The organism is Polaromonas sp. (genome assembly GCF_030689685.1).
In the GTDB taxonomy this organism is placed as follows: domain Bacteria; phylum Pseudomonadota; class Gammaproteobacteria; order Burkholderiales; family Burkholderiaceae_C; genus Polaromonas.
In genome coordinates, this window is sequence record NZ_JAUYEY010000004.1 from 1 (window position 1) to 57671 (window position 57671).

Below are 57671 nucleotides of genomic sequence, written 5' to 3' on the forward strand. Positions count from 1 at the left end.
CGGCTGCAAAGCGGCCGCGCCGGTCCATTTTTCACCGGCTTTTTGCCCCATAGCTACGGCTATGAGGCTGCAAACCCGGCAAAAACTGTCCTCGCCGGGGCCACTTTTCGCTTCGACGCCTTCTGCCGCCCAGACTCCTAGGGGAAGTTGAGCGACGAGGTCGAGGTGCCGTTGTCGCTGTACTTGACGAGTTTTTTCGTGACTTCGATCCCGATGTTGGCCTGTGCCTCCATGGTGGAGCCGCCCACATGCGGCGTCAGGATCACGTTGTCCAGGCCGGGCGCGGCTCCGGGCGTCCACCGCTTTGCCCGGCCCCGCAGCAAGGTCGGCTCAATCCACCGGCGCGGGTGCCTCGCGCGCGCCACGGCCGGTGAACTGCGCCAGCGCCACGCCCACCAGGGTCAGCGCCGCGCCGGCCAGCTTGATGCCGGTGTACTGCTCGCCGGCAAACAGCCAGGCCACCAGGCCGGCCACCGGCGGCATCAGGTACATCAGCGGCGCGGTGCGGGCCACACCGCGCACCGCATTGACCCAGCCCCAAAGTAGCCAGCCCAGAAAGGCCGACACCGTGACCGACCAGACCAGGCTGAGCCACACCACCAGCGAGGCATCGCCCCAGGGCGCGGCCAGCCCGGCAGGCAAGGCAAACAACACGACCGGCACGCTGCCCAGCAAGGTGGCGTAGGCCATGGTGAGCACACCACCGTGGCGCTCAATCAGCGGCTTGGCCGCCACGGTGTAATACGAGAAGAAACTCGCCGCCACCAGCAAAAACAAATCACCGCCGGTGGCCAGCCACTGGCCGCCCAGCAGCTTGTCGGAGAGAAAAATCAGCACGCCCGCAAAGGCCACCGCCACGCCGGCAATCTGCGCCTTGTGCAATGGCTCCAGGCCCATGAGGCGCAGGATCAGCAGCGTGAAGATGGGCCCGCAGGCCAGGATCAACGAGCTCGAAAACGCGGTGGACCAGTGGATGCCGTAAGTCACCATGCCCACATGCAAAAAGTGGCCGGCGACGCCCAGGCGGGCCAGTTCCCAGAACTCGCGCCGTGTGACTTTCGGGAAGTACCGGCCATAACGCCACAGCAGCAGCGCCAGCGCGCAGACCGGCATGATCAGGTAACGCGCAAACAAAAAGCCGCCAGGGCCGACCACATTGAAGACAAACTTCTGCAGCGAGAAGTTGATACCCCAGACCACCACCAGCACCAGCCCCAACCCCAAGGCCAGGGTGGCGCGCCGCTGTGCGGCGCTTTCCTGCTGACTACTCATGAACGGACATAGTTTGGATTTGCGAATAAAAAAGGCCTGCAGCCCAATGAAAATAAGCTCAAGCAGCTATCATTTTTGAAGCATACCAGTTTGGCGATAAGACTGCCTGCCGCAGCGCTGCGCGGCATGATACAAACAGCGCTGTCCCGTTGAAAGGAATATCTTGAAATTCAAAATGGCTGAAAAGTCGCTCTTCGCCGTCTTGCTGCGCTCCTCGTGGTGGATCAGCCTGTCGATTGCCGGCGTCATCGCGCTGGTGTCCAAAGCGCTGCTGCCGCCCCAGTATTTTTTGTTCGGCGCCATGGGCGGTTTTCCATTTGTGGTGATTGCACTGATCACGCTGTGGCGGCAATTGAGCGCACCCAGCACCGCCCATGTTGAGGCCACGCTGGCGCAGATCAACGCCATGCCCTGGCGCGAATTTTCGGCCGCGCTGGAGCAGGCCCTGGTGCGCGAAGGTTTCCAGGCCAAACGTCTGGAAAGCGCTGCGGCCGACTTCGAGCTGATCAAGGGCGGCCGCACCGTGCTGCTGAGCAGCAAACGCTGGAAAGCCGCGCGCCTGGGGCTGGAGATATTCCAGGGCCTGGAGGCGGCGCGCAGCGCGCGTGGTGCCAGCAGTTGTATCTGTGTGACAACCGGTGAGGTCACCGACAACGCACGCCAGTTCGCCGCCAGCCACCAGATCCGCGTGATCCAGGGCACCGAGCTGGCGCAATTGCTCAGGCCGGTGCTGATCGCCAAAGCAGTCGCCTGACGCTCTTCCCTCATCCGGCCGAAGCGCCCGCCTTGCCCGACACCGGGTAGGCCTTGACCATCCATAGATACATCAGCGCACCGGCCAGCAAGGTGGCGGCGGCAACTTCCAGCGACAGCGTGAAGCCCTCACCCAGGCTGCGGCTGTGCCGCAGCAGCAGCGCCACCATAGGCGGGCCGGCGATTTGCCCAATGCCGTACATGACCGTTAGCAGGCCCATGGTGCTGGCCGCAGCCGCTGGCCGCAGGCGCCGCACCTCCTGCATCGCAAAAAAAGTGATGGCGGTGAATGGAATGCCCAGCAACAGGCTGCCGATGGCAAAACCAGCCAGGTTCGGACTGAAGATGCTGGCGGCAATGCCCAGCGCCTGCACGAAGTAACACGCGGCCAGCAGGTGGCGGTAGTCGCCCGTGGCCGGGATGCGCGTGGCCAGCAGGGCGCCGGTGATGACACCCAGTCCGAAGATGGGCCAGAAAAAGTCGATCCAGACCGAACCCGGCATCGCCTCGCGCGCAATCACCGGCAAAAAGGTCGCGGTGATGATGTAGCCGAAACCCGCCAGGCCGTACGCCGCTGCCAGCAACAGCATCTGATTGCGACCCGCCGGCGCGTCCGCGCGCAACGCCGCTGTTGGCGCGGCTGCGCTACCGACGCCCTGCCCGCCCCGCTCCTGGAAGGTGCGCCAGACAACTGCCGTGAGCAGCGCCGCCAGTACGCCAAAAATCAGCCAACCAGCAGCGGCCCGCCACTGCAGCGCCACCATGCCGCTGGCAAACAGGCCGCTCAGCGCGATGCCGGCGCCGGGGCCGGCGTAAATCACGCCGCCCATCATGGGTGCGTTGCGCCGGGCCAATTGCGACAGACACCAGCCCGAGGTGTAGACAAACACCAGCGCGCTGGCCACACCGGCGGAAAAACGCAGCAAGGGCCAGGCGGCAGGCACGTGCAGCGCCATGCCCAGGGTCAGCACGGCGGTGGCGACCAGGCCGATACGCACCCAGGTCGGGCCGGCGACCTGCGGCAAAAACGGCAGCCGTTTCCAGATCCAGGGCTGAAAGGTGCACATCAAGGCACCCACCAGGTAGCCAAAATAATTGGCGCTGGCCAGCCAGCTCGCCGTGGGCAGGTCCACCACGCCGTCGCTGAGCATCATGGGCAACAGCGGCGTGAAGGCAAAACGGCCTATGCCCATGGCAATCGCCAGCGACAACAGGCCGGCGATGGCGATGGTCCAGCGGCCGGGCTCGGGCCGGGGCGCGCTCAAAGCCGGGGTCCTGCGGCGCCGGTTTTGACCGGCTCCACCAGCATCATGCGGCGGCGCAGGCGCGCGGCTTCTTCGAGATCGCCACTCTTGTCAGCGAGCTGCGCCTGCACGCCCAGCCAGGCCAGCAGCGGCCGACGCCAGCCTTGGGCAGATGAAGTGTCCACTGCCTGCTGCACGACCTGCGGGCTGGCGCGCCCACCCCGAAACAGCACCGCCGCAGCCACCAGTTGCGACAGCGGATCGGCGATGGCCTTGACAGCGGCCGCATCCCCGGCAGCAGCGGCGCGTTGGGCTGCGGGCAACAGGGCCGTGTCCTGCGGCTGCAGCCGGTCGGCCAGGTAGTCGGCATAGGCGCGCTCTACCGGTGGCGCATCGGCGCGCAATCGCTCGAAGCCGACACACGGCTCAAGCACCAGGCTGGCGGTGCGACTGGCGCAGCGCAGCAGTTCAACACGCGCTGTCAGATCGACTCGACCGGTGCTGGAGACTTCGCTGAGTGCCCGCGCAAATTCCACGGCTTCGACGCGTGCATTGCCTTCCATGTAGGCCGCCACGCCGCGCTCGCTGGCGGTTTTGGCTTCGAGTTGCCAGTCAGCAGGTTTCGGGCCGCTGCTGCAGGCGGCCAGCGCCAGCAAGGCCGCAGGAAGCAGCGTTTTTGCAAAATTACTCATGGCAGCTTGATCTCCGTGTCACGGGCAAACGGCCACTTGCGGTTGACCTCGTTGATCAGGCTGTCGACCTTGCGCAGGCTGGACTCGACCTCGCCGCGCAGCGTGCCGAGGTCGTCGCTTGCCGCGCGGGCATTAGCACCCACGGCTTGGGCCTCGACCAGCACCGCATCGACTTTTTTCAGACTGGTGCGCGCTTCGCCGAGCAGGGCATTGAGCTGAACCACCGTGGCGCGCGTTTCGAGCACCACCCCCAGATTTCCCGGCTTGTCGCCGAACACCTGGGTGTCAGTCTTAGTGGCGAGTCCGTCAAGCTTGGTCAGCAAGGCGTTGGTACGGTCCAGCGTGGCGATCAGTTTTTTGGCCTCGGCCTCGTTGCCCAGCAACACGCCGAGCGCGCCGCCGGGCCCGTTGAGGCGCTCGGTCAGCTTCTGCACATTGCCCAGGCTGGCCGCCACCGCGCCCTCGCTGGCGGTCAGGCTGTTGAGGTTTTCGATCAGTTCCTTGGCTGCGGCGATCAGCTTGGGCACCTCGGCGCCGGTGTCGCCGCGCAACACCTCGCGCACCGCGCCGTCGGGCAGCGGCGGGTCCTTGAGCAGGCCGGTGTAAGCCCGGATGTTGGTGCTGCCGACCAGGCCGCGCACCAGCGTGAACACGCTGGAGGTGCGCAGCCAGTGGGCGTCGCGCGTCGGCACGTCAATGACGATGCGGGCCTTGCCGTCGTTGGCCAGCTCAATGCGGCGCACGCGGCCGATAGGAAAACCCGAAAACGTCAGGTCCATGCCGACCACCACGCCTTCGGAGTCGTCCGACACCAGCACCAGTTTTTGCGTGCTTTCAAACAGGCCGCGTGCATACAGCACGTACAGCGCCGAGCCGATCACCAGCGTGGCCATGAAGATCAGCAGCAACACGGCCTTGAACTCCAGGTTGGCCACGGGTGGCAATGGCCCCACCGCGTCCACCGGCGGCAGTGGGCCGGCAGCCGGTGATGTGTCAAGGGGCTTGCTCATGGTGTGAAAGGATTCATGGTGGGAGGACCGGGTTTCAATAGTAGTTGCCGACAAGGGACAACACCTCAATCAACAGGATCACAGCGAACATGCGCACCAGCATGCGCAACTCGGCGCTGGCGCGCAGGCGCGGCGCTGTCGAATCGTAGAGGGCCGAGGCCATCGGAATCAGGGACACAGCCAGGCTGAAAAACAAGGTCTTGAGCAGAAAAATCAACGTGACCTCCGGGTTGAACACCTGGCCAAACAGCCGTGTGTAGGTGACCACGCCAGACAGCGTGAAGCCGTACACCGCCAGGTAAGCCATCACCAGTGCTACCACGCAACTGAGCGCGGCCAGCGTGATGGTCGAAAAAATACCTGCCGTCACGCGCGGCAGCACCTCGTGGCGCACCGGGTCCACACCGCGCTGCTGCAGCGCTTCAAGCGCGCCGGCACGGCGCATCTGAGACAGCTCGACACCGCTGGCAATGGCGCAGCGCAGCGCCACAAACATCGCCGCTGTCAACGGAATCAGCTCCAGCACCAGCACCCGAATCACCACCTGCAGCGCGTACTGCGACAAGCCGTAACTGATGGCGGTGACGATCACGATGCGTGTGATGACCACCGTGATCAGGGCACACATCAGCGTGAAACCAAGCAGGTTGGGCGCCGTGTTGCGGTAGATGTGTTCGGCCAGCACACGGCGGTGGGGGCGGCCGTAACTCGAGGGCGACATAGCCAGCACCAGAATCATTGCGCCCAGGTAAATCAGTCGCCACCAGCCTAGCAGCCAGTCGCGTGCCCTGCGGTTAAGCAGCGAAAGCGAAGAAAACCCGCGCGCCTTTGAGATCATGAAACATGATAGCCGTGAGGGGCGCGAACTCAGGCGAGCGGCCCCTGGTCCAGCGGCAATGAGCCATTGGGAATGCCGCCTGCCAATTGCAGCCGGCCCGCAGCTTTGGCAATGTCATCGCGGTCACCCCGCCACAACGCGCCGACATAGGCGCGGTAGTCGGGGTGCCAATCGGCCGCGTCTTCAAGCGCGTCCAGCGCGCCCGATACCTCGTCCAGTGCCTGCACATGCGCCGCGACTTCCACCGCCAGTGTGCAGGTGGTGTTGATCACGCGATCAAAATCATCGTCCTCCGGTGTCAAGGCGCTGATACCGAATAACTCGAACACCCGCGCAATTGATGCGGCAGACGCCGGGTCCAGCGACTCCTCGCCGGTCTGCGGGTCGCGTGTTTTTTCGGCAGGAAACACGGCTTGTTCGGAGGCTGCGAGAAGTTGCTCGCGAAATAACACGGTCATGCCGGTCTCCAGAAAGAATGAAGCGCCGTGACAGCGCGGCGCACAAGTTTAGGCCATGCGGCATGCCACTCAGGTGGCGAGTGACTTGCAGTAATTGAGGAAGGCGTCCATCTCGGTGCCCTTGTCGAACACCGCGTCAGCGCGCAAGGCCAGGCACTTCTGGCGCATGGCATCGGTGAGCTCCCCACTCAAAACCACCACCCGTTGCTCAGGCCGGCGCGTGGTACACCAACTCAGCGCACCCACGCCACTGCCCTTTTTGAGATGCAGGTCCACCACCGCCAGGTCCCAGGCGCTGTCGTTGGACGACAGCCAGTTGGTCGCGGCAATTTCGTTGTCTGCATAAAACAGCACCTCCACCGATGGTATGTCGCGCAGCGCAGCCACAATGATGTTGCGCAGCACCACGTTGTCCTCAATCAGAAAAACCTTGAGCGAGGAATGCCCCTTCCGACTGCTGTGATCTGTCTCTTTTACCTGCATCTAAGTTCCACTGTTGCCCAAAGTGTAGACGCCACAGCACAGCGCGCGCGCCGCCAAGCCCGGCCACGCCCTGAAAGACAAGCTCAACGCAGCTTTTCTGCAAACCCATGCAGGGCGTCAGGGTGGCAGGCAGCGCAACAGCAAGCCACGGCCTCAGCGCTGATTGAAGCGGTAGGACGTCTTGGGGGACCAGGGTTTGGCCACCTGTTTGCCCTGCTGCGAACCAGGCGCAAATGGCCAGGCCTTGACCGACAGGGCGCCAGCGTGACTGGCCTGCGGGTCCGCGTCATCGGCGGTTTTCATGGCTTTCAATTCCTTGGAAGGGTCTGATGGCTTGCGCATAACGCTCCTTTGATGTTCATTCAAGATATTTCATGCCTTCACAGCGACCAGCCCAACCGCCGCAATCCGGTCCGCTTGCCGGTACACCGTCCGTTCCAGCTCTTCGCCGAAGACATCGGAGTCGATTTCGGCATAGGTGTAGGTACAGCCGGCCTGCCTTAGAAATGGCTCCATCTCCCGGATGAAATGATCAACACCGTCCACAATCGCGACGCCGGTGTACAGAATCAGCCGTCCGCCGGGCAGCAGGCGCTGCAGGGCCTGGGCACCTATCTTCACGCTCAGTGCCCGACCCAGATCGCCACCGCCATGCCGGTAGGCACGCTCGGCGTCGTCTTCGAGGTAAGGGGGGTTCGACAGCACGACATCAAAGTCGCCTGTGACGGCGGACAAGGCATCGCCGGGCGCAAGCTCAACGTCCACCCCCGCCGAGGCCGCGTTGATGCCGGCGTAACGCAGGGCCAATGGGTTGATGTCATTGAGCGTCACGTGCGCACCCACGCGCAAACGCGCCGCCAGGATGCCACCGGCGCCACTGCCGCATCCCACGTCCGCGATACGCAGTGGCCTGTCTGCAGTAGCCACGGGCATGTGATCGCGGATCAGGTTCAGGAACCGGTAGGTGTCCGGGCCGAAAAAAACGGCATCGTTGGCCAACGTGGGAAACGCCGAATGCACAAACAAGTCACCGTCAAAACTCGCTACCCTGATGCGGCTGCGGTACAGCGCATCTTCGCGGACCACGACGCCGTGCAGCAGCAGCACGTCCAACAAGGCGGCTGGCATTGCCGGTTCAGAAAAACCCAGGGACCAGCCAAAAATATCGCGCAAGCTGTTGGCCGGAATGCCCTGCCGGTTCACCAGCGCGCGTGCATGCGTCAGCGGTGTCACGGCGGTGAACTGGTAAGCCTGCTCTCGCAAATGTTGCAGCAACGCCTTCAGTGCTGCGTCGAAGGCCGCTGCGGATTCAAGCATCGGTGTCAATGCCCCGGCATCAGCTTGACCGAATAACAATCAAAACAGCGTTGTCCACACAGCAGCCGCATCAGCGCGCCTTCGGCGATAAAGCGCCCGCACGCGGGGTCCGCATCGACCAAGGGCGCAATCACTTCAGCATTCCAGGCCTGGGAATGGTGCACATCAAGTACCGCGTGCAGATCAAAGTAGGCTCGAACACGCCCGCTCATACCGAGGCGACGCATACCGTCCGACACCAGCTTCACACGCATCGGTGCGGTCAGCTCAATAACACCGAGCGCACCAATCGAGTGGTAGGCATAACGGCGCGACGTCGCCATGCCCAGCATGGTGTTGGCCAGCGCCAGCGCTTGCCATACGGTGCTATTTATACAGGGGGTCAGCCCGAGTTCGGACACCACATTGGCCAGCATGGCGCCATGCATGGCCTTGGGTTTTCCATGGCCCATTTCATCCCAGTAATTGCGGGCCAGTTCCAGCTTGGGACGGTTTGGTAGCTGAACCTGGGTGTAAGCCAGCAGGTCATCAAACCCGGCTTCTCCCGCCGCTTCCTGACGCAAAAACCAGCACATGTCCTGGTAGGACGCCGTGTGCGCCAGCCAGTCAAACAAAGGGTGCTGCTGACCCGGGCCATCTTGTGCAAGACCTTCAAACCAGCTCACGAAGGCTTGGGACGCCAGCCCGGCCTGCGGCAGCAGGGGCGCGACGATGGCGCGAAGATTTTCAAGAAACTCGCCTTCAGCGCTGCGCCAGGCCAGTTCAGCGCTCAGGTGTTGGCGCCAGTCGCTGCTTGGCGTCGAGACAGCGACCCGCTGCTTGTTGAAATGCGCCAATCCGCGATGCAAAGCAACTGGGTCGCGGCTGTCGACGGGCGCTGGGGCCAGATCATGGGGCTGCGGAAAGTCGCCGATTTCGTTAAAAAATTCCTTGGCCACAAGTGCTCCAGTGCGAACCAGCGACAGACCGCAGGATGCGGCCAGGCTGTTCTAGCTGAAAAGCTTAGGCAGGGCGGTGAGCCCGTCTTGTAGGAAATGGATGAAGATTCGGTAGGCCTGTCGCAAGCCACTGTCCGGAAACCAGGATGCAGCTCCCCACACGCATGCAACCCCTGCCGGATGGCCGCAAGCCGCTATTCAATCAATAGCAACTCGGGATGGTCAGTCGGCCAGGTGGGCCATTGCTTCACCGAGTCGCACCGCCGCACCCGGCGCCCAGGCTGGGTTGAAGCGGCAGGGTCCTTGCGGGAAAAGCAGCACGACGGTGGAGCCGAGCAGGAAGCGTCCCATCTCGTCGCCTTGCCGCAGCGCCACCTGCTCGGCGTCATAACGCCAATCACGCACCTCGCGCGTCCTCGGCGGATTGACGACGCCATGCCAGACCGTCGCCATGCTGCCTACAATCGCGGCCCCCACCAGCACCAGCACAAAAGGGCCGCGCGCCGACTCGAACACGCAAACCACCCGCTCGTTGCGTGCAAACAGGCCGGGCACACCGCGCGCCGTGGCCGGGTTGACCGAGAACAGCGCGCCCGGTACATAAATCATGCGGCTCAATCGTCCGTCGGCCGGCATGTGGATGCGGTGGTAGTCCTTGGGACTGAGGTAAATCGTGGCGAAGCTGCCACCGTCAAAATGCGCAGCCAGCTCACGGTCGCCGCCGACCAGGGCGGTGGTCGAATAGTGGTGACCCTTAGCCTGGAAAATCTGGTCGCCAGCGATGGCGCCGAACTGGCTGATCACACCGTCCACCGGGCAGATCAGGTCGGCGGCGGCCAGCGGGCGGGCGCCGGGTCGGAGGGCCCGCGTGAAAAAATCATTGAAGCTCGCGTAACTGGCGATGTCCGGGTTGGCCGCCTCGGCCATGTTGACGCCGTACTTGCCGATGAACCAGCGGATGATGCGCGTGGTGATGGCACCGCCCCGCATGGACGCAATATGGTGGCCGAACTCGGTGATCGCCCGTTTGGGCAAAAGGTATTGCAACAGGACTTCGGATCGTTCGGTCACGCAGGCTCACTCTGGTTGGGAAAAGCAACTATTCTATCGGCGCAGGCGGATGCCCCCCGCCAAAACACCCGCGCAAGTCTTACTGCGGCTGCAAACGCAACAAGCGGCCCTGCGAGCTGTCGGTCAGCACGTACAGCAGCCCGTCCGGGCCCTGCCGCACATCACGGACGCGGCCGGCGCCCTCCAGCAACTTGTGCTCGCGCACCACCTTGCCCTTGAAGGGCTGCTCCAGCTCGATGCGGTTGAGGTAGCCGAACTTCAGCGAACCGACAAACAGGTTGCCCTGCCAGCCCTTGCCGTACTTGTCGCTGCTCAAAAACGCCATGCCCGAGGGCGCAATCGACGGCACCCAGTAATGCAGCGGCTGCTCCAGGCCGGGTTTGGCAGTGATGCCCTCGCCCATCTTGCCGCCGCCGTAGTTCTCGCCATAGGTGATCACCGGCCAGCCGTAGTTGCGGCCCGGCTGCGGCAGGTTGATTTCGTCGCCGCCCTGCGGCCCGTGTTCATGGGTCCAGTAAACGCCGTCCGGCGTCAAGGTGGCGCCCTGCAGGTTGCGATGACCGTAACTCCAGATTTCCGGCAACACACCGGGCCGGCCGACAAACGGGTTGTCGGTGGGCACGCTGCCGTCCTTATTAATGCGCACGACCTTGCCGTGGTGGTTGTCGAGCTTTTGCGCGTCCTGCATGCGGGAATAGCGGTCGCCCAAGGTCAGAAACAGGGTGCCGTCGGGTTTGCCGTCTTTGCGCCCCTCGACAATGCGGCAGCCAAAATGCGCGCTGCTCGAAAACTTGGGTTTCTGGCTGAAGATCACCTTGACATCTTCAAGCCGCGAATTGTCGGCCGCCAGGGTGGCACTCGCGAGCGCGGTGCTGTTGCCGCCTGAAGCCGTAGCCTCCGAGTAACAAAAGTAGACCCGCCGGTTGGCCGCGACATCCGCATCGGCCACCACATCTAGCAAGCCGCCCTGCCCGCCGGCATCAATGGCGGGCAAACCCGGCAAAGGCGGGCCGAGTCGGCCGTCGGCCTCGACCACCCGCATGCGGCCAGGGCGCTCGGTCACCAGAAAGCGCCCTTGCGGCAAAAAAGCCACCGCCCAGGGGTTTTGCAGGCCACTGGCAAGGACCTCGGGGCGCACGCCTTGGGACTGTGCCTGGTTGAATGCGGTAGCACCCAAAAATGCTATCAAAAACATAGCTACTTGCGCACGTCCCTTATGGGCTGAAGGCATATTTGACTCTCAATTCAAAGCGGCGGCTTGGCCCCGAAATGTTGCGGGGGACGGAGGGCCAATATGCCAGCCTTTGCACAGCGCTGCGGGGCTGACGCTTGTTTCCATCAGCTTCGCGTGGATTTGCACAGACCAAGTAACTTGTTTTATATCTTTACAAATCAACGGCTTAACAACGCAATCTAGAAAAAACTTTAGCTTGACGTAGGACTCATCCTTCAAGTACCCTAGCGCCCATGCGTTTCACCCTGCTCGTCACCAGCCTTCTGCTTGCCGCCTCAGCGCAAGCCAGCCCTGGCCATTCTGGCGACGACATGGACAAGTTTATGGCCGACAAAGGCCTGTTGAACCGGATCGACCATGTGCGCCAGTCGGTGGGCTACCGAGCGTCGGAGCTGGTCGTCAACGCCATGGGGTTTTTGGGCGTGCCGTATCGGCGCGGTGGCAATTCGGCGGAAACCGGTTTTGACTGCAGCGGTTTTGTACGCGCCATTTACGAACAGAGCATTGGCCTGGTGCTGCCGCGCCGTGCCGAGCAGCAGGCCGCAGCCACCGAAAACATCGACAAAAAAGACCTGCAGCCGGGTGACCTGGTGTTCTTCAACACCCTCAAGCGCACTTTCAGCCATGTCGGCATTTATGTCGGTGACGGCAAGTTCATCCACTCGCCCAAGCCTGGCGCGGAAGTGCGGGTTGAAAGCATGGGTGTGGCCTACTGGGCACGCCGCTTTGACGGCGCACGCCGGGTACCCGGCACGTCGACCTCCCCCGCCTCCGGCGAATAAGCCCACGCTGCGGCCCAGGTCGCCCTCCTGACGCTGGGTCCATTAGTCGGCTTTCACGCCCGCTTCCTTGATGACCCTGCCCCATTTGACGGTTTCGGCCGCAATGAAGGCATCAAATTCCTCCGGCGAGCCACCAGCACCAAAAGTCCCCATCGCATCCAGTCGCGCGCGGGTCTCGTCACTGCGGATGATGCGCCCCACTTCGTCTGACATGCGTTTGACAATGTCTTTTAGCGTCGCCGCCGGGGCCAACATGCCGGCCCAGGTGCTGCCAGTGAAGCCGGCAAACCCCTGCTCAATAAAGGTGGGGACGTCGGGAACAGCGGGCAGTCGGCGGTCGCTGGACACACCAATCAGCCTGACCTTGCCAGCCTTGCCCTGGTTGATCAGCCCGGTGGCAGCATCAAAAAACAGCTGTATCTGGCCGCCGATGAGATCGGTCAATGCCGGCACCGCACCCCGGTAAGGAATGTGCACCATGTAGGTTTTGGTCAGCGACTTGAGCAGCTCGCTGGTCAGGTGCGCAGCCGAACCATTGCCCGACGACCCAAAGCTGACCTTGCCAGGGTTCGCGCGTGCATAAGCAATCAATTCTTTGGCGGTCTTGAAAGGCGCGTCGTTGTTGACGGCGGCCAGCAACGGAGACACCCCCATCAGCGACACGCCGGTCAGGTCCTTGCGCGGGTCATACGGCAGCTTGGGGTAAAGCGTGGTGTTGGCGGCATAGGCTGCAATCACCACCGCAAAGGTGCTGCCGTCGGCTGGCGCCTTGGCCAGCAAGTCCACGCCAATGATGCTGTTGGCGCCCGGTTTGTTGTCCACCGTAACAGTTTGCTGCAAGCGATTTTGCAGACCCACCTGAACAATGCGGGCCATCTGGTCGGTAAAACCGCCCGGTGGGTAAGGCACGATGAGACGAATCGGCTTGTTCGGCCAGGCCGACTGGGCCAGCAAGGGTGCACACACAGTAGCGGCACTGGCGGAGATGGCCAGATTGAATCGGCGGCGGGACAATGGGTTTGCTGACATGACGTCTCCAGGAATGGTGTTTCATTTTGGGGCAAGCCTTGCCCGCCGGCCAGCGGGTTTGCACCGTGAACAGCACTCAAACGCCGATGGGCTGACACCTGCGCGACGCGCGTACCGGCCTCAATGGTTTGTCGGCAACAGGCTGATCGCGCTTCCAGCTTGCGCAGGCCTGCAGAGTCGGCCCACTGGCACCCGCCGCGTGCTGTTTTTCATGACTGACTCCGGCCTGAAAATGGTCCGCAAACTTTCAACGCGAGCGGATGTATTTCATGCCGATCTTTTTGCCGAAATTTCTCCGGAAGACATGGCACAGTTGACCCAAACTCTCAGTAGCCTGGCAGCACCCGGCCGATAGTAGTGCGTGGATTGCCTGCGCACCAGCGGCAGGTCGGTGCAGCTCCCGTGCGCCACCTCTGCCGCCATGCCAATGCTTTTCGCCGAGCGTCGGATGCGGGTGGGTGGCTTTTCCGATATCCCTTGCGTCGGCGCCCAATTCAATCGCGAGTGTGATCTGCCCGATCATCTGGCCTATGTGGGTGACCACGCGAGTTCGGGGTCGGTATGCCCACGCTGGGATCACGCAGGCGTAAACGCCGTCGATCAGCACAGCCAATCATTGGCACACAAGTTGCTTAATCGTGAGCGCCTTTATCGCCGTACCGTTTTAAACCCATTGATCGCTGCTCATGCAGCCCTTAACCGTCAGGAGCCTTCATGAAACGTCGTCACATCTTGGCCGCAGGTGTTTCTGCCTTGACAGCCCCGGCATGGGTAGGCGCCCAAAGCGCCTGGCCCACACGCGGGCCCGTCAGACTGGTCGCGCAATTCCCGCCCGGCGGTCTGGTCGATACGGTGTCGCGGTTGATGGCGCCGCATCTGGCGCAGGCGTTGGGCCAGACTGTCGTGGTTGAAAACCGCGCTGGTGCGGGTGGCCTGATCGGCACGGACTACGTCTCCAAGCAGCCCGCCGACGGCTACACTCTGCTGGTCAGCCATGCGTCAGTGCACATCTATGCAACGGCCACCCGCAAAACCATGCCGTTTGATCCAGTGAACGATTTTTCTCACATGGGCATGCTGGTTGAAGCACCGATGGTGCTGCTGGTGCGTGCGCAGTCGCCCTTCCAGACACTGGAGCAATACCTGACCGCCGCCAAAACCAAGCCAGTGCGCTACGGCTCGTCGGGTATTGGCTCTGCGAACCATTTGTTTGGCGAAATGCTCAAGATTGAAGGCAAGGCACCCCAGCACGACCACATCCCCTACCAGGGCAGCGCGCCCGCCATGCAGGATTTGCTGGGCGGGCAAATCGATAGCGTGCTTGACCCCATCACCACCAATGTGGCCCAACTGAAGGCTGGGTCGCTGCGCGCGCTGGCTGTTTCTACGCCCAACCGCCTGCCTGCCCTGCCCAACATTCCGACGTTTGCCGAACTCGGCTTTCCCAAGCTGACGGGCTCACAGTGGCTGGGACTGTCGGCGCCTAAAGGCCTGCCAGCGCCCATCTTTCAGCGCTTGACGGCGCTGATTCCGGAAATTCTGGCCAAACCGGATATTGTTGCCAGATTGGAAGACATTCAGACCTTGCCCCGCAAAAATGCTGTCGTCGGTACCGACTTTGTTCAGTTGATCAATGCCCAGATAAACACATGGCGCGACGTGGCCAAATTGGCCAACGTTGAGGTGATAACATAATTTTTTATCGGCCGACGACAGCCGCAGGAGAGCTTTGATTGAACACCGCTCCCGCCATTTCAAGCGACCCGGCAAGCGCTGCCGAGGTGGTCAACGAATTCCTGCGGCTCATCATGCTGCCCGATCCAGTGGCCGCCAGCCGGTTCACAGCACCCGACATGAAAATCCTGTTCACGGGCGGTCGCGCCTTCAGCGCGCCCGCTGATTGCACCAAATTCAACGCCTCGCGCTACAAATGGGTGAAGAAAAGGATTGAGCGCACCGAAACGGTCATGGCAAGTTCGAACGGTGCGGCACCCGTTGAAGCCGTTGTCTATAGCCTGGGCACCTTGTACAGTGAGTGGCCTGACAGCACGCCTTTTCAAGGCAACCGCTACGTTGACCGCTATGTCGTCAAAAACGGGCTGATCACCCACATGGACGTGTGGAATGACAGTGCCGAGTGGCTGCTGGTACGTGCTGGCCTGGCTGTCCTCTGATCAGCCAATGGCAGCAAGCTACACCGGCGCCCTGCCAACGCATAGGCGCTTTGACTACCAAGCGATTCATCAGCGCAAACCCTATCGCTGGCCCAACGGGGCGGGGCTGGCCGTTTACCTGGGTTTTAACATCGAGCACTTTGCCTTTGGCGAAGGTATGGGTGCAGCCATCGGTCCGCCCAGCCCCCAGCCCGATGTCCTGAATTATAGCTGGCGTGAATACGGAAACCGCGTGGGTGCGTGGCGTTGCCTGGAGCTGTTCGACAACCTCGGCCTTCCGGCGGCGGCTTTGATCAACACGGCGCTGTATGACCACTGCCCGGAGCTGGTTGCCGCCTGCGTGGCACGCGGCGACGAGCTGGTCGGCCACGGTCACAGCAATGCCGAGCGGCAAGCCGCGCTGAGTGAAGCGGACGAGGGAGGCCTGCTGGTGCAATGCCGCGCGCGCATGCAAAAGGAAAGTGGCCAGTCGCCAGCCGGGTGGCTGTCACCCTGGATTTCTGAAAGCCTGCACACGCCTGACCTGCTGGCGGAAAGCGGCTACGGCTACACGCTGAACTGGTGTCACGACGACCAGCCGCTACCCATGCGAACCCGCAGCGGTCAACCCTTGTGGGCCGTGCCTTACCCGCAAGAGCTCAATGACATCCCGATGATCATTGGACGGCAGATGGACGGCAAAGATTTTGCGCAAATGATCATCGACCAGTTGGACGAAATGGTCGAACAATCGCAAGCACCCGGCAAAGCACCGCTTGTCATGGGCATCGCGTTACACCCCTACATTGTCGGCCAGCCTTACCGCCTGCGGCATCTACGGCGGGCGTTACAGCACCTTGCTGCCGCACGAGATCGTGGTCAGGTCTGGATGACCACGCCTGGCGAAATCTTCAGACACGCAGTGCAGATAGCTGCGTGAGTTGCATCAGAGCGTTCAGCATTTGCCCAGCCAGGAACCAATCTCATCGAGACGGTCAGTATTTTGAATGGGCGCTTGCGCAGCTAACAAAAGAGCTTGGCGAACTCCCGCCAGAACGCTGTCGATCACGGGCACCCCCACCTGCGCCTGCACTTGTGCAGCCATGCCCGCAAGGCCAGCACCCCCCAAAATGACGGCCTGGACATTGAATTGCCTCACGGCTTGCTGGCAGGCGTCAGCCAGCAGAGCCGGTGCGGCGAGCGGGTCCCGGGCCAGCTGCGCCCCTGTGGGATCAATAGTCACAATACCCCTCAGCGCCGAGCGATAACCGAGGTTTTCTGCCATGCGCTGCAAGATGGGCTTCCAACGCTGCCCACCCGTGACAACCGCAAAGCGTCCATATCGTGCGGCCTTGGCGAACGCCGCCTCCGCCAGACCTGTGACCGGCGCTGCACTGGCTTCGCGAAGTGCAAACAGGCCAGGGTCCCCAAAACAGCCTATCAACACCGCGTCGGGAGGTGTGGCATTTCCGGCCACTGCACCTGCCCAAGCGGCCAGGGTGGCGTGACCAGCCACGGCATAACTGGCCTCGCACGATATATAGGGAGCACCAAACCTGGCAGTGACAACGTGCACCTGCACCTCAGCTCCCGCAGCATTTTGCCCATGGTGTTGCAGCAAGGCTGTCACGCTTGCCGAAGTATTTGGATTGATGATCAGAATGTGGCGCATGACAAGCCCATGCTAAAGCAACGAGACAGGTGCGACAAGCTAAGGCGCTGCCAGGTCGCTACGCCTAAGCGCCCATCAGCTTCAGGTCCAACGCGCGCTCCGCCAGCCATACCAGGGCAATCAGCAGCGTGAGCAGCGAGCCCCCCACAAAGATGCCCTGGCGGTAAAAACCAGTGTTGCGCAACCAAAAAGCGGCGGGCAAAAATGCCGCCACAATCGCCAACTGCCCAATCTCGACCCCGACGTTGAAGCCTACCAGGCTCAGCACGAGCGTCTCTTGTGGCAAGCCCAAATCGCCCAGCACGCTGGCAAAGCCAAAGCCGTGAATCAGGCCGAACACAAAGGCAATCAGCCAGCGACGCTCGTTGACCACGGGCTTGAGGTTGTTGAGCGCCGCCAGCACCACCGACAAGGCAATCGCCGACTCCACCAGCCGGGAGGGCAGCGAGACCAGTCCCAGCGCGGCCAGGGACAAAGTGATCGAATGGGCCACGGTGAAGGAGGTCACCACCCACAACACCTCCCGCAAGGCCTCGCCAAACCGCCCCACACCGCGCCAGCGCCTCGCCTCGCGCACCAGCACCACCGGCAGCAACAGCGAGATCAGGAACAAGATATGGTCAAACCCGATCCAGATGTGCCAGACGCCTTGTACAAAAAACTGCCCAAATTGCGCCACGAGCGATGGCTTGTCGGCGCTGAAACGCTGCCGGGCGTTGTCAGGCGCCATGATGGCCGAGTGGGTGATGCCCCCCAGGTCCAGACGCAACAAGCCCCGGTGCAGCGCATCCTGGTCAAACAGCAGGCGGTAGTTCACACCCAGCTCGCCCTCGTCTGACGGGCAGCTACCCCTCAACTTGAGCACGGCGTAGGCACCGTCGGTGTGCTCATCCACCTGGTGCCGGGTAACCTGCAGCACGCAGGCACCACCCCGATCCAGCGTCAAGGCACTCAAGGCCCAGGCGGCAATATCTGTGTGGCGGGCGCGCAGCTCACCCCAAGTGATCTCGCCGTTGCCATCGGCATCAAGCCCGATGGCAAAGTCAATGTCGCGCAAGGCAATGTCCCACTGACCGGTCAGCTGTTGGCTCTTGACATCGAGCACCAGATAACTGTCGCTGGCCTTGTGCGCCCACACGGGGTTAATGAGCAGCAGCAGCGACACACTCAGAAAAAGGATGCGCCACCTCATTTTTTACCCCCGTCAGCGCCCGCTGACTCAGACGCCTGCGCAAGACGGCGCGTGCGGGCGTCTTCAAAACCACTGCGCAGCAACCAGTCGCGCACGACCTGGGCGCTGGCACGGTCCTTGGCGGCAACTGCAGCTTCCAGCAGCACACGCGCATCCCTCGGCTCGCGCTGCACAGCGTAGTTCTCCTGCGCCAGACGCAAGGCGGTGGCCGGGTCCTGGCGCAAGCGCAGCTCAAACCGAGCCTCTTCGGCCCGGTGCGTCGTGTCACCGCGGGCGCGGGCGGCGGCAAACCGGTCCACCAGCATTTTTTGGTGTCGGGCGGCTTCAGGCAGCTTGAGCAGGGTCTCGGCCTCGGCCAGCCGCAGCAACAAGCTGTCGGCCGACTCCCATTTGGCCAGCAGACGAACCACCTCGGCCGGCTGACCAGCGTCGAGCAAAAAGTCTGTCCAGGCGGCAAGCAAATACACATCGTCGCGCCCCAAGCCAAGTGCCTCGCGGTAATGCGCTTGCGCTTGCGCGTCTTGCCCGCGCCAAGCGGCGACCTCGCCCAGCCGGGTCAGGAGCCACAAGCGGTTGTCGGCATCCGTAGCCAGGTCCAAGATTTTCTGCAGGGTCTTGTAACCCAACGCCAGTTGCCCACTGTAGGCCTGCAACAGCCCAAGGCAGGCCCCCGCCAGCGTCTCGCGATCCAATTTTTGCAAGGCGGCGCATTCCTTCTGGGCAGCGCCATAGTCAGCTTCTACCAAATAAATGGCGCCGCGCCAGGCGTGGGCTGCCGCGTACTCTGGCGCCAGCGCCAGGGCGGCTTCGAAGTCCTTCAAGGCCCCTGCAAAATCATGTCGGTACTGGCGCAGCACACCCCGCAAAGTGAGCAAGGGCGCCGGCAAGGGGTTGGCAAAGCGGGTCACCACGGCCTCGGCATAGCCCACATAACGGGGATCCCCTTGGGCCAGCGCCAGATCAAAGTACCGTTGCGCCAGCTCTGTGGCCAATGAGGCGTCGGTGGGCGCTTTGGCCACAGCCGCACGCAGGGCAGCCAACTCGCGCGCGGTGCTGTCAGCGGCGCGGGTTGGCAGCTTCTCCAGCACTTCGGCGTCGTTGGCAGGCGTGCGCGGCACTGCGTGCGACACCGCCGCGGGTATCAACGCCGACAAGAGGATAGTGAAAACCCTGATACGCAGTAAACCTGTCAACCAATGAATAACCATGTCTGTTGTATGCTGCGTTGCCAGCCATTTTGTTGGCAGCTATTTGAATCACTATCGGAGTTTACCCATGCGCAAACTACTGTCAGTTTTGATCGCCGCGACCTTCGCCACCGTTTCTTTCACTTCGATTGCCGGCTCGCACGGCGGTGCCATGAAAGACGACAAGAAAATGGAAGAGTGCAAAAAGATGGACGCCGCCAAGGCCGACGACAAGATGAAGGCCGAGTGCAAAAAGATGATGGAAAAGAAGTAATTCCGTTGACTTGTTCCCTGACAAGCGGGCCATTTGGCCCGCTTTTTTTGTTTCTGGCACGGCTTGTGCGCAGTCCTGTTGGTTGATCTGAACCCGGAATTGCCATGCACTCAAACAGACCGCAGTGCGAAAGGTCTCGTACTGGCTTGAACATCGGGGCACCGAATACGCCGCCGAAGTGATGCGCTTCTCTCACCTGCAAGCCAACGAATAAGGAATAGGAAACCCAGCAAAAAGCCCGAACTGTGGCCAGTTCGGGCTTTGCATCGGAGAACGGGACTTCGGCTACTTGCGAGCCGGCGGCAGATCGGTGCAGCTACCGTGCGCCACTTCCGCCGCCATGCCGATGCTTTCGCCCAGCGTCGGATGCGGGTGGATGGTCTTGCCGATGTCCACTGCGTCGGCGCCCATTTCAATCGCGAGTGCGATCTCGCCAATCATGTCGCCCGCATGGGTGCCAACGATGCCGCCGCCCAGAATTTTGCCGTGGCCATGCGCTTCCGGGCTGTCGTCGAACAGCAGTTTAGTGAAGCCTTCGTCGCGGCCGTTGGCAATCGCGCGGCCGGAGGCGGTCCATGGAAACAGGCCTTTTTTGACCTTGATGCCTTGCGCTTTGGCCAGGTCTTCGGTCAGGCCGACCCATGCCACCTCGGGGTCGGTGTAGGCCACGCTCGGAATCACGCGCGCATTGAAGGCGGCGCTGGCCAGTTCTTTGTTGCCCTGCAACTCGCCGGCAATCACTTCGGCGGCCACATGCGCTTCATGCACCGCCTTGTGCGCCAGCATGGGCTGGCCGACGATGTCCCCGATGGCGAAGATGTGCGGCACGTTGGTGCGCATCTGGATGTCGACCGGGATGAAGCCGCGGTCGCTGACATTGACACCGGCTTTCTCGACGCCAAGCTTCTTGCCGTTGGGTGTGCGGCCCACGGCTTGCAGCACCAAATCGTAGGTTTGCGGGGCGGGCGCCGTGCCGCCCTCTTCCGCCGCAGCGAACGTCACCTCGATGCCCGCCTTGGTCGCCCTGGCGCCCACGGTTTTGGTCTTCAGCATGAGGTTGTCGAAACGCGGCGCGTTCATCTTCTGCCAGACCTTGACCAGGTCGCGGTCGGCACCCTGCATCAGGCCATCCATCATCTCGACCACGTCGAGGCGCGCACCCAGCGTGCTGTAAACCGTGCCCATCTCCAGGCCGATGATGCCGCCGCCCAGAATCAGCATGCGTTTGGGCACGTCCTTGAGCGCCAGCGCGCCAGTGCTGTCCACCACCCGTGGATCGTCCGGCATGAAAGGCAGGCGCACCGCCTGAGAACCGGCGGCGATGATGCAGGTCTTGAATGCAATGGTCTGGGTCTTGCCGGTTTTTTCCTGGCCCTCGGCACCGGCGGTTTCGTCCACCTGCAGGTGGTTGGTGCCGACGAACTGGCCGATGCCGCGCACCGTGGTGACCTTGCGCATCTTGGCCATGACGGCCAGGCCGCCAGTGAGTTTGCCGACGACTTTTTCCTTGTGCGTGCGCAGCTTGTTGATGTCCACCGTCGGCTCGGCGAAGGTCACGCCGAGCGCCTCGAAATGTTTGACCTCGTCCATCACGGCCGCCACATGCAGCAGCGCCTTGGATGGAATGCAGCCGACGTTCAGGCAGACACCACCCAGCGTGGCATAACGCTCGACCAGCACAACTTTCAGGCCGAGGTCGGCGGCGCGGAAAGCCGCCGAATAACCGCCCGGGCCGGCGCCGAGCACCAGCAGGTCGCAGTCGAGGTCGGCGCTGCCGGTGAAGGCCGTTGCTGCAGGCGCTATCTTTTCAGGAGCTGCTTGCGCAGGTACAGCATGGGCTGGAGCCTGTTTTTGTTCTGAAACCGGGACAGCAGCGGCGCCTTCGGCTTCCAGCGATAAAACCACCGTGCCTTGCTTGACTTTGTCGCCCAGTTTGACTTTGAGCGCTTTCACGACACCAGCGTGGCTGGACGGAATTTCCATCGAGGCCTTGTCGCTTTCGACCGTCAACAGGCTCTGGTCGGCCTGGATGCTGTCACCGGCTTTGACCAGCACCTCGATAACGGTCACTTCGTCGAAATCGCCAATGTCGGGAATTTTTATGTCTATCAATGCCATCACTTATCTCCGCTTGATCGTGGGTTGTCAGCTGGTTTGCTTCAGCTCGACGGTGAACATCTCTGCCGACCGCCTGTGGTCACAGCAGAACCCGGCGGAAGTCGCCCAGTATCTGGCCGAGGTAGGCGTTGAAACGGGCCGCTGAAGCGCCGTCGATCACGCGGTGGTCCCAGGCCAGCGACAGCGGCAACATCAGGCGCGGGCGGAAGGCTCCCCCTCCGTGGTTCGCGTCCCAGACCGGTTCCATCTGGCTCTTGGACACGCCGAGGATGGCGACTTCGGGCGCATTGATGATGGGTGTGAAGTAGCGCCCGCCAATGCCGCCCAGCGAGGAGATGGTGAAGCTTGCGCCCTGCATCTCGGCCGGGGCCAGCTTGCCGTCACGCGCCTTTTTGGCCAGCTCACCCATCTCCTGCGATATCTGCATGATGCCTTTTTTGTCGGCATCCTTGAGCACGGGAACCACCAGGCCGTTGGGCGTATCGGCGGCAAAACCGATGTTGTAGTACTGCTTGTAGACCAGTTGGTCGCCGTCCAGCGAGCTGTTGAACTCGGGGAATTTCTTCAGCGCTGCCACGCTGGCCTTGATCAGGAAAGCCAGCATGGTGACCTTGAGGCCTGATTTTTCGTTGTCCTTGTTGGTGGACACGCGGAAAGCTTCCAGGTCGGTGATGTCAGCATCGTCGTGGTTGGTGACGTGCGGGATCATCACGTAGTTGCGCAGCAGGTTGGCGCCACTGATCTTCTTGATGCGCGGCAGGTCCTTGCGCTCGACCGCGCCGAACTTGCTGAAGTCCACCTTGGGCCAGGGCAGCAGGTCCAGCCCGGCGCCACTGCTGCCTGTTGCTGCCGCTGGCGCCTTCGTCGACTGGGCCTGGGTGCGCACATCGCCGGCCATCACGGATTTGGTGAAGCCCTGCACGTCGTCCTGCGTGATGCGGCCCTTGGGACCACTGCCCTTGACCTCGGCCAGCGGCACACCGAGCTCGCGCGCGAACTTGCGCACTGAAGGCGAAGCGTGCGGCAGTTGCCCGGTGGGGGCAGCTGGTTCATGCGTCGGCAAGGCGGCTGTCGGCGCTGCCGCAGCACTGGGTGCAGGGGCGGCAGCAGGTGCAGGCGCCGCAGCGGGTGCAGCAGACGCGCCAGCAGCCACGCCTTCGAGCACCAGCAACACGTCGCCGACATTGATCTTGTCGCCGAGCTTGATCTTTACTTCCTTGACCACGCCGGCCTGGCTGGACGGAATCTCCATCGAGGCCTTGTCGGACTCCACGGTCGCCAGCGACTGCTCGGCCTTGACGGTGTCGCCGACCTTGACCAGCACCTCGATCACAACCACGTCCTTGAAGTCGCCGATGTCAGGCACGTGGACCTCCACCGGGCTAGCTGCAGTGGCTGGTTCTGCTACTGATTTTGTAGCTGCTTGTGCTGGCGTGACGGGGGCTGGGGCTTTCGAGCCCTCCCCATGGGGGGAGGGTTGGGGAGAGGGAGAGCCAGCTTGTCCCGAAAGGGAGCTCGCGCTTGTGCTTTCAAGCACAAGTACAAGAGATCCTTGCTTGACCTTGTCGCCGAGCTTGACCTTGAGTTCTTTCACGACGCCGGCCTGGCTGGACGGGATTTCCATCGAGGCCTTGTCGCTTTCGACCGTCATCAGGCTCTGGTCGGCCTTGATGCTGTCGCCGGGTTTGACCAGCAGTTCGATGACCGTCACTTCGTCAAAGTCGCCGATGTCGGGAATGGTGATGTCTACCAGTGCCATGTTTTTGTCTCCGTTCGCTTCGGTCAGGCCTGAATTTCAGGCGTAAAGCGGGTTGATCTTGTCGGCATTGATGCCGTATTTCTTGATGGCCTCGGCCACCTTGGCGACCGGCATGGTTCCGTCTTCGCTGAGGGCTTTCAGCGCCGCAACAACAATGTAATGGCGGTTAATCTCGAAGTGCTCGCGCAGCTTGCTGCGGAAGTCGCTGCGCCCAAAACCGTCGGTACCCAGCACTTTGTAGGTGCGGCCCTTGGGGATGAAGGGCCGGATCTGCTCGGCGTAGGCCTTCATATAGTCGGTCGAGGCGACCACCGGGCCGGTACTGGCGGACAGTTGTTGCGTCACGAAAGGCACACGCGGTGCGTCCACCGGATGCAACAGGTTCCAGCGCTCGGCGTCCTGGCCGTCCCGCGTCAGTTCGTTGAAGCTCGGGCAGCTCCAGACACTGGCGGCAATGCCCCAATCTTTCTCCAGCAGTTCCTGGGCGGCGATGCTTTCGCGCAGGATGGTTCCGCTGCCCAGCAACTGGACGGTGGGCGCCTTGGCGGCAAGCGCGGGTGCCTGTTTGCACAGGTACATGCCCTTGATGATCTGCTCTTCGGTGCCGGGCTGCAGGCCGGGCATGGCGTAGTTTTCGTTGAGCAGCGTCAGGTAGAAATACACATTGTCCTGGTGCTCGACCATGCGTTTGAGACCGTGGTGCAGGATCACGCCGACTTCATGCGCAAAGGTCGGGTCGTAGGAGATGCAGTTCGGGATCGTGCCGGCCAGGATGTGGCTGTGGCCGTCTTCATGCTGCAGACCTTCGCCGTTGAGCGTGGTGCGGCCGGAGGTGCCGCCCAGCAGGAAGCCGCGCGCCTGCATGTCGCCGGCTGCCCAGGCCAGGTCACCGACACGCTGGAAGCCGAACATCGAGTAATACACGTAGAACGGGATCATGATCCGGTTGTTGGTGCTGTACGAGGTGGCCGCCGCGATCCAGCTGCTCATGCCACCGGCTTCGTTGATGCCTTCCTGCAGGATCTGGCCCTTCTTGTCTTCCTTGTAATACATCACCTGGTCTTTATCGACAGGCGTGTACTGCTGGCCGTCCGGGTTGTAGATGCCGATCTGGCGGAACAGGCCTTCCATGCCGAAGGTGCGCGCCTCGTCCACCAGGATGGGTACCACGCGCGGGCCCAGCGCCTGGTCGCGCAGCAATTGCGTGAGGAAACGCACATAGGCCTGGGTGGTGGAAATCTCGCGGCCTTCGGCGGTCGGCTCGATCACCGACTTGAAAGTTTCCAGCGCTGGCACCGTGAAGCTTTCATCGGCCTTGACACGGCGGTGCGGCAAATAGCCGCCCAGAGCCTTGCGGCGCTCGTGCAGGTACTGCATCTCGGGCGTGTCATCGGCCGGCTTGTAGAACGGGATGTCGGCGAGCTGGCTGTCGGGGATGGGGATGTTGAAACGGTCGCGGAAGGCCTTGATGTCCTCGTCCGACAGCTTCTTGGTCTGGTGGACATTGTTCTTGCCCTCGCCAATCTTGCCCATGCCAAAACCCTTGACGGTCTTGATCAGCAGCACGGTGGGCTGGCCCACATGATTGACCGCCGCATGGAAGGCCGCGTAGACCTTCTGCGAGTCATGCCCGCCACGGCGCAACTCGAAAATGTCCTCGTCGCTCATCTTGGCGACCATCTCCAGGGTCTTCGGGTTCTGCCCAAAGAAATGCTTGCGCACATAGGCGCCGTCGTTGGCCTTCATGGCCTGGTAGTCGCCGTCGACCGTGTCCATCATGACCTTGCGCAGCGCACCGTCCTTGTCGCGCGCCAGCAGCGGGTCCCAGCTACTGCCCCAGATCAGCTTGATGACGTTCCAGCCCGCGCCGCGGAAATCGCCTTCAAGCTCCTGGATGATCTTGCCGTTGCCGCGCACCGGGCCGTCCAGGCGCTGCAGGTTGCAGTTGATAACAAACACCAGGTTGTCGAGCTTTTCGCGCGCGGCCAGGCCGATGGCGCCCATCGATTCGACCTCGTCCATCTCGCCGTCGCCGCAAAACACCCAGACCTTGCGGTTTTCGGTGTTGGCAATGCCGCGGGCATGCAGGTACTTCAAAAAACGCGCCTGGTAGATCGCCATCAGCGGGCCCAGACCCATGGAGACCGTCGGGAACTGCCAGAACTCGGGCATCAGCTTGGGGTGCGGGTAGCTCGACAGGCCCTTGCCATCGACCTCCTGGCGGAAGTTGAGCAGTTGCTCTTCGGTCAGGCGGCCCTCGAGATAGGCACGCGCATACACGCCGGGCGAGACATGGCCCTGGATGTAGAGGCAATCGCCGCCATGATTGTCACTTTCTGCATGCCAGAAATGGTTGAAACCGGCGCCAAACATGCTGGCCAGCGAGGCAAACGAACCAATGTGGCCGCCGAGGTCGCCGCCGTCGGCCGGATGCAGTCGGTTGGCCTTGACCACCATGGCCATGGCGTTCCAGCGCATGTAGGCGCGCAAGCGCCGTTCGATTTCAAGGTTGCCGGGAGATCGCTCTTCCTGGTCCACCTCGATGGTGTTGACATAACCGGTGTTGGCCGAAAACGGCATGTCGATGCTGCTCTGGCGGGCGTGCTCAAGCAGTTGCTCCAGCAAAAAGTGAGCACGCTCTGGGCCTTCACTTTCAATGACGGCGGTCAGGGCGTCGAGCCACTCCCGCGTTTCCTGGGCGTCTTTGTCAAGCGCATCGTTCGCGGCTTTGCCCAAAGCGTCCAAACGTGCCTGTTCCAGATTTGCAGCCATGATTTTGTCCTGCTGTTAGCTAGGGTGCTAGCTTGGGTTGAGTGGCGTCCTCATCACGTTGTAACGCAATTTAGATTCAAGTCTCCAGTTTCTCACAGTTTTTTCAGAATTTCAAATAGTGCCTGATGATTTCATATTAAGGAATTTAATCAGACACATTCATTTCGCTCAGAGTGACAGCATGGGCCCAAAAACGCCCGCCGGCAGCGGGGCGCGAGCCAGGGCGGCAGAAGGAACGTCGGCTGAAAAACGGCCGTGCCGGTCCATTTTTCACCGATTTTTTTGCCCCATAGCTACGGCTATGGGGCTGCAAACCCGGCAAAAACTGTCCTCGCCGGGACCACTTTTCGCTTCGACGCCTTCTGCCGCCCAGACTCCTAGAAGTACCGCTTGCAGGGCTTAAGCCCTTAAACTTGACGACCCACCATGTCCACCCCAACGCCCGCCACTCCCGCCCGCCCTTCCGGCACCGCGCCGCTGGCACGCTGGCGCCACTGGTGGCGCAAACAATCCCCTACGCGGCAGGACCGCTTTGTCACCCTCGGCCCGCTGCTGGCGGTAATGCTGTTCCTCGCGGCGGTGATTGCCGCCTTCGCCTACCTGCGCATCGAGGAAATCGACCGCGAACAGCAAGCCGTCAAACGCGATGTCGAATACGCCCAGCAGAGATTGCGTCTGCGCCTGCTGGAGCGCCAGGAACAATTGATGCGCCTGGGCCGCGATGTCTCGAACAAGGAGGTGGACACCGAGGAGTTCATTGCCCAAGCGGAATCGCTGGTCAACCAGTATCCGGAGCTGCTGGCCGTGACCTGGGTCGATTCGCGCCGCAAGGTTAAAGCCGCGTATGTGTCGCCGAGCGCCAACCTGGCGCAGGCCCGCCTGTCCGGGGAGCAGCTCAAATACGGCGAAACCGAAGGCACCTTCGGCCTGGCGCGCGATTTGCGCCAGCCGGTGTATTCGCGTCCGCTCATGAACAAGGACGACGCTAGCTACAACGGTGCCAGCCTGCAGTTGCAGATACCGCTGGATGACCAGGGCAAGTTCGGTGGTGTGATCATGGGTGAATACGCGGTGGACGGCCTGCTGCGCTTTGGTGTGCCGACCGAAGTCACCGCCAAATACGCGGTGGCGCTGCTCGACGACCAGGGCAAACTATTGGCCGGCAACTTGCCGCCGCCGCGAAACACCGCCGCCAAGCTGCTGCCCTGGTCCGACGAGGCGCAGGAATACGAGATTCCGGTGTCGCCGGTTGGTAACAGCCTGCTGCTCAAGGCCCAGGGTTACCGGGCATCGCTCGGTGTGGTGGGCAGCGGCTTCTTCTGGCTGGTCAGCGCACTCAGCGCCCTCACGGTGTGGATGCTGCTGGGCACCTGGCGCCATACGCGGCGGCGTGTGCAGGCCCAGGAAGCCTTGATCTCGGAAACCAACTTCCGCCGCGCCATGGAAAACTCCATGCTGACCGGTATGCGCGCACTGGACCTGCAGGGCCGCATCACCTACGTGAACCCGGCGTTTTGCCAGATGACCGGCTGGAGCGAGGGTGAGCTGGTTGGCCGTACCGCGCCTTTCCCCTACTGGCCCGAGCAGGACCGCGAAACACTGGCCGCACGGCTGGACGATGAGCTGCACGGCCGATCCACACCGGGTGGTTTTGAGGTGCGTATCAAACGCAAGAGCGGTGCAATTTTTGATGCCCGGATGTATGTCTCACCCCTGATCGACCCGCGCGGCCAACAAACAGGCTGGATGACCTCGGTCACCGACATCACCGAGCCCAAACGTGTCCGTGAAGAACTGTCGGCCTCGTACGAGCGCTTTACCACCGTGCTGGAAGGGCTGGACGCGGCGGTATCGGTGGCGCCACTCGGCAGCGAGGAATTGCTGTTTGCCAACAAGCTCTACCGCGCCTGGTTTGGCGGTGAAGTCGCTGGCCATATGAACCTGATCGCCCAAGCCGGCGTGCCGACTGTGGCCCCGACCGAGGACACGCTGGATGCCGTCGATGGGCTGGCCGGTTTTCCGACCGACACCCTGACCGCAGCGCAAAGTGCAAACGCTGAAATTTATGTGCCTGAACTTGGCAAGTGGCTGGAGGTGCGCTCGCGTTACCTCACCTGGGTCGATGGACGGCTGGCGCAGATGGTGATTGCCACCGACATCACGCCGCGCCGCCATGCCGAAGCGCAAGCGGCGCAACAGGCCGAGCGTGCGCAGTCGGCCAGCCGCCTGATCACCATGGGCGAGATGGCCTCCAGCGTGGCGCATGAGCTCAACCAGCCGCTGACTGCGATCAACAACTATTGCAACGGCATGGTCTCGCGCATCAAGGCCCGGCAAATCAGCAATGATGACCTGCTGGTGGCGCTGGAAAAAACCGCCAGGCAGGCGCACCGCGCGGGGCAAATCATCCAGCGCATCCGCTCTTTCGTCAAACGCAGCGAGCCGAACCGCACTTCCGCTGATGTGGCCACCATGGTCAGCAACGCGATGGAGCTGGCTGACATTGAACTGCGTCGCCACAATGTGCGCCTGAGCCACTACATCGCGGCGCGCCTGCCGCCGGTGATGGTGGACCCCATCCTGATCGAGCAGGTGCTGATCAACCTGATGAAAAACGGCGCTGAGTCGATTGCCCAGGCGCGTCGGCCCACGGCGCGTCGCAGCGTGGAGTTGCGCGTCGTGCCCAAGACCATAGCCGAGCAGAGCGTGATCGAATTTTCGGTGCTGGACTCAGGCAAGGGCCTGTCGCCCGAAGTGATGGGCCGGCTTTATGAAGCCTTCTACTCGACCAAGGCCGAAGGTATGGGCATCGGCCTGAAGCTGTGCCGCAGCATCGTCGAGTCGCACCAGGGCAGGATGCAGGCGGAGAACCTCTACAATGGCGACGAAGTGGTGGGGTGCCGGTTCACCTTCTGGATCCCCGTGACTCCCCTGCTTTCACCAGCCCTGGCTGCCACAGAAACGCCGTCCCCACCGGCTGGCGTTCACTGACAAGCTGTTTGATACCGTCTAAGCAAAAGGTTTGGCATGAGCTTGATTCCCAAAAAAGGCACCGTGTACGTCGTCGATGATGACGAGGGCGTGCGCGACTCGCTGCAGTGGCTGCTCGAAGGCAAGGACTACCGGGTGCGCTGCTACGACTCCGCCGAAACCTTTCTGAGCCGCTACGATGCGCGCGAGGTCGCCTGCCTGATCGTGGACATTCGCATGGGCGGCATGACCGGCCTGGAGCTGCAGAACCGGCTGGTCGAACGCAAGTCACCGCTGCCCATCGTCTTCATCACCGGCCACGGCGACGTGCCGATGGCAGTGGACACCATGAAGAAAGGCGCCATGGACTTCATCCAGAAGCCTTTTCAGGAGGAAGCCCTGGTCAGCCTGGTCGAACGCATGCTGGAGCAGGCCAAAGAAGCCTTCAGCGAACACCAGCAGTCGGCCAGCCGCGACGCCCTGCTGGCCAAGCTCACCTCACGCGAAGCCCAGGTGCTCGAACGCATCGTCGCTGGCCGCCTGAACAAGCAGATTGCCGACGACCTGGGCATCAGCATCAAGACGGTGGAGGCGCACCGCGCCAACATCATGGAAAAACTCAATGCCAACACCGTCGCCGACTTGCTGAAAATTGCCCTGGGATCGAGCGCTCCCAAAGCCTGAGACCGACTTCCCGATTGCTATCTTTTCGATAGCTGCTTGCGCCCGTGACTCCTGAGTCGGCGGGCGTTTTTACTTGAAAAACTGACACCATGACAGCACAACTCATTGATGGCAACGCCTTGTCCCGGCAACTGCGCGGCGATGTCGCCCGGCGGGCCGCCGCCCTGCGCGCACGCGGCATTGTTCCCGGTCTGGCCGTGGTCCTGGTCGGCGAGAACCCGGCCAGCCAGGTCTATGTGCGCAACAAGGTGAAGGCCTGCCAGGACAGCGGCGTGCATTCGGTGCTGGAGCAGTATCCCGCCACGCTCAGCGAAGCCGACCTGCTGGCACGCGTGGACACCCTGAATCGCGACCCGGCGATTCACGGCATCCTGGTGCAACTGCCGCTGCCGCCACACATTGATGCGCAAAAGGTCATAGAAGCAATTGCTCCTGCCAAGGACGTGGACGGCTTCCACGTCGCCAGCGTCGGCGCCCTGCTGGTCGGCCATCCCGGCTTCTGGCCCTGCACGCCTTACGGCTGCATGAAGATGCTCGAAAGCATTGGCTACGACCTGAAGGGCAAACACGCCGTGGTCATCGGCCGCAGCAACATCGTCGGCAAACCGATGGCGCTGATGCTGCTGCAAAAAAATGCCACGGTGACCATCTGCCACAGCGGCACACAGAACCTCAAAGCCCTGACGCTTCAGGCCGATGTGATCGTGGCCGCCGTGGGTAAACGCAATGTGCTGACGGCCGATATGGTCAAACCCGGCGCGGTGGTGATTGATGTCGGCATGAACCGCAACGAGGCCGGCAAACTATGTGGCGATGTGGATTTTGAAGGCGTGAAGGAGGTCGCCGGCTGGATCACGCCGGTGCCGGGCGGCGTCGGCCCCATGACCATCACCATGCTGCTGGTCAATACCCTCGAGGCTGCTGAAAGAGCCCCCACGGTTGCTCGGTTCGGGTAGCGCCCGAGGCCTTGCAGGCCGCAGCTCGCAAGACGCTTCGCCTCTGTCGCCTGCGGGCCGGCCCTTCGGCAGGATCAGGACGGGCCAAGGCCGGACCCGCGGCCCCTGCTTGAAAAGAGTGCTGCGGTCCTTGTTGCCGAGCTAAGCGGCGCCATCTTTCGTGGTTCGGCTCAGGCACCACAGCGTCCAGCCCGCCGCAAGCCACTGCGCCGCATACATCGCGCTGCCCAGGCCGTGCCAGAGCTGGAGGTTGCCGCCGTCGGCGCGCGCGCTGACGATGCGTGGCGACACGGCAAACTCGATAAGCACCGCCAGCAGCAGGCCAGCCACTACATATTTCATAGCATCTTGCGCAGGCTGTGTAAGGGCTACAGCCTCTTTTCCCTTGAGAAACAGCAGCAGGAAGAAAGTGCAGGCAATGCTCAGCCAGGTTTGCGCGGTAAACAGCTTCGCCGCCATAGCGCCGGCCGCCGCCGGGCTGGGAAGGTGCACGAACAGCAGCGGTACCACCAGAAAACCCAATGTGCTCAGGCTGCCCCACCACAAGGCGGCGAGCAGGATGCTGATGCGTGACCGGGTGTTCACGCTCAAGTGGAAGAGAGCCGTGAACGCGCAGCGAAGGGCCGCCCCGAGCAAGCGACGGTCCCCTCGGGGGGCAGAGAGTTACACGCAGTGAACGAACGTGGGGGCATCAGATGTACATCACCGCGATGATTTCGTAACGCTTGATACCGCCCGGCGCCTGCACTTCGGCGGTGTCGCCCTCACCCTTTCCAATCAGCGCGCGGGCAATCGGCGAGCTGATGTTGACCAGGCCCAGCTTGATGTCGGCCTCGTCCTCACCAACGATCTGGTAGGTCACCTTGTCACCGCTGTCCTCGTCTTCGAGTTCGATGGTCGAGCCGAACACCACCTTGCCGCCGGCATCGACTTCAGCCGGATCAATGACCTGCGCGGCAGACAGCTTGCCTTCAATTTCCTGGATGCGGCCTTCGACAAAGCCCTGCTTGTCCTTGGCAGCGTCGTATTCGGCGTTCTCGCTGAGGTCGCCCTGGGCGCGCGCTTCCGATATCAGGTTGATCACATGGGGGCGCTCCACCGTCTTGAGCTGGTGCAGTTCAGCCTTGAGCTTTTCTGCGCCCTTTTTGGTAATGGGAATGGTTGCCATGGTTTGAGTCCTCCAAAAGCGAAACCGCCACCAGTCACCTGGCGGCGGCGTCTTAACATGTTTGTCCGGGTGCCAGTTTAATGCAAATGCGCGGTTAGTAGCTTGGTACTTGTCCCGAGTCAGGCCAGTTGCGCGTGCAGTTCCTGAATCGAATAAACCGTCAAGTTGTCCAGGTACTTCATGCCTTCCACCGCAGCTTCAGCGCCGGCAATCGTGGTGAAGGTGGTGACCCGGGCCAGCAGGGCCGAAGTGCGGATCTGCCGCGAGTCGGCAATCGCATTGCGGCGCTCTTCCACAGTGTTGATGACCAGCGCAATCTCGTTGTTCTTGATCATGTCCACCACGTGCGGCCGGCCTTCGGTGACCTTGTTGACCACGCCGCAGCTGATGCCCGCCGCAGTGATGGCTGCAGCCGTGCCCTTGGTGGCGACCAGCTCGAACTTCAGCGCCGCCAGCGCGCGCGCCACGTCCACGGCACGCTGCTTGTCATTGTTCTTGACCGTCAGGAAGACCTTGCCCGAGGTCGGCAGCTTGGTGCCGGCACCGAGCTGGGACTTCACGAAAGCTTCTCCAAAGGTCTTGCCCACACCCATCACCTCGCCGGTGGACTTCATCTCGGGGCCGAGAATCGTGTCCACACCGGGGAACTTGACGAAGGGAAAGACAGCCTCCTTGACGCTGAAGTACGGCGGCGTCACTTCCTTGCCGATGCCTTGCGAGGCCAAGGTCTGGCCAACCATGCAGCGCGCCGCCACCTTGGCGAGCTGGATGCCGGTGGCCTTGCTCACGAAGGGCACGGTGCGCGATGCGCGCGGATTCACTTCCAGGACATAGATCACGTCCTTGCCGTCCACATGCTGGATCGCAAACTGCACATTCATCAGGCCGACCACATTCAGGGCTTGGGCCATGGCGGCGGTCTGACGCTTGATCTCGGTGATGGTCTCCAGACCCAGCGAATACGGCGGCAGGGAACAGGCCGAGTCACCGCTGTGTACGCCGGCCTGCTCGATGTGCTCCATCACGCCGCCGATGAAAGTCACGCCCTCCAGATCGCGGATGCAGTCCACATCACACTCAATGGCATCGTTGAGGAAACGGTCCAGCAGCACCGGTGAATCGTGGCTGACCTTGACCGCTTCGCGCATGTAACGCTCCAGATCGCGCTGCTCGTGCACGATCTCCATGGCGCGGCCACCCAGCACATAACTCGGACGCACCACCAGCGGGTAACCGAGGGCAGCGGCTTTTTCCAGCGCTTCGGGCTCGGTACGGGCTGTGGCGTTAGGCGGCTGGCGTAATTTCAGCTCGTGCAGCAGCTTCTGGAAGCGCTCGCGGTCTTCGGCCGCGTCAATCATGTCGGGCGAGGTGCCGATGATGGGTACGCCGTTTTTCTCCAGGTCCAGCGCCAGCTTCAAGGGCGTCTGGCCGCCGTACTGGACGATCACGCCCAGCGGCTTTTCCTTGTCGACGATTTCCAGCACGTCTTCCAGTGTCAAGGGCTCGAAGTACAGGCGGTCGCTGGTGTCGTAGTCGGTCGAGACGGTCTCGGGGTTGCAGTTGACCATGATGGTCTCGTAGCCGTCCTCGCGCATGGCCAGCGCAGCATGCACGCAACAGTAGTCGAACTCAATGCCCTGGCCGATGCGGTTCGGTCCGCCGCCCAGTACCATAATTTTCTTGTTGGTGGTCGGCGCAGCTTCACACTCGCTGCCCTCAGCCTCATAGGTCGAGTACATGTAGGCGGTGTTGGTGGCAAATTCGGCCGCGCAGGTGTCCACACGTTTGTAGACCGGTCGCACGCCCAGCGCGATGCGCCGCTCGCGGATGGTGGTGTCGGTGGTTTTGAGCTGTTTGGCCAGGCGCCGGTCGGAAAAACCTTTTTGCTTGAGCGCGCGCAGCGTGGCGGCGTCCAGCTTGTCCAGCGAAGTGGTTTCCAGCTCCAGCTCGATCTTGACGATCTGCTCAATCTGCACCAGAAACCAGGGATCGATTTTTGTCAGCGAAAAAACTTCGTCAACACTCATGCCTAGTGCAAAGGCGTCACCCACGTACCAGATGCGGTCCGGGCCAGGCGCGCCCAGTTCTTTCTCGAGCACCTCGCGGTCCTGCGTCTTTTCGTTCATGCCGTCAACGCCGACTTCGAGGCCGCGCAGGGCTTTCTGGAAGGACTCCTGGAAGGTGCGGCCCATGGCCATGACCTCGCCGACTGACTTCATCTGCGTGGTCAGGCGGCTGTCGGCCTGCGGGAACTTTTCAAATGCGAAACGCGGAATCTTGGTGACCACGTAATCGATGCTGGGCTCAAAACTGGCGGGCGTGGCGCCACCGGTGATCTCATTGCGCAACTCGTCCAGCGTGTAGCCGACAGCCAGCTTGGCCGCGACCTTGGCGATCGGGAAACCCGTCGCCTTGGAAGCCAGGGCCGACGAACGCGACACACGCGGGTTCATCTCGATCACCACCATGCGGCCATCGACCGGGTTGATGGCGAACTGTACGTTGGAGCCGCCGGTATCGACACCGATCTCGCGCAGCACGGCTAGACTCGCATTGCGCAATATCTGGTATTCCTTGTCGGTCAGGGTCTGGGCCGGTGCCACGGTGATCGAGTCACCGGTGTGTACGCCCATGGGGTCCAGGTTTTCGATGGAGCAGACAATGATGCAGTTGTCGGCCTTGTCGCGCACCACCTCCATCTCATACTCTTTCCAGCCCAGCAGCGACTCTTCAATCAGCAGCTCGTTGGTCGGCGAAGCTTCCAGGCCGCGCTTGCAGATGACCTCGAACTCTTCCGAGTTGTAGGCAATGCCGCCGCCAGTGCCGCCCAGCGTGAAACTGGGGCGGATGACAGTCGGAAAACCCAGCGTCTTCTGCGCGGTCCAGGCTTCTTCGATGCTGTGCGCAATGCCAGAGCGCGCCGAGCCCAAGCCGATTTTGGTCATGGCGTCCTTGAACTTCAGGCGGTCTTCGGCCTTGTCAATGGCTTCAGGGGTAGCGCCTATCAACTCGACCTTGTATTTGTCGAGCACGCCGTTGTGCCAGAGGTCGAGGGCGCAATTGAGCGCGGTCTGCCCGCCCATGGTCGGCAGGATCGCATCCGGGCGCTCCCTGGCAATGATTTTCTCGACAGTCTGCCAGGTGATGGGCTCGATGTAGGTGACGTCGGCCGTGGCCGGGTCGGTCATGATGGTCGCCGGGTTGCTGTTGATCAGGATAACCTTGTAGCCCTCTTCGCGCAGCGCCTTGCAGGCCTGCACGCCGGAGTAATCAAACTCGCAGGCCTGGCCGATGATGATGGGGCCGGCGCCTATGATCAGGACGGATTTGATGTCGGTGCGTTTAGGCATTATTTTTTCCCTCCATGCTGTTCCATGAGGGTGGTGAAACGGTCAAACAAATACGAAATGTCGTGCGGTCCGGGCGAGGCTTCCGGGTGGCCCTGGAAGCAGAAGGCCGGCTTGTCGGTGCGGGCCAAGCCTTGCAGCGTGCCGTCGAACAGGCTGATGTGGGTGGGGCGCAGATTCGCCGGCAGCGTCTTTTCGTCCACAGCAAAACCGTGGTTCTGGCTGGTGATGCTGACGCGGCCATTGTCCAGGTCTTTCACCGGATGGTTGGCGCCGTGGTGGCCGAACTTCATCTTGAAGGTTTTCGCACCACTGGCCAGCGCCATGATCTGGTGGCCCAGGCAGATGCCAAAGGTTGGGATGCCGGTCTCGATCAGCTCGCGCACCGCCGCAATCGCGTAGTCGCAGGGCTGCGGATCACCGGGACCGTTCGCCAGGAAGATGCCGTCTGGCTTGAGTTTGAGCACGTCGACCGCCGGCGTCTGCGCCGGCACCACGGTGATGCGCGCGCCGCGCTCGGCCATCATTCGCAGGATATTTTTCTTCACGCCGTAGTCAGAGGCCACCACATGGAATTTCGGCGTGATCTGCACGCCGTAACCCGCGCCCAGTTTCCACTCGGTCTGCGTCCACTCGTAGGTCTGCTTGACCGAGACGACCTTGGCCAGGTCCAGGCCAGCCATGCTGGGCGCCGCCTTGGCAGCGGCAATCGCTTTGTCTTTCGCGGCCTGAGTCACGCCTTCACCCGCGGCCAACGCGAGGATGCAACCGTTTTGCGCCCCCTGGGTGCGCAGGTGGCGCGTTAGCTGGCGCGTGTCGATGCCGGCAATAGCGACGGTGTTTTCCTTGACCAAATACTCGGTCAGGGTCATGTTCATGCGGAAGTTGGAGGCCAACAGCGGCAGGTCCTTGATGATCAGGCCGGCGGCATGGACTTTTTCAGCTTCGACGTCTTCGGCATTGATGCCGTAGTTGCCGATGTGGGGATAGGTCAGCGTGACGATTTGCTGGCAATAACTCGGATCGGTCAGAATTTCCTGGTAGCCGGTCATCGCGGTGTTGAACACCACCTCACCGACGGTGGAACCTGCGGCGCCTATGGAATTGCCAATAAAGACCGTGCCGTCTGCGAGCGCCAGGATGGCGTGCGGGGTTCTTCCTGATTTTCCCTGTAGAGACAAAAGCACTGGGTTCTCCGGATGGGTTACGGTTCGCCCAAGCGTGCACAAGAAACGTCTCGGTAAGACTCTTGCAGGCTGCTTTTGTGAGGGGGTTGGCTTGGTATGCGCTGGGCGAAGCTGTGTTTTGAAAAGCCCTTGATTATAGCTTGAGGATGACACCGCTTTTTACGCGTTTATGGCATGTGGTCCTGTGCAGACCAGCCTGCACCTCTCAGGGCCGGGGGACTGCCAGCGAACTCGCGTACAGGCATACCGCCGCCGCAGCAGCCACATTAAGCGACTCTTCGCCGCCCGGCTGGTCTATGCGCACCTTCAGGGCAGCCCTGGCCATCAGCGCATCGCCGACGCCCTGCCCTTCATGACCCATGGCCCAGGCACAGGGCATGGGCAAGGCCTGCTGGTGCAGAAACTCGCCATGGTGGGAACTCGTGACCAGCACCGGCACCGTCAGCGCATCGAGGTCTTCGGGCGCCAGTCCTTCGACCAGTCGCAGCGCAAAATGCGCGCCCATGCCGGCACGCAGCACCTTGGGCGACCAGAGCGCGGCCGTGCCTTTGAGCGCGATCACCTGGCTGAAACCAAAGGCGGCGGCACTGCGCAGCATGGAGCCGACATTGCCGGCATCCTGGACCCGGTCCAGGATCAGCGATGCCGCGCCCGGCGCCAAGGCCGCCGGCGCCGGCAGGTCCAGCACAAAACCTATGCGCGCCGGGGATTCAAGGCCGCTGATGTCGGCCATCAGCGAATCCGGGATCACTATGGTTTTGATAGCTGCCTGCGCCCATTCGGCGGGGGCTACAGACCAAAAAGACTCGCAAAAAACGCCAACAGCAGGTTTGAAGCCACGAGCCAGCGCCGCGCGGCACAGGTGGTCGCCTTCGAGCCAGACGCGGCCCTGCTTGCGGTAGGCCATGCTGTCCTGCGAGAGCTTGCGCAAGTCCTTGAGCAGCGTGTTGTCACGCGAGGTCACCAGAACCGGTGCGCCAGCGCTCAACGCAAGACCTCGGCGACGGGGCTGAAGGAGCGGCGGTGCTGCGGGCAGGCGCCGTGCTCCCGCAAAGCTGCGAGGTGTTCGGCCGTGCCATAACCCTTGTGGCCGGCAAAACCGTACTGCGGATATTCGAGGTGGAACTGCTCGCACCAGCGGTCACGGTGGACCTTGGCCAGGATAGAAGCGGCGGAGATAGCCGGAATACGGGCATCGCCCTTGACGATGGCCTCCGCGAGGATGCTCAGCTTCGGCAGCCGGTTGCCGTCCACCAGCACCTTGACGGGTTTGAGGCGCAGGCCTTCGACCGCGCGCCGCATGGCCAGCAGGGTGGCCTGCAAAATGTTGAGGCTGTCGATTTCCTCGACCGTGGCCATGGCGATCGAGCAGCACAGGGCCTTGGCGCGGATTTCGTCATAAAGCTTTTCGCGGCGCAGTGCGGTCAGCACCTTGGAGTCCGCCAGGCCCTTGATCGGTTGGAGGTCGTCCAGGATCACCGCTGCGGCCACCACTGGACCGGCCAGCGGCCCGCGGCCGGCCTCGTCCACGCCGGCCCACAGGCCCGGCGTGTCCCAAGAAAGCATGACCTGTTCAGCCTGCAAGAATGTTCTGGATCGCATCGGTGGCTATTTTCGCGGTATCGCGCTGCAATTCTTCGTGCAGCTTTGTAAATCGTTGTTCGACGGCTCGGATTTTTTCGGGTGCGGTGATTTTCGCATCCAGCCACTGCAAAACGCCATCCGCCAGGGCTTGCGGCGTTGCGGCGTCCTGAAGCAGCTCGGGCACCACAAAATCGCGGCACAGGATGTTGGGCAAGCCAACCCAGGGCTGCAGTTTTTTGCGCCGCATGATCTGCCAGGACAGCCAGTTCATGTTGTAGGCAATCACCATGGGGCGCTTGTACAGCGCCGCCTCCAGTGTCGCCGTGCCGCTGGCAATCAGGGTCACGTCGCAGGCGGCAAGTACGGTGTGAGACTGCCCGGCCACGATCTGCACCTGGCCGGCCATACCGGCGGACTGCGCCGCCTGCTCAATCAGGGTTTGCAGGGCGGGAACCGCTGGCGCTATGATCTTGATAGCGGGATGTAACCTCTGGACAAGGGCTGCAGCCTTAAAGAACCGTTCGGCGAGATAGTCGATCTCGGACCGCCGGCTGCCCGGTAACAGCGCCAGGATGAGGGCCTCCGGCTGCAGGCCCAGTTGCCGGCGCGCTGCGGCCTGGTCGGGATACATGGGAATCACGCTGGCCAGCGGATGGCCGACGTAGGTGGCGTCAATTCCGTGCTGCGCCAGCAAGGCCGGCTCGAACGGGAAAATGCACAGCACATGGTCCACACTGCGCCGGATTTTTTCGACCCGGTCGGCGCGCCAGGCCCAGACCGAGGGGCTGACGAAATGAACCGTTTTGATGCCTGCCGCCTTGAGATCGGCCTCCAGATCCAGGTTGAAGTCGGGCGCGTCAACCCCGATAAACACATCCGGCCGATGGGCCAGCAGTTTTTCGCGGAGTTGAGCGCGGATGCCGACAATCTCGCGGTAGTGCCGCAGGACCTCGACATACCCGCGGACAGCCAGCTCCTCGCTGGGCCACCAGGCCTCGAAGCCGCGCCGCATCATTTGCGCACCGCCAATGCCGCCGGCGCGCAGGTCCGGCCAGCGTGCGCGAAAGCCGTCGAGCAACAGGCCTGCGAGCAAATCGCCTGAGGTCTCGCCGGCCACCATGGCGAACGCAGGGGCGTCGGGGGTGCCAGCTCCTCCACGGGTCGGCAGAGAACTGGGTGCGTCCGGCACGAGAGACCTAACGCACGATGCCGCGCTGCGGCGAGGAGGCTTCCAGAAACCCCAGCATCATCTGCACATCGGCTTCGGCTTCGGGATGCTGGGCCGCCAGCATGGCGATGCGCGCCCTCGCCTGCTCAAGCGTCAGGTCCTCGCGGTAGAGCGCCTTGTGCATGCCTTTGACGGCGGCGATGCGGTCAGGGGAGAAGCCGCGGCGGCGCAGGCCTTCAAAGTTCATGGAACGGGCGGCGGCCGGCTGACCCTGGCTCATGACAAACGGCGGCAAGTCGGCAAACAACAGTGAACACATGGCCGTCATGCTGTGCGCGCCCAGCCGCACAAACTGGTGAACCACGGTGAAGCCGCCGAGGATCACCCAGTCACCCACATGCACATGGCCGGCAAGCTGGGCGTTGTTGGCGAAGATGGTGTGGTTGCCAACATCACAGTCATGCGCGAGGTGCACATAAGCCATGATCCAGTTGTCGTTGCCGACACGCGTCACGCCGCTGTCGCCGGGTGAACCGATGTTGAAGGTGCAAAACTCGCGCACGGTGTTGCGGTCGCCGATGACCAGCTCGCAGGGCTCGCCCGCATACTTCTTGTCCTGCGGAATCGCGCCCAGGGAATTAAACTGGAAAATGCGGTTGTCACGCCCAATCGTGGTGTGCCCCTCGATCACGCAGTGCGCGCCTACCGTGGTGCCGGCACCAATGCGCACATGCGGGCCGATCACGGTGTAGGGGCCGACGCTGACGCTGCTGTCGAGTTGGGCCTGCGGGTCAATCAGGGCCGTGGAATGGATGCCTGTCACGGAAACGCTCTCGCTGCCAGAATCAGGCGATGGTGCGCATGGTGCACATCAGTTCGGCTTCGCAGGCCATGTTGTCGTCCACGCGGGCGACACCCTTGAACTTGAACACGCCGGCCTTGAGCCGTTCCAGCGTCACTTCCATGATCAACTGGTCGCCCGGCTCCACCGGCCGCTTGAAACGCGCGCCATCAATGCCGGCAAAGTAATACACCGTCTTCTCATCGGGCGTGATGCCCTGCATGTCAAAAGCCAGCAGGGCTGCAGCCTGTGCCATCGCCTCAAGCATCAGCACACCCGGCATCACTGGCCGGTGCGGGAAATGACCGGTGAAAAACGGCTCATTCATGGTGACGTTTTTCAGGGCCTTGATGCGTTTGCCCTTGTCGAGTTCGAGCACCCGGTCCACCAGCAGAAACGGGTATCGGTGCGGCAACTGCTTGAGGATTTGGTGGATGTCCATCATGATTTTTCTGGGTTCTTTCGAGAAGCGGTGGCTATGGTCTGCTCCAGCACCTTGAGGCGTTCACGCAATCCGTGAAGCTGTTTGAGCGTGGCGGCATTTTTTTCCCAACTGGCATTGTCGTCGATGGGAAACAGGCCGGTGTAATGCCCAGGCTTGCGGATGGAGCGCGTGACCACCGACGCCGCCGAGACATGCACATGGTCGGCCAGGCTCAAATGCCCCAGCACCACCGCGCCGCCACCCACGGTGCAGTGGGCGCCTATGGTGGCGCTGCCTGCCACGCCCACACAACCGGCCAATGCTGTGTGCCGACCGATATGCACGTTGTGGCCGATCTGGATCAGGTTGTCGAGCTTGACACCGTCCTCTATCACGGTGTCGTGCAGGGCGCCGCGGTCGATGCAGGTGTTGGCGCCGATTTCAACGTCGTTGCCGATACGGACCACACCGATCTGCTCGATTTTGACCCAGGCGCCCTCATGCGGCGCAAAACCGAAACCGTCGGCGCCGATGACAGCGCCGGGATGCACAATGCAGCGCTCGCCGATCACGCAGCCGTTATTGACAGTCACCCGTGAAGACAGCCGTGTATCCCCGCCGACCCGCACGTCATCGCCAATCACGCTGTGCGCGCCAATGTGCACATCTGCACCCAACACCGCACGCGCTCCGATGCAGGCAAATGCGCCCACGAAAACCCCCGGCGACAGCTCAGCCAAAGGATCAATGACAGCGCTGGGATGGATTCCAACACGGCCGGGTTGCGCATGTCGTTTTTTCCAAAGCTGGGTGATGCGGGCGAAATAGAGATAGGGATCGCTGACGACGAGACAGGCACCACGCTGGGTCGCCGCCTGCTCCGCCTGGGGGCTCACCACGACGCAAGCTGCTGCCGACTGACTAAGCTTGCCCTGGTACTTGATGTGGCTCAGAAAGGTCAGCTCGGCGGGGCCTGCGGACTCAAGTGGCGCGAGCCGCTCGATCAAGAGCTCGGGGTCGCCCACCAATCTGGCATCGAACTCACCGGCCAGCGATGCGACGATATCCCCGAGTCTGAGCGTCACACCTGGCCTGTGCCTGAACGCTTACCTGGCGGCGTTGAGCGCCTTGATGACCTTGTCTGTGATGTCATGCTTGGGGCTGGCATAAACCGCTTCCTGCAGGACCAGGTCATATTTTTCGGTCTCGGCAACCGTTTTGACCACCTTGTTCGCGCGTTCGATGACCTGCTGCAACTCTTCGTTCTTGCGTGCATTGAGGTCTTCCTGAAATTCGCGACGTTTGCGCTGGAAGTCCCGATCTTGATCAACCAGTTGCTTCTGGCGGGTGGCGCGCTGGCTCTCGGACAAAGTGGGCGCTTCACGCTCAAACTTGTCGGCCAGCGTTTTTAGCTGGGTACCCAGATCGCCGAGTTCTTTTTCACGCTTGCCGAATTCCTGCTCGAGCTTGGCCTGGGCCGCCTTGGCACTGTTGGCTTCGCGGAAAATCCGGTCAATGTTGACGATGCCGATCTTGAACTCCTGCGCACCTACCGCACAAGCAGCCAGGGCCATCATCGCAGCCAGAAAAAACTTGTATGAAAAATACTTCATTAGAAGGATGTACCGATTTGGAATTGCAATCTCTGGATTCTATCTGTTGGCTTCTTGCTCAGCGGATTGGCAATCGCCAGGCGCAAAGGCCCCAACGGGGAAATCCAGCTGATGCCGATGCCCACCGACGAGCGCAGGTCGCCCAGGCTGTACTTTTGATTTTCACCAAACACGTTGCCAGTGTCGACGAAACCGAAGAGACGCAAGGTCCGGTCGTTGCCCGCGCCAGGGAATGGCGCCAAAATCTCCGCATTCAAGGTGATTTTTTTAGGCCCGCCAATGGCATTGCCTTGGGCATCACGCGGGCCCAGCGTGCTCGGTTCAAAACCGCGCACCGAACCCAGGCCGCCCGAGTAGGAATTCTTGAACACCGGAAAAGGCTGACCATTCAGACCTTTTCCCCAACCCAACTCCCCGTTCAGGGCAATGGTGAACTGCCTGTTCAGCGGAATGTACTTCTGGACCTGGTAGTTGGTGCGCAGGAAACGGGCATCGCCCGCCACGCCCCAATCGCCGTAAACGCGTTGGAAGGTGCCCCTGCTCGGAACCAGTGCGCTGTCCCGGTCATCCCGCGACCAGCCCACCGTCAACGGAACTGTATTGCTCTTGGCGCCAAAGGTACGTATGTAATCTTGATACACCAAAGGAAGGACGCGACCAGAAATATCGATTTGCTCCAGTCCTGCCCCGAAATACACGGTATCCACTTCACTGAAAGGCACACCAAAGCGTACGCTTCCACCTGTGGTTTTGAGCTGATAGTCACCCCCCTGGCTGCTAAAAGGCCGTGAGGTCCGCGAATAGAGGTCCAAGGTCCGGGAAATACCGTCATTGGTGAAATAAGGGTCTACCGTGCTCAGCACAAATTGCCGATTGAATTTTCCGGTGTTGACTTCCAGACCCAGATAGTTGCCCGTACCGAAGGCATTTTCCTGCTTGAAGCCAAAAATCAGGGAGAGTTTCTCAGCACTGGAAAAACCCGCGCCCAGTTGCAGGTTGCCGGTGGGCTTCTCGACCACCGCCATGTTCAGGTCCACCTGGTCCGGCGTGCCAGGCACTTCCTGCGTGTCGATGTTGACTTCGGTGAAGTAGCCCAGGCGGTCCACGCGGTCGCGTGACAGGCGGATCTTGTCACCGTCGTACCAGGACGCCTCGAACTGGCGGAATTCGCGGCGCACCACTTCGTCTCGTGTACGGTTGTTGCCGCTGATGTTGACGCGCCGCACATAGGCACGGCGCGAGGGATCGCCTTGCAGCACGAAGGCCACGCGGTTGTTGACCCGATCAATCTCAGGCTTGGCGTCGACCTTGGCAAAGGCGAAACCAAAGCTGCCGTAATACTCGGTAAACGCTTTGACGGTTTGAGCCACCAGGTCTGCGTTGTAGGCATCGCCGGGTTTAATGGTTACCAGCGACTTGAACTCTTCCTCGCGCTCCAGGAAATTGCCTTCAAGCTTGACGCCGGAAACAGTGAACCGCTCACCTTCGGTAATGTTGATGATCACCGAAATATCCTGCTTGTTCGGCGAAATGGCCACCTGGGTGGAGTCAACCTTGAACTCGAGATAACCCCGGGTCAGGTAGTAGGAGCGCAGGGTTTCGATATCGGCGTTGAGCTTAACCCGCGAATACTGATTGGATTTGGTGTACCAGCTGAGCCAGCCACCGGTGTTCAGGTCGAACAGCCCGCGCAGGGTGGATTCGCTGAAGGCCTTGTTACCGACGACGCGGATTTCCTTGATTTTGGCGATATCGCCCTCAGTGACGCTGAAGGTGACATTGACGCGGTTGCGTTCGATCGGGGTCACCGTTGTCAGCACCTCAGCGCCGTACAGGCTGCGGTTGATGTACTGGCGCTTGAGTTCCTGCTCGGCGCGGTCCGCCAAGGCCTTGTCAAAAGGCCGGCCATCGGCCAGGCCGATATCGCGGAGCGCCTTTTTCAGCACTTCCTTGTCAAATTCCTTGGCGCCAACGAAGTCCACATCGGCCACGGTCGGCCGTTCTTCCACAATCACCACCAGCACGTCGCCGCTGACCTCCAGGCGCACATCCTTGAACAAGCCCAGCCCGAACAGCGCGCGAATGGCACTGGACCCCTTGTCGTCGTTGTAGGTCTCACCCACCCGAAAAGGCAGCGACGCAAAAATGGTTCCAGGCTCCACACGCTGCAGTCCTTCGACGCGAATGTCGCGCACCGTGAAGGGGTCCACAGCCCAGGCGGCTTGCGCGATCAGGAAGCTGGCCACTATCGCGGATACGCTGCGGACCTTGAATCGTTTGATTTGTTTTTGCATGAAAAATATGGTTTAACCCAAAAGCCGGGTGACATCGTTAAACAGGGCAACAGACATCATGCCCAGCAGGATCGCAACGCCACCGCGCTGCAACCGGTCCATCCAGGCGTCAGAAACGCTCTTGCCGGTTATTGCCTCCCAAAGATAATACATCAGGTGCCCACCGTCCAGAACCGGCAGCGGCAGTAAATTGAGCACGCCCAGGCTGACGCTGATCAGCGCCAGAAACAGCAGGTAAGCGCTCCAGCCTATGCTGGCCGACTTGCCAGCGTAGTCGGCAATCGTCAGCGGACCGCTGAGGTTTTTCAGGGACGCCTCGCCGATCAGCATCTTGCCCATCATCTTGAGCGTCAGCACAGACACCTCCCAGGTGCGTACCGCGCCGTTCCACAGGCCGTCCAGCGGCCCGTAGCGCACCGTCACCAGCGCCGGCGGCGTGCCGACGTAAGCGCCGATACGGCCTACCGACTGACCGGCCTCCTGGCGCATCTCCGGCTCGACTTGCAATTGCAGCGTCTGCCCTCCCCGCAGGATCTGCCAGGTCTGGGCGCCTTTGGAGGCACGTATGGTCTCGCGCAGTTGCTGGCCGTCGACAATCGTCCGCTCGCCTATGCGTTGGACCACATCATCGGTGCGCAAGCCTGATTTTTCGGCGGCACCGCCCGGCATGACCTCGCCGATCACGGCTTGCGTCCAGGGGCCGAGGATGCCGATCTTTCTGAAAAGCTGGGCGTCGGCATCGGCTGCGTTGAGCTGGCTCAGCGGCAGCAGCACGCTGCGTGTCGCCGCGACACCGGCGCCCGTGGACTCACCCACACCGTCGGTGACCTGCAGGCGCACGTCACGCCCGCCCAGCGCCGCACGGGTCAGGTGCCAGCGCAGGTCCTCGAAGGAGCGCACCTCCTCCAGCGTGTCTCCGTCAAAAGCGGCCTGCTGGACGCGTTCACCACCGCGCAGGCCAGCGCGCTCGGCGATCGAGCCAGCCACCGGACTGGCCAGCACCGGCTGCGGCTCTTGCATGCCGCTCCAGTTGACAACGGCATACAGCACAACGGCCAGCAGCAGGTTGGCGGCCGGCCCGGCCGCCACAATCGCCGCGCGTGCGCCCAGCGGACGGTTGTTGAACGCCAGATGACGCTCCGCCGGATCGACCGGACCTTCGCGCTCGTCCAGCATCTTGACGTAGCCACCCAACGGCAACATGCCGATGGAAAACTCTGTCGGGCGATTCTTCAGACGCCAGGTGTAGATCGGCTTGCCGAACCCCACCGAGAACTTCAGCACCTTGACGCCACAAGCAACCGCCACACGGTAGTGCCCGTACTCGTGGATGGCAATCAGGATGCCCAACGCAACAACAAAGGCAACCAAGGTCAGCATAGCAATACTCCGGTCAGGGGGTCAGGTTGGCTACAAGGTCGGACGCCACCGCGCGCGACCGCTCGTCCAGTGCCAGCAAATCGCCAATGCCGCGAATGCTGGAAGCAGAAACTGCGTCCAGCGTTGCGCGGTTCACGACGTGGATCTGGTCAAAGCGTATCCGTTTTTCGAGAAAGGCGGCGACGGCCACTTCATTGGCCGCGTTGAGCACTGCCGGAGTGCCAGCGGGCGCGCCAAGCACCTCCCAGGCCAGCGGCAGCCCGGGAAACAGGGCATTGTCCGGCACAGCGAAAGTCAGGGTGGCCAGCGCACGGAAGTCGAGAGCCTGGGCACCCGAGCTGACGCGTCCGGGCCAGGCCAGGCCGTAGGCAATCGGCACACGCATGTCGGGCGTGCCGAGTTGGGCCACCACCGAGGTGTCGCGGTACTGCACCATCGAATGGATGATGCTTTGCGGGTGAATCACCACCTCGATCTGCGCCGGCGCCAACCCGAACAGGTAACGCGCCTCAATCACTTCGAGCGCCTTGTTCATCATGGTGGCCGAGTCCACCGAGATCTTTCGCCCCATGACCCAGTTGGGATGGGCGCAGGCCTCTTCCGGCGTGACGTCGCGCAGGCTGGCCGGCGCGCGGGTGCGAAACGGGCCGCCAGAGGCCGTCAGGATGATCTTGTCGATGCGCTCGGCCCAGGTCGCCGGGTCTTCGGGCAGCGACTGGAAAATCGCCGAATGTTCGCTGTCGATGGGCAGCAGTTGGGCACCGCCCTCGCGCACCGCCTGCATGAAGACCTCGCCGCCGACCACCAGGGCTTCCTTGTTGGCCAGCAGCAGGCGTTTGCCCGCGCGCGCGGCCGCCATGCAGGCGCCCAGACCTGCGGCGCCGACAATGGCCGCCATCACGGTGTCGACACGTTCGTCACACGCTATTATTTCGAGAGCATCATCCCCATACAGGACATGGGTTGCAAGCCCATTTGCCTTCATTTTTTCCGCCAGAGCCCGGCCATGCGGCGCGCTCGCCATGACGGCATAAGCGGGTCTGAAACGCATGCATTGCGCCAGCATCAACTCGGTCTGGGTGGAAGCGCTGAGCGCAAACACGTCAAAACGGTCCGGATGGCCGGCGATCACATCCAGTGTGTTGACGCCGACCGAGCCGGTCGAGCCCAAGACGGTAACCCGTTGTTTTTTCATGGATTGAGCGACGCTGGGCCGCCCCAAGGCGCGAGGGCCCCCTCGGGTGGCAGCGTAGTACGCGAAGCGACAAGCGTGGGGGCCATGTCAGACTGTGACAAGCATGAGGGCCAGCGGCAGCACCGGCACCAGCGCATCGACCCGGTCCAGCACGCCGCCATGGCCGGGCAGCAGGCCGCTGGAATCCTTGGCGCCGGCACTGCGCTTGACCAGGGACTCGACCAGGTCGCCGACCACGCTGAAGGCGGCCAGAAAAATCATGGCCAGCAAGGTCACCGGCAGGCCGTATTGCGCGGCCAGCCGCGCGTAGAGGCTGTTCCCGGTGGTGTCCAGCGCCACCCAGGCGATACACAGTACCAGCACCCCCAGCATGCCGCCCCAGACGCCCTCCCAGCTCTTGCCCGGACTGATGGCCGGCGCAAGCTTGCCCTTGCTGAAACGTCCGCCCAGGCCCTTGCCAGCAAAATAGGCGCCGATATCGGCGACCCAGACCAGCAGCAGCAGCGACAGCAGGAACTCGATGCCGATGAAGCGCGCCTGCGCCACCGCCAGCCAGGCCAGCCACAGCGCCAGCACGCCCACCACCAGTCGGACAGCTCGCGGAATGCGCGGCCAGCCAGCCACGCCGCTGCGCAGCAGCCAGGCGCCGACCAGTACCCAGGCCGCGCCCGCCAGACGCCATAGCAGCGGCAAAGGCTCCTCCAGCATGCCAAGGTCCCAGGACATGGCGCACAACACCACACAGGCGAAACCGACCACCAGCGAGGCGATGGGTCCGTAGCCGTTCAGGCGGCCCCACTCCCACGCGCCGGCGGCAATCAGCACCACGGCGACAGCACCAAACGGAATGGGTGTCGGGGAAAAAAGCGCCGGCAGCAGGATGGCCAGCAGCACGATAGCGGTGATCACGCGTTGCTTAAGCATCAGGCGACTTTCACGGTAGAGGGTTGGGTGCCAGGCACAAGCTGGCCGGACGTCTTGCCGAAGCGCCGCTCACGGCTGGCGTACACCGCGATCGCTTCATCCAGCGCGGTATCGTCGAAATCAGGCCAAAGTTTGTCTGAAAAATGCAGCTCGGAATACGCCACCTGCCAGAGCAGGAAGTTGCTGATGCGCAGCTCACCGCCGGTGCGGATCAGCAGGTCCGGGTCTGGTACGTGGGCCAGCGCCAGCGCGCGGTCCAGCGCCATCTCGGTGATCTCCTGGCCGCTGGCGGCCAGCTTGCGGGCAGCCTGGGCAATGTCCCAGCGTCCGCCGTAGTTGAAACACACGTTGAGAACCAGGCGGCTGTTGTCTGCCGTCGTCGCCTCGGCCTGGGCCAGCCCGGCCCTGACCTTCTCGGAGAGTTGCTGGCGTTCGCCCACAAAATGTAGCTGCACGCCGTTGGCCTTGAGGGACGGCACCTCGCGCGCCAGCGACAGCGCCAGCAGTTCCATCAGGCCCGAAACTTCCTCCGCAGGACGGTTCCAATTTTCGGATGAAAAAGCAAACACCGTCAGCACGCTGATGCCGCGGGCCATGCAAGCCTTGACACAACGGCTCAAGGCGCCCACGCCCTGTTGGTGGCCGGCCACACGCGGCAGGAAACGTTTGGTCGCCCAGCGGCCGTTGCCGTCCATGACGATGGCAACGTGGTGGGGAACCGGTGAGGGGCTGGAGGTGACCATGTCAGCAATCAACGCCGGGGCGCTGATCAGACCGCCATGATGTCTTGTTCTTTGGCGGCGACCAGCTTGTCGACATCCGCAATGAACCGGTCGGTAGACTTTTGCACGTCGTCATGCGCGCGGCGCTCGTCATCTTCCGATGCCAGCTTGTCCTTGACGAGCTTTTTGACGCCGTCGTTGGCGTCGCGGCGCAGGTTGCGAATCGCGACCTTGGCGTGTTCGCCCTCTCCCCGCACGACTTTGGTCAGCTCCTTGCGGCGCTCTTCAGTCATGGCCGGCATCGGCACCCGGATCAAGTCGCCCTGCGCAGCGGGATTAAGCCCGAGGTCGGAATCGCGGATGGCTTTTTCAATCTTGGCGCTCATGCCTTTTTCCCAGGGGGACACGCTGATGGTGCGTGCATCAAGCAGCGAGACGTTGGCGACCTGGCTGATGGGCACCATGGCGCCGTAGTAATCGACCTGGACGCTGTCCAGCAGGCCGGGATTGGCACGGCCGGTGCGAATCTTGGTCAACGCCTGTTTGAAGGAGTCCAGCGACTGCTGCATTTTCTGCTCGGTGCTGCTCTTGATATCAACAATGCTCATGATGGAATCTCCGGATGGATCTTGTTTTTGCAAAAGTTGCGATGGGCCTGCAGCGGCCGCGAAGCCTCAGACGTGAACCAGGGTTCCCTCGTCCTCGCCCTGCACCACGCGCTTGAGGGCGCCGTGCTTGAAAATGCTGAAAATCTTGATCGGCAGCTTCTGGTCGCGGCACAGCGCGAAGGCGGTGGCATCCATCACTTCCAGGTTCTTGCCAATGGCCTCGTCGAAGGTGATGTTGGTGTAACGCGTCGCCGTCGGATCTTTTTTCGGATCGGCGCTGTAGACACCATCGACCTTGGTGGCCTTGAGCACGATTTCCGCGCCGATTTCGGCGCCGCGCAGGGCAGCGGCAGTATCGGTCGTGAAAAACGGATTGCCGGTGCCGGCCGCAAAAATCACCACCTTGCCTTCCTCCAGGTATTGCAGTGCCTTGGGCCGAACGTAGGGCTCAACGATACGCTCGATGCCGATGGCCGACATGACGCGCGGCGTGAGGCCAGCCTTGTCCATGGTATCGCCCAGGGCCAGCGCATTCATCACCGTGGCCAGCATGCCCATGTAGTCGGCGGTGGCCCGGTCCATGCCGACCGAGCCGCCTGCCACACCGCGAAAAATATTGCCGCCGCCGATCACGACGGCAACTTCCACACCCAGGCGCGTGACTTCGGCAATTTCCTCAACCATGCGCACAATCGTCGCGCGGTTGATGCCGAAGGCATCGTCTCCCATCAAGGCTTCACCTGAAAGTTTCAACAAGATTCGCTTGTAGGCTGGCATGAGGGAAGTTCCTGTCGTTTTTATGGGCGTAAGTTTAGCGGCCTTCCGGGTCAATGGGGGCTGATCAGCCCTTGGCAGCAGCCACTTGTGCGGCCACTTCAGCGGCAAAATCGTCGACCTTTTTCTCGATGCCTTCGCCGACGACGTACAGCGTGAAAGACTGCACGCTCGTGCCTTTTTCCTTGAGCATCTGCTCGACGGTCTGCTTGTCATTCTTCACGAAGGACTGGTTGTGCAGGCTGACTTCCTTGAGGTATTTCTGCACGCCGCCTTCGATACGCTTGGCAACAATTTCAGGCGACTGCACCGGCTTGCCGGCGGCTGTTGCCACGGACGCATCTTCAGCGGCCTTGGCGGCGGCCACCGAACGCTCACGCGCCACCAGTTCGGCCGGCACCTGGTCGCTGGACAGCGACACCGGCTTCATGGCCGCCACGTGCATGGCCACATCCTTGGCGGCAGTTTCGTCGCCGTCAAACTCGACCACCACGCCGATGCGTGTGCCGTGCAGGTAGGAAGCGAGCTTGCCGCTTTCGAAACGCTGGAAGCGGCGCACAGACATGTTCTCGCCAATCTTGCCGATCAGGCCCTTGCGTACGTCTTCCACCGTCGGGCCAAAACCGTCCAGGCTCAGGGGCATGGCGCCGACAGCGGCCAGGTCGGTCGGCTTGTTCGTGACGATGCCCTTGGCGACCGCATCGGTGAAGGCCAGGAAGCTGTCGTTCTTGGTGACGAAGTCGGTTTCACAGTTGATCTCGACCAGCGCGCCGATGCCGCCTTCGCTGTGGTAGGCGATCACGCCTTCAGCGGTAATGCGGGAAGCGGCCTTGCCTGCCTTGTTGCCCAGCTTGACGCGCAGGATTTCCTCGGCTTTTTCGAAGTTGCCTTCGGCTTCGGTCAGTGCTTTCTTGCACTCCATCATCGGGGCGTCGGTTTTTGCGCGCAGTTCTGCGACCATGCTTGCTGTGATTGCCATCTTCGGTTCTCCGTGTGTCGTGTTGACTTCAAATAAATACAGGGGCCTTTGGACAAGGCTGTGAAAAAGGGGCTACGCGAGCCCCTTTTTCGCGTCAGGCGCAGGGCCGGACCGATCAGGTAGCGGCGTTTTCCACTTCGACGAATTCGTCGGTGCTTTCAGCAGAAACCATCTTGACGACTTCATTGCCGGCGCTGGCACGGCCTTCGATGATCGCGTCGGCGATGCCGCGTGCGTACAGGGCCACAGCCTTGGACGAGTCATCGTTGCCGGGAATCACGTAGTCGATGCCGATGGGTGAGTGGTTGGAGTCCACCACGCCGATCAGCGGGATACCCAGCTTCTTGGCTTCGAGGATGGCGATTTTGTGGAAACCCACGTCGATCACGAAAATCGCGTCCGGCAGTGCATTCATGTCCTGAATGCCGCCGATGTCTTTTTCCAGCTTTTCCATTTCGCGCTTGAAGGTTAGCTGCTCTTTCTTGCTCAGGGAGTCGAGGCCGACTTCCTGCTGGGCCTTCATTTCCTTGAGGCGCTTGATCGAGGTCTTGACCGTCTTGAAATTGGTCAGCATGCCGCCCAGCCAGCGCTGGTCGACAAAGGGCACGCCGGCGCGTTTGGCTTCCGCAGAGACCAGCTCGCGGGCCTGGCGCTTGGTGCCGACCATCAGGATGGTGCCGCGGTTGGCGGAGAGCTGCTTGGCGAACTTCATCGCGTCCTCGAACATCGGCAACGATTTTTCGAGGTTGATGATGTGAATACGGTTGCGATGGCCGAAAATATACGGGGCCATCTTCGGGTTCCAGAAGCGGGTTTGGTGGCCGAAATGGACGCCAGCTTCCAGCATTTCACGCATGCTTGTTGACATAGAGATACTCCAAAGGTTGTGTCTAAAATCAGCGCTTATCGCCTGGAGAGCTCATTTGCATAAGTCCCGCAGGCAACACCTTGAATGGCTGATTTGCGATTTATTGCGCGAAGGGCCGGACGGCCTCTCGTACAACTCGCTGAGTATAACATCCTGCCACTGGGCCGGACTGGCCTGATCACCCGCCAAATTGGGGCGCCCACCCAAGCCACCGTCCCGCCCGCCTCATCCACACTATAAAAATGATAGCTACCCATGTCCGCCTGACATGGGCTACGACCCGATTTACCCAGGAAACCATGCCTTTTCCCCTGATCCCCTCGATTTCCCCCGGTTTACACCGGGTCAGGCCATGAAAGTCGCCGTCATAGGCGCCGGCATCATCGGCATCACCTCCGCCTGGGAACTGGCCCTGGACGGCCATGAAGTCACGGTGTTCGAGCGCCGCGGCGCGGCTGCGGAAGAAGGCAGCTTCGCCAACGCCGGCGTGGTCGCGCCCGGTTACGTCACGCCCTGGGCAGCCCCTGGCATGCCGCGCAAAGTGCTCAGCCACCTGTTGAGCCGCCACGCCCCGGTCACCCTGAGCCTGCCGCTGTCAGGCAGCGAGCTGGCCTGGATCTTGAAATGGTGGCGCGCCTGCAAACTGGAGACCTACCTGGCCAACCGCGCCCGGCTGCAGCGCCTGGCGTTTTACAGCCGGGAACGCCTGCACCAGATCACCGCCGACCGGCAGCTCGAGTACGACCGCAGCCCCGGCTACCTGGTGCTGCTGCGTACGGAAGCCGATGCCCGCATGATCGAGCCCGGCCTGCAGGTGCTGCGCGACGCCGGTGTGAGCTTCCGGCAGGTCGGCAGCGACGAGGCACGCAAAATCGAGCCGGCGCTCAACCCGGACACGACCTTGCTGGGCGCGGTGCACCTGCCCGATGACGAGGTCGCGAATTGCCGCCAGTTCGCGCTGCTGCTGAAAACCGAAGCCCAACGCCTGGGTGTAAATTTTGAGTTCAACAAGGCGGTAGCCCATATGGACCGGGCACAACCAGCTACTTTTTTGATAGCAGGGGAAACTCAACCACGCAGCTTCGACGCCGTCGTGCTGTGCGCCGGATTGGCGTCGGCACGGTTGCTCAGGCCGTTGGGCATAAAAATTCCACTGGCGGCGATATACGGCTACTCAATCAGCGCCCCGATTCGCGAGCCGCTGAATGCGCCGCGCAGCGCGCTGATGGACGAACGCTACAAGGTCGCCATCTCGCGCTTGGGCAACCGCGTGCGCGTGGCCGGCAGCGCCGAAATCGGCGGCAACCCCGACAAAAAACGCGCGGCCTCGGTGCAGACGCTGTACAAGGTGCTGCAGGACTGGTTCCCGGGCGCGGCCCACACTTCAAACACAGGCGCCAGCGTGCAGGAATGGAAAGGCGCCCGCCCCATGCTGCCGGACGGCCCGCCCATCATCGGCGCCAGCGGCCTGCCCGGCCTGTGGCTGAACCTGGGGCACGGTTCCAGCGGCTGGGCGCTGAGCTGCGGCAGCGCGCGGGCGCTGGCGGACGTGATGGCAGGCAAGGCTGCCGACATAGACATGGAAGGCTTGGGCATTGCACGGTTAAGTGAATCTTGAGCCAAGCTTGTTGATGCCACGCCTTGTTGCATGTTTCGCGTTTCAATATTCACCGCACCGCGTGTTCAATAAAACGGGTTGCGCACTACTAGATTGCCGCACGATTGCATTACGGTAATTGGGCATTCAGGCACGCTCACGCGAAATGAGCTGATGCAAGAACCGCAACCGGTTGGCCAATTCTTTGCATAGAATTTGCAGGATTTGCTGCGCCACCTCAGGATGCTGCTGGCTGAGCGTGTCAAATCTTTCGCGACTCAAGGTGAGAGAGACCAGCGACTCAACAGCCACCACATCGGCGGCGCGGGGCGAGCCATCTAAAAACCCCATTTCACCCAAAATAGCACCTGCATTGACCCCCGCCAAGCGAATCGTTCCGCCGTGAATCAACACATCAGCGCGGCCGCTGGCTATCACGTGCAAGTCGCGTGTTTTTTCCCCCACTTTCAGCACATGGTCACCTGCGGTGTAGTCGCGCCGCTCAAAACAACCCCTGAGCAGGGTTTGTGCGGTCGAGTCAAGATCGACAAGCAACGCATTCAAGTGGAAAGCATCGCTTTCGAAGGCGTCCGTGCGCGGGCGCTGTTCGTCAAGCAGTTGGTTTTCGCAAACTTCCAAAGCGCGATCCAGATCGGAAAAACCATCTGCGTGGCCCGGTCGGGCACAGTGGAACACGCTCACGCCACGCAAGGCTACAGACTTCTCAAAGCGATCGAGCATGAGCGCCAGCGTAGTGTCATGCGAGGCCACGGCACGCCAGTCCAGAATCAGCCACTGTGGCTGCGTGCTTTGCGGCAACAACGCTTCAATTTCTGCTCGCAGGGTTCGTGCTACACCAAAATACAGCGCCCCCTGCAGCCGCACGCTCAAAATGCGCTCGCCGTGCTGGGTCAGCAGCGCTGTGTCGCTGGAAGAGCGCGCGCAGTTCGATCGCCAGGCTCTGCCATCGTGCACGTCTTTGATGGGGCTTTTACCGTTGCGTTTGGCAAACAACACCAAGCCCAAAACCATGCCCGCCACTAAGGCAGCCACCATGTTGGCCATCGCACCCAATAGCGTCACCAAAACGACAATCAACAAATCTTCGCGTTGCATCGCACCCATGGCCTGGCGCGCGCGGGGCTGTAAAACATAGCGCCAGACCAACTGCACGCTGGGTGGATCCACCAAGTCCCTGACTAAAAACAACAACAGTCCAATAATCGCTGCGCTAGGCACCCAGGCCAGAAAGTCCAAACCATAAAACAGCAGTGCCAGAATGGAAAACACGATCAGCGATCCGGGGGTCAGTCCACCCGTTCGCATGGTCACCAACGCTGGGGTCGAGGAGCCACTCATGGGCACCGATCCCAGGCAGGCACTGATGACTTTTCCTGCGGACAAAAGCATCACCTGCCGGGTATCTGGCAGCGGCTTGTCATCGACCTGTGAAATCGTTTCAACCACCGTGATGGTGTTCAAAAAAATCACCACGCCCAACAAAGCGCTTGCCACCGCAGTGTGCAGCAGCAATGCACCCAGCGCGCCATGGGCGGGGTCTAAAACGCGCCAGTCCATCAAGGCAATGGGCAATACCCATTGCGTGTCCGGTGAGAGGATGGGTGGCAACGCATACCCCAGCCGCATCAAAATGATTGCCCCCAAGCTGGCCGCCGCCAAACCCAACACACCAGCGGGCAGCTTTGGATTGAGACTGCGCGCAGCATAAGCGACAGCAAAACAAATGGCCGCAATCATCAGCGAAGGCCAAGCCCCCTCAAACGAGCCGGCAAGCAAGGCAAGGATCTGCTTGCCTTGGCTGATCACCAAAATCAAGGCTGTGGCATTGAGGAACCCAGCAAACACGGGCGCCGGTATGAAGCGGGTCAGGCGTTGCAGGCGAAAGGCGTAAAAAACAGGTTGCAGTAACGCTGCGCCAATGCAAACCATCACCACCAGGCTCAGGCGGGTCACAGCGGTATCTGCCAAACCCCATGCCTCGAGTCGCGGCACAAAGCTGTCAATAAAGCCAATTAGCAGGGAAACCTCAAAAAAACGCGTGAAATAAGTCAGGGGCCGCTGTGAGAAGGCAGCGCACAGATTGGTTACTGCAATCCCACAAAACATCGCCAGCATCAAGGGGCCGATCATCTGTGGGCCAATTTTGTAGGCCACAAACCCGAGCGCACCCAGGGTGATGGGAAGGGCACTGCCGAGGGCTTCAAGCGCCGTGAAGAAGGTTTTAAACATCAGGAAATTTCAACGACTTTTTTCATGCCGCGAGATTGCTCAACCAGTGCGCAGCGCATCTTCAATTGCGATGCACTTACAGATCCCAGAATTCAAAGTCCACACAGTGAGCCTTGGGTAAAAGCGACTGCCACTTTCTGCCACGCATTAGTACTGAATGCTGGCAGAAATGGTACGTGAATACCGTTCTGAATATTTTGGATCTTCTGGATCTCCCGCTACAAGCGGCATGAAGTTGGGCATGATGGCGGCCACTTTGCCGCTGATAATTTTCAAATCTGCGTGAAACTTTAGTTGAGCCTGCAGCAACTGCGGCGATGTGAAAGCGTAAGTGGTGTCGAAAAGGTTGGGCCAGATCGTCGCGCTTTTGAAGAACATCTCTTCCGCCATTTCGGCCCGGTACAAATCATCGGGCTCGCACACGTCACCCACCAGCTTCACGCCAGCACCATCTGACAATTCTTTTGGCGGCGGCACCCGCAGCCGCAGGAATTTCCAGGCCGCCAGATTGGTACCGGCCGGGCCAGGTGCTTGGGGCGTAATGTCATTGGCATAGCTGTAGTGATCGGCGGCGTGCGACACCGTAACGTCCCACATATAGATCGCCAGCGCTTTGGCCAGCACACCGGGTACGAAAATTTCTTTCCCGTCCGGAAAGCCGTAGAGATTGGCGCTGATGTAGTTGGCCCATCGTTCCACGTAGGTGTCATTTGGACTTGCCTTGAGAATCTCTGAGGCCACTGTGGTGCAGAAGCTCAAAAACGGTTCAAAGTAAAGACTTAGACAACGACCGTAGTCAATGCTGGTATCCATCCAGGGGGTCATGTAGTTGTATTTCGGATACAAGTCCGGGCGCTCTGGAAGACCCGCGTAGCCCGCGCCAAACATGCGCTTGATCACCAAGCCCGTGGCCGTGAGTGGGTCAAACCAGGTTCCCGGTGGGTTGCTACTGAGCACACCATCTTCAGTTTCAAGAACTGCGTTATTCACGGCCAGCGCATAACTGCTGTGAGCAGACAGCAGTTGAAACAGTGGGTGAGTGTGCGGCACTGCGGTCTTGGTGATCGCGTTGACCGTATCCATCGGGAAATGCAAGGCCGGGTGTACCACAAACAAGCCGATGTAGGACGCCCCTTGCAGGGCGTAAGCCTTGGCCAAATTCCAGGCTGGATCGCCAGGACGCACTTCCAGCTGCTGCTGCGCAATGACTGGCACATTGATGCTCACGCAAGAAAACTGATCACCGTTGCGCGAGAAGACGCAGTTCACCGGCCAGGAGTAGGTGCCCTGCAATGTCGCGTCGGCGATCAAGTCCATGGCATAGAAACGTGACACCCAAATATTGCCCTCAACATTTTTCAGACACCGCGCATGCACCGAATTTGTCATCATCCGGACGAACTCGGCATCCGACGGTATCGGCAGCTGGCTGCCAGCGACCGCATTGGCCGCCGCCCCACCGGGGTAAAAAGTCAAGGTCTTGAAGTAGCGTGAGCCAATAGCCTGATTCCAGAGCAGCGTCTCAACCGGCGGGATATTCAGAATTTCGGGCGCGTGCTCCATCGGGTACGAGGGACTGGGCTGGGGCCAAGGCCCCTTGCGCTGGTAGAGAAATTGATCGGCTGCCAGGTCGGGCTGGCTCCATTGGGGCTTCTTCATGACGCAGTCTTCCTCTCTATTCTTGCTTTTTGAATCGGTTGGCATCTCGTGCCAGATATTTTCATTTCCGCTTCAGCCTGCGGCTCACACCGTGCAGCCGAGCACGAAGAAGTGTTCACGCAAATCCGACCATCACCATGAGCGAATACCCTGAGTAGCCATTCGGTGTGATTTTGGGTGCACCAGCCTGCTGTCAGAAATTGCGTTTTCTGTTTCATGCCTTTGCCATTA

General features: G+C 61.6%; 52 protein-coding genes and 1 pseudogene. 10 read left to right on the plus strand and 43 right to left on the minus strand.

Annotation, left to right across the window (positions count from 1 at the left end; translation table 11 throughout):
* Nucleotides 1-140: 140 nt before the first annotated feature.
* A pseudogene (locus Q8O29_RS00235) lies at nt 141-278 on the minus strand (phosphoglycerate dehydrogenase); the annotation flags it as partial.
* A 52-nt stretch (nt 279-330) separates the two neighbouring features.
* Nucleotides 331-1272: a DMT family transporter gene (locus Q8O29_RS00240; protein WP_305560050.1), complete on the minus strand. Its 942-nt coding sequence runs from the start codon at nt 1270-1272 to the stop codon at nt 331-333.
* Between the two features lie 163 nt (nt 1273-1435).
* Between Q8O29_RS00240 and Q8O29_RS00245 the strand changes: the two genes are divergently transcribed.
* Nucleotides 1436-2026, plus strand: coding sequence for a restriction endonuclease (locus Q8O29_RS00245; RefSeq protein WP_305560051.1), 591 nt, complete (start codon nt 1436-1438; stop codon nt 2024-2026).
* 10 nt (nt 2027-2036) lie between these two features.
* Here Q8O29_RS00245 and Q8O29_RS00250 read toward each other — a convergent pair whose 3' ends face one another.
* From Q8O29_RS00250 to Q8O29_RS00300, 11 genes are all read right to left on the minus strand, one after another.
* A complete protein-coding gene (locus Q8O29_RS00250; protein ID WP_305560052.1) occupies nt 2037-3290 on the minus strand; it encodes a YbfB/YjiJ family MFS transporter in 1254 nt (417 codons plus the stop codon).
* Nucleotides 3287-3961, minus strand: a complete 675-nt coding sequence (locus tag Q8O29_RS00255) for a hypothetical protein (protein ID WP_305560053.1) — start codon at nt 3959-3961, stop codon at nt 3287-3289. The genes Q8O29_RS00250 and Q8O29_RS00255 overlap by 4 nt, the downstream gene beginning before the upstream one ends.
* Nucleotides 3958-4971 carry an MlaD family protein gene (locus tag Q8O29_RS00260; protein WP_305560054.1) on the minus strand — a complete coding sequence of 338 codons (1014 nt, stop codon included), beginning with the start codon at nt 4969-4971 and terminating at the stop codon, nt 3958-3960. Before Q8O29_RS00260 ends, Q8O29_RS00255 begins: the two co-directional genes overlap by 4 nt.
* Nucleotides 4972-5005: 34 nt before the next feature.
* Nucleotides 5006-5809, minus strand: a complete 804-nt coding sequence (locus tag Q8O29_RS00265) for an ABC transporter permease (protein WP_305560055.1) — start codon at nt 5807-5809, stop codon at nt 5006-5008.
* 29 nt (nt 5810-5838) lie between these two features.
* The gene (locus tag Q8O29_RS00270) at nt 5839-6267 is read right to left on the minus strand and encodes a hypothetical protein (RefSeq protein WP_305560056.1); all 429 of its coding nucleotides are present in this window, start codon (nt 6265-6267) and stop codon (nt 5839-5841) included.
* Between the two features lie 69 nt (nt 6268-6336).
* Complete coding sequence (locus tag Q8O29_RS00275; RefSeq protein ID WP_305560057.1) at nt 6337-6750, minus strand: response regulator; 414 nt, start codon at nt 6748-6750, stop codon at nt 6337-6339.
* A 153-nt stretch (nt 6751-6903) separates the two neighbouring features.
* Nucleotides 6904-7092 carry a hypothetical protein gene (locus Q8O29_RS00280; protein WP_305560058.1) on the minus strand — a complete coding sequence of 63 codons (189 nt, stop codon included), beginning with the start codon at nt 7090-7092 and terminating at the stop codon, nt 6904-6906.
* A 30-nt stretch (nt 7093-7122) separates the two neighbouring features.
* Nucleotides 7123-8067 carry a class I SAM-dependent methyltransferase gene (locus Q8O29_RS00285; protein WP_305560059.1) on the minus strand — a complete coding sequence of 315 codons (945 nt, stop codon included), beginning with the start codon at nt 8065-8067 and terminating at the stop codon, nt 7123-7125.
* A 5-nt stretch (nt 8068-8072) separates the two neighbouring features.
* Nucleotides 8073-9005: an iron-containing redox enzyme family protein gene (locus tag Q8O29_RS00290; RefSeq protein WP_305560060.1), complete on the minus strand. Its 933-nt coding sequence runs from the start codon at nt 9003-9005 to the stop codon at nt 8073-8075.
* A 222-nt stretch (nt 9006-9227) separates the two neighbouring features.
* On the minus strand, nt 9228-10076 hold the full coding sequence (gene asd / locus Q8O29_RS00295) for an archaetidylserine decarboxylase (RefSeq protein ID WP_305560061.1): 849 nt from the start codon (nt 10074-10076) through the stop codon (nt 9228-9230).
* 79 nt (nt 10077-10155) lie between these two features.
* Nucleotides 10156-11271 carry a PQQ-dependent sugar dehydrogenase gene (locus Q8O29_RS00300; protein WP_305560104.1) on the minus strand — a complete coding sequence of 372 codons (1116 nt, stop codon included), beginning with the start codon at nt 11269-11271 and terminating at the stop codon, nt 10156-10158.
* A gap of 272 nt (nt 11272-11543) precedes the next feature.
* On the opposite strand from Q8O29_RS00300, the gene Q8O29_RS00305 reads away from it, so the two are divergent.
* Nucleotides 11544-12092, plus strand: a complete 549-nt coding sequence (locus tag Q8O29_RS00305) for a C40 family peptidase (RefSeq protein ID WP_305560062.1) — start codon at nt 11544-11546, stop codon at nt 12090-12092.
* A 42-nt stretch (nt 12093-12134) separates the two neighbouring features.
* Here Q8O29_RS00305 and Q8O29_RS00310 read toward each other — a convergent pair whose 3' ends face one another.
* Both Q8O29_RS00310 and Q8O29_RS00315 read right to left on the minus strand, forming a co-directional pair.
* Nucleotides 12135-13121, minus strand: coding sequence for a tripartite tricarboxylate transporter substrate binding protein (locus Q8O29_RS00310; protein ID WP_305560063.1), 987 nt, complete (start codon nt 13119-13121; stop codon nt 12135-12137).
* A 247-nt stretch (nt 13122-13368) separates the two neighbouring features.
* Nucleotides 13369-13644 carry a hypothetical protein gene (locus tag Q8O29_RS00315; protein ID WP_305560111.1) on the minus strand — a complete coding sequence of 92 codons (276 nt, stop codon included), beginning with the start codon at nt 13642-13644 and terminating at the stop codon, nt 13369-13371.
* Nucleotides 13645-13835: 191 nt separating this feature from the next.
* Here Q8O29_RS00315 and Q8O29_RS00320 point away from each other — a divergent pair, with 191 nt between their 5' ends.
* From Q8O29_RS00320 to Q8O29_RS00330, 3 genes are all read left to right on the plus strand, one after another.
* On the plus strand, nt 13836-14816 hold the full coding sequence (locus tag Q8O29_RS00320) for a tripartite tricarboxylate transporter substrate binding protein (RefSeq protein WP_305560064.1): 981 nt from the start codon (nt 13836-13838) through the stop codon (nt 14814-14816).
* Nucleotides 14817-14929: 113 nt separating this feature from the next.
* Entirely contained in the window at nt 14930-15295 is a 366-nt protein-coding gene (locus tag Q8O29_RS00325; protein ID WP_305560105.1) for a nuclear transport factor 2 family protein, read from the plus strand.
* Between the two features lie 7 nt (nt 15296-15302).
* Nucleotides 15303-16214 carry a polysaccharide deacetylase family protein gene (locus tag Q8O29_RS00330; RefSeq protein ID WP_305560106.1) on the plus strand — a complete coding sequence of 304 codons (912 nt, stop codon included), beginning with the start codon at nt 15303-15305 and terminating at the stop codon, nt 16212-16214.
* Nucleotides 16215-16229: 15 nt separating this feature from the next.
* On the opposite strand, the gene Q8O29_RS00335 is transcribed toward Q8O29_RS00330, so the two are convergent.
* From Q8O29_RS00335 to Q8O29_RS00345, 3 genes are all read right to left on the minus strand, one after another.
* Nucleotides 16230-16946 carry an aspartate/glutamate racemase family protein gene (locus Q8O29_RS00335; protein WP_305560065.1) on the minus strand — a complete coding sequence of 239 codons (717 nt, stop codon included), beginning with the start codon at nt 16944-16946 and terminating at the stop codon, nt 16230-16232.
* A 64-nt stretch (nt 16947-17010) separates the two neighbouring features.
* On the minus strand, nt 17011-18138 hold the full coding sequence (locus tag Q8O29_RS00340) for a HupE/UreJ family protein (protein ID WP_305560066.1): 1128 nt from the start codon (nt 18136-18138) through the stop codon (nt 17011-17013).
* Entirely contained in the window at nt 18135-19292 is a 1158-nt protein-coding gene (locus Q8O29_RS00345; protein ID WP_305560067.1) for a tetratricopeptide repeat protein, read from the minus strand. The genes Q8O29_RS00340 and Q8O29_RS00345 overlap by 4 nt, the downstream gene beginning before the upstream one ends.
* A gap of 121 nt (nt 19293-19413) precedes the next feature.
* Between Q8O29_RS00345 and Q8O29_RS00350 the strand changes: the two genes are divergently transcribed.
* Nucleotides 19414-19599, plus strand: a complete 186-nt coding sequence (locus tag Q8O29_RS00350; RefSeq protein ID WP_305560068.1) for a hypothetical protein — start codon at nt 19414-19416, stop codon at nt 19597-19599.
* A 285-nt stretch (nt 19600-19884) separates the two neighbouring features.
* Here the strand turns inward: Q8O29_RS00350 and lpdA are convergent, their stop codons facing one another.
* The 3 genes from lpdA to aceE all read right to left on the minus strand — a co-directional run bounded on the left by lpdA (nt 19885) and on the right by aceE (nt 26248).
* Nucleotides 19885-21717 carry a dihydrolipoyl dehydrogenase gene (lpdA, locus tag Q8O29_RS00355; RefSeq protein WP_305560069.1) on the minus strand — a complete coding sequence of 611 codons (1833 nt, stop codon included), beginning with the start codon at nt 21715-21717 and terminating at the stop codon, nt 19885-19887.
* A 79-nt stretch (nt 21718-21796) separates the two neighbouring features.
* Nucleotides 21797-23476 (minus strand): dihydrolipoyllysine-residue acetyltransferase, encoded by a 1680-nt coding sequence (aceF, locus tag Q8O29_RS00360; protein WP_305560070.1) that lies wholly within the window; start codon nt 23474-23476, stop codon nt 21797-21799.
* 36 nt (nt 23477-23512) lie between these two features.
* Nucleotides 23513-26248, minus strand: coding sequence for a pyruvate dehydrogenase (acetyl-transferring), homodimeric type (gene aceE / locus Q8O29_RS00365; protein WP_305560071.1), 2736 nt, complete (start codon nt 26246-26248; stop codon nt 23513-23515).
* A gap of 426 nt (nt 26249-26674) precedes the next feature.
* Here aceE and Q8O29_RS00370 point away from each other — a divergent pair, with 426 nt between their 5' ends.
* The 3 genes from Q8O29_RS00370 (at nt 26675) to folD (ending at nt 30858) form a co-directional block, all read left to right on the plus strand.
* Entirely contained in the window at nt 26675-29239 is a 2565-nt protein-coding gene (locus Q8O29_RS00370) for a PAS domain S-box protein (RefSeq protein ID WP_305560072.1), read from the plus strand.
* Between the two features lie 36 nt (nt 29240-29275).
* A complete protein-coding gene (locus tag Q8O29_RS00375; protein WP_305560073.1) occupies nt 29276-29902 on the plus strand; it encodes a response regulator transcription factor in 627 nt (208 codons plus the stop codon).
* An 89-nt stretch (nt 29903-29991) separates the two neighbouring features.
* A complete protein-coding gene (folD, locus tag Q8O29_RS00380; protein WP_305560074.1) occupies nt 29992-30858 on the plus strand; it encodes a bifunctional methylenetetrahydrofolate dehydrogenase/methenyltetrahydrofolate cyclohydrolase FolD in 867 nt (288 codons plus the stop codon).
* Between the two features lie 141 nt (nt 30859-30999).
* On the opposite strand, the gene Q8O29_RS00385 is transcribed toward folD, so the two are convergent.
* The 20 genes from Q8O29_RS00385 to rpsB all read right to left on the minus strand — a co-directional run bounded on the left by Q8O29_RS00385 (nt 31000) and on the right by rpsB (nt 51934).
* Nucleotides 31000-31449 (minus strand): DUF4149 domain-containing protein, encoded by a 450-nt coding sequence (locus Q8O29_RS00385; protein WP_371134114.1) that lies wholly within the window; start codon nt 31447-31449, stop codon nt 31000-31002.
* 100 nt (nt 31450-31549) lie between these two features.
* The gene (gene greA / locus Q8O29_RS00390; RefSeq protein WP_305560076.1) at nt 31550-32026 is read right to left on the minus strand and encodes a transcription elongation factor GreA; all 477 of its coding nucleotides are present in this window, start codon (nt 32024-32026) and stop codon (nt 31550-31552) included.
* 119 nt (nt 32027-32145) lie between these two features.
* Nucleotides 32146-35376: a carbamoyl-phosphate synthase large subunit gene (carB, locus tag Q8O29_RS00395; protein WP_305560077.1), complete on the minus strand. Its 3231-nt coding sequence runs from the start codon at nt 35374-35376 to the stop codon at nt 32146-32148.
* The gene (gene carA / locus Q8O29_RS00400) at nt 35376-36560 is read right to left on the minus strand and encodes a glutamine-hydrolyzing carbamoyl-phosphate synthase small subunit (protein WP_305560078.1); all 1185 of its coding nucleotides are present in this window, start codon (nt 36558-36560) and stop codon (nt 35376-35378) included. Before carA ends, carB begins: the two co-directional genes overlap by 1 nt.
* 205 nt (nt 36561-36765) lie before the next feature.
* Entirely contained in the window at nt 36766-37548 is a 783-nt protein-coding gene (locus Q8O29_RS00405; RefSeq protein WP_305560079.1) for an RNA methyltransferase, read from the minus strand.
* Nucleotides 37545-38162 carry a ribonuclease HII gene (gene rnhB / locus Q8O29_RS00410; RefSeq protein ID WP_305560080.1) on the minus strand — a complete coding sequence of 206 codons (618 nt, stop codon included), beginning with the start codon at nt 38160-38162 and terminating at the stop codon, nt 37545-37547. The genes Q8O29_RS00405 and rnhB overlap by 4 nt, the downstream gene beginning before the upstream one ends.
* Complete coding sequence (gene lpxB, locus Q8O29_RS00415; protein ID WP_305560107.1) at nt 38134-39264, minus strand: lipid-A-disaccharide synthase; 1131 nt, start codon at nt 39262-39264, stop codon at nt 38134-38136. The genes rnhB and lpxB overlap by 29 nt, the downstream gene beginning before the upstream one ends.
* A 76-nt stretch (nt 39265-39340) precedes the next feature.
* The gene (gene lpxA / locus Q8O29_RS00420; RefSeq protein WP_305560081.1) at nt 39341-40135 is read right to left on the minus strand and encodes an acyl-ACP--UDP-N-acetylglucosamine O-acyltransferase; all 795 of its coding nucleotides are present in this window, start codon (nt 40133-40135) and stop codon (nt 39341-39343) included.
* 22 nt (nt 40136-40157) lie between these two features.
* Nucleotides 40158-40598, minus strand: coding sequence for a 3-hydroxyacyl-ACP dehydratase FabZ (gene fabZ, locus Q8O29_RS00425; protein ID WP_305560082.1), 441 nt, complete (start codon nt 40596-40598; stop codon nt 40158-40160).
* A complete protein-coding gene (lpxD, locus tag Q8O29_RS00430; RefSeq protein ID WP_305560083.1) occupies nt 40595-41662 on the minus strand; it encodes a UDP-3-O-(3-hydroxymyristoyl)glucosamine N-acyltransferase in 1068 nt (355 codons plus the stop codon). Before lpxD ends, fabZ begins: the two co-directional genes overlap by 4 nt.
* A 21-nt stretch (nt 41663-41683) precedes the next feature.
* Complete coding sequence (locus Q8O29_RS00435) at nt 41684-42190, minus strand: OmpH family outer membrane protein (protein ID WP_305560084.1); 507 nt, start codon at nt 42188-42190, stop codon at nt 41684-41686.
* Nucleotides 42190-44484: an outer membrane protein assembly factor BamA gene (gene bamA, locus Q8O29_RS00440; RefSeq protein ID WP_305560085.1), complete on the minus strand. Its 2295-nt coding sequence runs from the start codon at nt 44482-44484 to the stop codon at nt 42190-42192. Before bamA ends, Q8O29_RS00435 begins: the two co-directional genes overlap by 1 nt.
* Nucleotides 44485-44496: 12 nt before the next feature.
* A complete protein-coding gene (gene rseP, locus Q8O29_RS00445) occupies nt 44497-45864 on the minus strand; it encodes an RIP metalloprotease RseP (protein WP_305560086.1) in 1368 nt (455 codons plus the stop codon).
* 13 nt (nt 45865-45877) lie between these two features.
* The gene (locus tag Q8O29_RS00450; RefSeq protein ID WP_305560087.1) at nt 45878-47059 is read right to left on the minus strand and encodes a 1-deoxy-D-xylulose-5-phosphate reductoisomerase; all 1182 of its coding nucleotides are present in this window, start codon (nt 47057-47059) and stop codon (nt 45878-45880) included.
* 87 nt (nt 47060-47146) lie between these two features.
* The gene (locus tag Q8O29_RS00455; protein ID WP_305560088.1) at nt 47147-47983 is read right to left on the minus strand and encodes a phosphatidate cytidylyltransferase; all 837 of its coding nucleotides are present in this window, start codon (nt 47981-47983) and stop codon (nt 47147-47149) included.
* Nucleotides 47983-48726: a polyprenyl diphosphate synthase gene (uppS, locus tag Q8O29_RS00460; RefSeq protein WP_305560089.1), complete on the minus strand. Its 744-nt coding sequence runs from the start codon at nt 48724-48726 to the stop codon at nt 47983-47985. Before uppS ends, Q8O29_RS00455 begins: the two co-directional genes overlap by 1 nt.
* Before the next feature lie 26 nt (nt 48727-48752).
* Nucleotides 48753-49313: a ribosome recycling factor gene (gene frr, locus Q8O29_RS00465; RefSeq protein ID WP_305560090.1), complete on the minus strand. Its 561-nt coding sequence runs from the start codon at nt 49311-49313 to the stop codon at nt 48753-48755.
* A 66-nt stretch (nt 49314-49379) separates the two neighbouring features.
* On the minus strand, nt 49380-50090 hold the full coding sequence (gene pyrH / locus Q8O29_RS00470) for a UMP kinase (protein WP_305560091.1): 711 nt from the start codon (nt 50088-50090) through the stop codon (nt 49380-49382).
* 64 nt (nt 50091-50154) lie between these two features.
* A complete protein-coding gene (gene tsf / locus Q8O29_RS00475) occupies nt 50155-51066 on the minus strand; it encodes a translation elongation factor Ts (RefSeq protein WP_305560092.1) in 912 nt (303 codons plus the stop codon).
* Between the two features lie 115 nt (nt 51067-51181).
* On the minus strand, nt 51182-51934 hold the full coding sequence (gene rpsB / locus Q8O29_RS00480; RefSeq protein WP_305560093.1) for a 30S ribosomal protein S2: 753 nt from the start codon (nt 51932-51934) through the stop codon (nt 51182-51184).
* Between the two features lie 352 nt (nt 51935-52286).
* On the opposite strand from rpsB, the gene Q8O29_RS00485 reads away from it, so the two are divergent.
* The gene (locus tag Q8O29_RS00485; RefSeq protein ID WP_305560094.1) at nt 52287-53552 is read left to right on the plus strand and encodes a D-amino acid dehydrogenase; all 1266 of its coding nucleotides are present in this window, start codon (nt 52287-52289) and stop codon (nt 53550-53552) included.
* Between the two features lie 126 nt (nt 53553-53678).
* Here the strand turns inward: Q8O29_RS00485 and Q8O29_RS00490 are convergent, their stop codons facing one another.
* Entirely contained in the window at nt 53679-55781 is a 2103-nt protein-coding gene (locus Q8O29_RS00490; RefSeq protein WP_305560095.1) for a cyclic nucleotide-binding domain-containing protein, read from the minus strand.
* 147 nt (nt 55782-55928) lie between these two features.
* Nucleotides 55929-57440, minus strand: coding sequence for a hypothetical protein (locus Q8O29_RS00495; RefSeq protein WP_305560096.1), 1512 nt, complete (start codon nt 57438-57440; stop codon nt 55929-55931).
* Nucleotides 57441-57671: the final 231 nt, after the last annotated feature.

Bases quoted from the DNA above. Each gene is read 5' to 3' on its own strand.
- Q8O29_RS00240 (WP_305560050.1), bottom strand. From the start codon at position 1,272: ATGAGTAGTCAGCAGGAAAGCGCCGCACAGCGGCGCGCCACCCTGGCC.
- Q8O29_RS00255 (WP_305560053.1), bottom strand. From the start codon at position 3,961: ATGAGTAATTTTGCAAAAACGCTGCTTCCTGCGGCCTTGCTGGCGCTG.
- Q8O29_RS00260 (WP_305560054.1), bottom strand. From the start codon at position 4,971: ATGAGCAAGCCCCTTGACACATCACCGGCTGCCGGCCCACTGCCGCCG.
- Q8O29_RS00265 (WP_305560055.1), bottom strand. From the start codon at position 5,809: ATGATCTCAAAGGCGCGCGGGTTTTCTTCGCTTTCGCTGCTTAACCGC.
- Q8O29_RS00270 (WP_305560056.1), bottom strand. From the start codon at position 6,267: ATGACCGTGTTATTTCGCGAGCAACTTCTCGCAGCCTCCGAACAAGCC.
- Q8O29_RS00275 (WP_305560057.1), bottom strand. From the start codon at position 6,750: ATGCAGGTAAAAGAGACAGATCACAGCAGTCGGAAGGGGCATTCCTCG.
- Q8O29_RS00280 (WP_305560058.1), bottom strand. From the start codon at position 7,092: ATGCGCAAGCCATCAGACCCTTCCAAGGAATTGAAAGCCATGAAAACC.
- Q8O29_RS00285 (WP_305560059.1), bottom strand. From the start codon at position 8,067: ATGCTTGAATCCGCAGCGGCCTTCGACGCAGCACTGAAGGCGTTGCTG.
- Q8O29_RS00300 (WP_305560104.1), bottom strand. From the start codon at position 11,271: ATGTTTTTGATAGCATTTTTGGGTGCTACCGCATTCAACCAGGCACAG.
- Q8O29_RS00305 (WP_305560062.1), top strand. From the start codon at position 11,544: ATGCGTTTCACCCTGCTCGTCACCAGCCTTCTGCTTGCCGCCTCAGCG.
- Q8O29_RS00310 (WP_305560063.1), bottom strand. From the start codon at position 13,121: ATGTCAGCAAACCCATTGTCCCGCCGCCGATTCAATCTGGCCATCTCC.
- Q8O29_RS00315 (WP_305560111.1), bottom strand. From the start codon at position 13,644: ATGATCGGGCAGATCACACTCGCGATTGAATTGGGCGCCGACGCAAGG.
- Q8O29_RS00320 (WP_305560064.1), top strand. From the start codon at position 13,836: ATGAAACGTCGTCACATCTTGGCCGCAGGTGTTTCTGCCTTGACAGCC.
- Q8O29_RS00325 (WP_305560105.1), top strand. From the start codon at position 14,930: ATGCTGCCCGATCCAGTGGCCGCCAGCCGGTTCACAGCACCCGACATG.
- Q8O29_RS00330 (WP_305560106.1), top strand. From the start codon at position 15,303: ATGGCAGCAAGCTACACCGGCGCCCTGCCAACGCATAGGCGCTTTGAC.
- Q8O29_RS00335 (WP_305560065.1), bottom strand. From the start codon at position 16,946: ATGCGCCACATTCTGATCATCAATCCAAATACTTCGGCAAGCGTGACA.
- Q8O29_RS00340 (WP_305560066.1), bottom strand. From the start codon at position 18,138: ATGAGGTGGCGCATCCTTTTTCTGAGTGTGTCGCTGCTGCTGCTCATT.
- Q8O29_RS00350 (WP_305560068.1), top strand. From the start codon at position 19,414: ATGCGCAAACTACTGTCAGTTTTGATCGCCGCGACCTTCGCCACCGTT.
- lpdA (WP_305560069.1), bottom strand. From the start codon at position 21,717: ATGGCATTGATAGACATAAAAATTCCCGACATTGGCGATTTCGACGAA.
- aceF (WP_305560070.1), bottom strand. From the start codon at position 23,476: ATGGCACTGGTAGACATCACCATTCCCGACATCGGCGACTTTGACGAA.
- aceE (WP_305560071.1), bottom strand. From the start codon at position 26,248: ATGGCTGCAAATCTGGAACAGGCACGTTTGGACGCTTTGGGCAAAGCC.
- Q8O29_RS00370 (WP_305560072.1), top strand. From the start codon at position 26,675: ATGTCCACCCCAACGCCCGCCACTCCCGCCCGCCCTTCCGGCACCGCG.
- Q8O29_RS00375 (WP_305560073.1), top strand. From the start codon at position 29,276: ATGAGCTTGATTCCCAAAAAAGGCACCGTGTACGTCGTCGATGATGAC.
- folD (WP_305560074.1), top strand. From the start codon at position 29,992: ATGACAGCACAACTCATTGATGGCAACGCCTTGTCCCGGCAACTGCGC.
- greA (WP_305560076.1), bottom strand. From the start codon at position 32,026: ATGGCAACCATTCCCATTACCAAAAAGGGCGCAGAAAAGCTCAAGGCT.
- carB (WP_305560077.1), bottom strand. From the start codon at position 35,376: ATGCCTAAACGCACCGACATCAAATCCGTCCTGATCATAGGCGCCGGC.
- rnhB (WP_305560080.1), bottom strand. From the start codon at position 38,162: ATGCGATCCAGAACATTCTTGCAGGCTGAACAGGTCATGCTTTCTTGG.
- lpxB (WP_305560107.1), bottom strand. From the start codon at position 39,264: ATGGTGGCCGGCGAGACCTCAGGCGATTTGCTCGCAGGCCTGTTGCTC.
- fabZ (WP_305560082.1), bottom strand. From the start codon at position 40,598: ATGATGGACATCCACCAAATCCTCAAGCAGTTGCCGCACCGATACCCG.
- Q8O29_RS00435 (WP_305560084.1), bottom strand. From the start codon at position 42,190: ATGAAGTATTTTTCATACAAGTTTTTTCTGGCTGCGATGATGGCCCTG.
- bamA (WP_305560085.1), bottom strand. From the start codon at position 44,484: ATGCAAAAACAAATCAAACGATTCAAGGTCCGCAGCGTATCCGCGATA.
- rseP (WP_305560086.1), bottom strand. From the start codon at position 45,864: ATGCTGACCTTGGTTGCCTTTGTTGTTGCGTTGGGCATCCTGATTGCC.
- Q8O29_RS00450 (WP_305560087.1), bottom strand. From the start codon at position 47,059: ATGAAAAAACAACGGGTTACCGTCTTGGGCTCGACCGGCTCGGTCGGC.
- Q8O29_RS00455 (WP_305560088.1), bottom strand. From the start codon at position 47,983: ATGCTTAAGCAACGCGTGATCACCGCTATCGTGCTGCTGGCCATCCTG.
- uppS (WP_305560089.1), bottom strand. From the start codon at position 48,726: ATGGTCACCTCCAGCCCCTCACCGGTTCCCCACCACGTTGCCATCGTC.
- frr (WP_305560090.1), bottom strand. From the start codon at position 49,313: ATGAGCATTGTTGATATCAAGAGCAGCACCGAGCAGAAAATGCAGCAG.
- pyrH (WP_305560091.1), bottom strand. From the start codon at position 50,090: ATGCCAGCCTACAAGCGAATCTTGTTGAAACTTTCAGGTGAAGCCTTG.
- tsf (WP_305560092.1), bottom strand. From the start codon at position 51,066: ATGGCAATCACAGCAAGCATGGTCGCAGAACTGCGCGCAAAAACCGAC.
- rpsB (WP_305560093.1), bottom strand. From the start codon at position 51,934: ATGTCAACAAGCATGCGTGAAATGCTGGAAGCTGGCGTCCATTTCGGC.
- Q8O29_RS00485 (WP_305560094.1), top strand. From the start codon at position 52,287: ATGAAAGTCGCCGTCATAGGCGCCGGCATCATCGGCATCACCTCCGCC.
- Q8O29_RS00490 (WP_305560095.1), bottom strand. From the start codon at position 55,781: ATGTTTAAAACCTTCTTCACGGCGCTTGAAGCCCTCGGCAGTGCCCTT.
- Q8O29_RS00495 (WP_305560096.1), bottom strand. From the start codon at position 57,440: ATGAAGAAGCCCCAATGGAGCCAGCCCGACCTGGCAGCCGATCAATTT.